The 57671-nt window shown below is 68.2% G+C and carries 40 protein-coding genes and 1 pseudogene (2 of these 41 cut by a window edge); 19 read left to right on the top strand and 22 right to left on the bottom strand.

Annotation, left to right across the window (positions count from 1 at the left end; translation table 11 throughout):
• The 6 genes from ACZ4TR_RS36350 to ACZ4TR_RS36325 all read right to left on the bottom strand — a co-directional run.
• On the bottom strand, positions 1–10832 hold the 5' portion of the coding sequence (locus ACZ4TR_RS36350; RefSeq protein WP_465292558.1) for a beta-ketoacyl synthase N-terminal-like domain-containing protein. 2932 nt of this gene lie to the left of the window's left edge; the window shows 10832 of its 13764 coding nt (coding positions 1–10832); it begins with the start codon at positions 10830–10832; its stop codon lies off the left edge, out of view.
• Between the two features lie 68 nt (positions 10833–10900).
• Complete coding sequence (locus ACZ4TR_RS36345; protein ID WP_465292556.1) at positions 10901–11125, bottom strand: DUF5988 family protein; 225 nt, start codon at positions 11123–11125, stop codon at positions 10901–10903.
• 48 nt (positions 11126–11173) lie between these two features.
• Positions 11174–11491, bottom strand: a complete 318-nt coding sequence (locus tag ACZ4TR_RS36340) for a hypothetical protein (RefSeq protein WP_465292555.1) — start codon at positions 11489–11491, stop codon at positions 11174–11176.
• A gap of 64 nt (positions 11492–11555) precedes the next feature.
• Positions 11556–12350, bottom strand: a complete 795-nt coding sequence (locus ACZ4TR_RS36335; RefSeq protein WP_465292553.1) for a transcriptional regulator — start codon at positions 12348–12350, stop codon at positions 11556–11558.
• Positions 12351–13082: 732 nt separating this feature from the next.
• Positions 13083–14111 (bottom strand): ParB/RepB/Spo0J family partition protein, encoded by a 1029-nt coding sequence (locus ACZ4TR_RS36330; protein WP_465292551.1) that lies wholly within the window; start codon positions 14109–14111, stop codon positions 13083–13085.
• A 172-nt stretch (positions 14112–14283) separates the two neighbouring features.
• Positions 14284–15021, bottom strand: a complete 738-nt coding sequence (locus tag ACZ4TR_RS36325) for a GNAT family N-acetyltransferase (protein WP_465292549.1) — start codon at positions 15019–15021, stop codon at positions 14284–14286.
• A gap of 47 nt (positions 15022–15068) precedes the next feature.
• Between ACZ4TR_RS36325 and lxmK the strand changes: the two genes are divergently transcribed.
• The 4 genes from lxmK to ACZ4TR_RS36305 all read left to right on the top strand — a co-directional run bounded on the left by lxmK (position 15069) and on the right by ACZ4TR_RS36305 (position 18530).
• Positions 15069–16118, top strand: a complete 1050-nt coding sequence (gene lxmK / locus ACZ4TR_RS36320; RefSeq protein ID WP_465292547.1) for a class V lanthionine synthetase subunit LxmK — start codon at positions 15069–15071, stop codon at positions 16116–16118.
• Positions 16115–17032, top strand: coding sequence for a T3SS effector HopA1 family protein (locus tag ACZ4TR_RS36315; RefSeq protein WP_465292545.1), 918 nt, complete (start codon positions 16115–16117; stop codon positions 17030–17032). The genes lxmK and ACZ4TR_RS36315 overlap by 4 nt, the downstream gene beginning before the upstream one ends.
• Before the next feature lie 98 nt (positions 17033–17130).
• Positions 17131–17286: a hypothetical protein gene (locus ACZ4TR_RS36310; RefSeq protein ID WP_465292544.1), complete on the top strand. Its 156-nt coding sequence runs from the start codon at positions 17131–17133 to the stop codon at positions 17284–17286.
• Between the two features lie 20 nt (positions 17287–17306).
• Complete coding sequence (locus ACZ4TR_RS36305; protein WP_465292542.1) at positions 17307–18530, top strand: MFS transporter; 1224 nt, start codon at positions 17307–17309, stop codon at positions 18528–18530.
• Here the strand turns inward: ACZ4TR_RS36305 and ACZ4TR_RS36300 are convergent.
• From ACZ4TR_RS36300 to ACZ4TR_RS36285, 4 genes and pseudogenes are all read right to left on the bottom strand, one after another.
• Complete coding sequence (locus ACZ4TR_RS36300) at positions 18504–21755, bottom strand: AfsR/SARP family transcriptional regulator (protein WP_465292540.1); 3252 nt, start codon at positions 21753–21755, stop codon at positions 18504–18506. The genes ACZ4TR_RS36305 and ACZ4TR_RS36300 overlap by 27 nt on opposite strands.
• 849 nt (positions 21756–22604) lie before the next feature.
• A pseudogene (locus tag ACZ4TR_RS36295) lies at positions 22605–23505 on the bottom strand (IS5 family transposase).
• A 47-nt stretch (positions 23506–23552) separates the two neighbouring features.
• Positions 23553–24668 (bottom strand): XRE family transcriptional regulator, encoded by a 1116-nt coding sequence (locus tag ACZ4TR_RS36290; RefSeq protein WP_465292538.1) that lies wholly within the window; start codon positions 24666–24668, stop codon positions 23553–23555.
• Positions 24669–24733: 65 nt separating this feature from the next.
• On the bottom strand, positions 24734–26854 hold the full coding sequence (locus ACZ4TR_RS36285) for a hypothetical protein (RefSeq protein WP_465292536.1): 2121 nt from the start codon (positions 26852–26854) through the stop codon (positions 24734–24736).
• Between the two features lie 430 nt (positions 26855–27284).
• Here ACZ4TR_RS36285 and ACZ4TR_RS36280 point away from each other — a divergent pair, with 430 nt between their 5' ends.
• The 3 genes from ACZ4TR_RS36280 to ACZ4TR_RS36270 all read left to right on the top strand — a co-directional run bounded on the left by ACZ4TR_RS36280 (position 27285) and on the right by ACZ4TR_RS36270 (position 30202).
• Positions 27285–27695, top strand: a complete 411-nt coding sequence (locus ACZ4TR_RS36280; protein ID WP_465292534.1) for a very short patch repair endonuclease — start codon at positions 27285–27287, stop codon at positions 27693–27695.
• Positions 27696–28255: 560 nt separating this feature from the next.
• Complete coding sequence (locus ACZ4TR_RS36275) at positions 28256–29617, top strand: SNIPE associated domain-containing protein (protein WP_465292532.1); 1362 nt, start codon at positions 28256–28258, stop codon at positions 29615–29617.
• 3 nt (positions 29618–29620) lie between these two features.
• Positions 29621–30202: a DUF2510 domain-containing protein gene (locus ACZ4TR_RS36270; protein WP_465292530.1), complete on the top strand. Its 582-nt coding sequence runs from the start codon at positions 29621–29623 to the stop codon at positions 30200–30202.
• 95 nt (positions 30203–30297) lie between these two features.
• Here ACZ4TR_RS36270 and ACZ4TR_RS36265 read toward each other — a convergent pair whose 3' ends face one another.
• A complete protein-coding gene (locus tag ACZ4TR_RS36265; RefSeq protein WP_465292529.1) occupies positions 30298–31347 on the bottom strand; it encodes a competence protein CoiA family protein in 1050 nt (349 codons plus the stop codon).
• Positions 31348–31642: 295 nt separating this feature from the next.
• On the opposite strand from ACZ4TR_RS36265, the gene ACZ4TR_RS36260 reads away from it, so the two are divergent.
• Complete coding sequence (locus ACZ4TR_RS36260; RefSeq protein ID WP_465292527.1) at positions 31643–32938, top strand: recombinase family protein; 1296 nt, start codon at positions 31643–31645, stop codon at positions 32936–32938.
• A gap of 161 nt (positions 32939–33099) precedes the next feature.
• Here the strand turns inward: ACZ4TR_RS36260 and ACZ4TR_RS36255 are convergent, their stop codons facing one another.
• Positions 33100–34632 carry a toll/interleukin-1 receptor domain-containing protein gene (locus tag ACZ4TR_RS36255; protein WP_465292575.1) on the bottom strand — a complete coding sequence of 511 codons (1533 nt, stop codon included), beginning with the start codon at positions 34630–34632 and terminating at the stop codon, positions 33100–33102.
• A 195-nt stretch (positions 34633–34827) separates the two neighbouring features.
• On the opposite strand from ACZ4TR_RS36255, the gene ACZ4TR_RS36250 reads away from it, so the two are divergent.
• On the top strand, positions 34828–38364 hold the full coding sequence (locus tag ACZ4TR_RS36250) for a tetratricopeptide repeat protein (protein WP_465292525.1): 3537 nt from the start codon (positions 34828–34830) through the stop codon (positions 38362–38364).
• A gap of 91 nt (positions 38365–38455) precedes the next feature.
• On the opposite strand, the gene ACZ4TR_RS36245 is transcribed toward ACZ4TR_RS36250, so the two are convergent.
• The 3 genes from ACZ4TR_RS36245 to ACZ4TR_RS36235 form a co-directional block, all read right to left on the bottom strand.
• Positions 38456–39013: an IS3 family transposase gene (locus ACZ4TR_RS36245; RefSeq protein WP_465292573.1), complete on the bottom strand. Its 558-nt coding sequence runs from the start codon at positions 39011–39013 to the stop codon at positions 38456–38458.
• Positions 39014–39820: 807 nt separating this feature from the next.
• Positions 39821–40984, bottom strand: a complete 1164-nt coding sequence (locus tag ACZ4TR_RS36240) for a HigA family addiction module antitoxin (protein ID WP_465292523.1) — start codon at positions 40982–40984, stop codon at positions 39821–39823.
• On the bottom strand, positions 40981–41361 hold the full coding sequence (locus ACZ4TR_RS36235) for a hypothetical protein (RefSeq protein WP_465292521.1): 381 nt from the start codon (positions 41359–41361) through the stop codon (positions 40981–40983). The genes ACZ4TR_RS36240 and ACZ4TR_RS36235 overlap by 4 nt, the downstream gene beginning before the upstream one ends.
• A gap of 172 nt (positions 41362–41533) precedes the next feature.
• Here ACZ4TR_RS36235 and ACZ4TR_RS36230 point away from each other — a divergent pair, with 172 nt between their 5' ends.
• The 4 genes from ACZ4TR_RS36230 to ACZ4TR_RS36215 all read left to right on the top strand — a co-directional run bounded on the left by ACZ4TR_RS36230 (position 41534) and on the right by ACZ4TR_RS36215 (position 45305).
• The gene (locus ACZ4TR_RS36230; protein WP_465292519.1) at positions 41534–42532 is read left to right on the top strand and encodes a CBASS oligonucleotide cyclase; all 999 of its coding nucleotides are present in this window, start codon (positions 41534–41536) and stop codon (positions 42530–42532) included.
• 2 nt (positions 42533–42534) lie between these two features.
• Positions 42535–43053 (top strand): HORMA-1 domain-containing protein, encoded by a 519-nt coding sequence (locus ACZ4TR_RS36225; protein ID WP_465292517.1) that lies wholly within the window; start codon positions 42535–42537, stop codon positions 43051–43053.
• Between the two features lie 15 nt (positions 43054–43068).
• Positions 43069–43992, top strand: a complete 924-nt coding sequence (locus ACZ4TR_RS36220) for an AAA family ATPase (protein WP_465292516.1) — start codon at positions 43069–43071, stop codon at positions 43990–43992.
• A 71-nt stretch (positions 43993–44063) separates the two neighbouring features.
• Complete coding sequence (locus tag ACZ4TR_RS36215; RefSeq protein ID WP_465292514.1) at positions 44064–45305, top strand: SAVED domain-containing protein; 1242 nt, start codon at positions 44064–44066, stop codon at positions 45303–45305.
• Here the strand turns inward: ACZ4TR_RS36215 and ACZ4TR_RS36210 are convergent.
• The 6 genes from ACZ4TR_RS36210 to ACZ4TR_RS36185 form a co-directional block, all read right to left on the bottom strand.
• A complete protein-coding gene (locus tag ACZ4TR_RS36210) occupies positions 45283–47385 on the bottom strand; it encodes an ATP-binding protein (RefSeq protein WP_465292512.1) in 2103 nt (700 codons plus the stop codon). The two genes, ACZ4TR_RS36215 and ACZ4TR_RS36210, sit on opposite strands and share 23 nt — an antisense overlap.
• Positions 47289–47846: a hypothetical protein gene (locus ACZ4TR_RS36205; protein ID WP_465292510.1), complete on the bottom strand. Its 558-nt coding sequence runs from the start codon at positions 47844–47846 to the stop codon at positions 47289–47291. The genes ACZ4TR_RS36210 and ACZ4TR_RS36205 overlap by 97 nt, the downstream gene beginning before the upstream one ends.
• Positions 47847–47857: 11 nt before the next feature.
• A complete protein-coding gene (locus ACZ4TR_RS36200) occupies positions 47858–48322 on the bottom strand; it encodes a hypothetical protein (protein ID WP_465292508.1) in 465 nt (154 codons plus the stop codon).
• Positions 48319–48558, bottom strand: a complete 240-nt coding sequence (locus ACZ4TR_RS36195) for a hypothetical protein (RefSeq protein ID WP_360669511.1) — start codon at positions 48556–48558, stop codon at positions 48319–48321. Before ACZ4TR_RS36195 ends, ACZ4TR_RS36200 begins: the two co-directional genes overlap by 4 nt.
• Before the next feature lie 18 nt (positions 48559–48576).
• The gene (locus tag ACZ4TR_RS36190; RefSeq protein WP_465292506.1) at positions 48577–49380 is read right to left on the bottom strand and encodes a conjugal transfer protein; all 804 of its coding nucleotides are present in this window, start codon (positions 49378–49380) and stop codon (positions 48577–48579) included.
• Between the two features lie 192 nt (positions 49381–49572).
• Entirely contained in the window at positions 49573–50436 is an 864-nt protein-coding gene (locus ACZ4TR_RS36185; RefSeq protein ID WP_465292504.1) for a hypothetical protein, read from the bottom strand.
• 424 nt (positions 50437–50860) lie between these two features.
• On the opposite strand from ACZ4TR_RS36185, the gene ACZ4TR_RS36180 reads away from it, so the two are divergent.
• The 4 genes from ACZ4TR_RS36180 to ACZ4TR_RS36165 all read left to right on the top strand — a co-directional run bounded on the left by ACZ4TR_RS36180 (position 50861) and on the right by ACZ4TR_RS36165 (position 54015).
• Positions 50861–51169: a hypothetical protein gene (locus ACZ4TR_RS36180; RefSeq protein ID WP_465292503.1), complete on the top strand. Its 309-nt coding sequence runs from the start codon at positions 50861–50863 to the stop codon at positions 51167–51169.
• 346 nt (positions 51170–51515) lie between these two features.
• Entirely contained in the window at positions 51516–52325 is an 810-nt protein-coding gene (locus ACZ4TR_RS36175; RefSeq protein WP_465292501.1) for a GAF domain-containing protein, read from the top strand.
• An 89-nt stretch (positions 52326–52414) separates the two neighbouring features.
• Entirely contained in the window at positions 52415–53383 is a 969-nt protein-coding gene (locus ACZ4TR_RS36170; protein WP_465292499.1) for a hypothetical protein, read from the top strand.
• Positions 53380–54015 (top strand): hypothetical protein, encoded by a 636-nt coding sequence (locus ACZ4TR_RS36165; RefSeq protein ID WP_465292498.1) that lies wholly within the window; start codon positions 53380–53382, stop codon positions 54013–54015. The genes ACZ4TR_RS36170 and ACZ4TR_RS36165 overlap by 4 nt, the downstream gene beginning before the upstream one ends.
• 350 nt (positions 54016–54365) lie before the next feature.
• Here the strand turns inward: ACZ4TR_RS36165 and ACZ4TR_RS36160 are convergent, their stop codons facing one another.
• A complete protein-coding gene (locus ACZ4TR_RS36160; protein WP_465292496.1) occupies positions 54366–54806 on the bottom strand; it encodes an SDR family oxidoreductase in 441 nt (146 codons plus the stop codon).
• 617 nt (positions 54807–55423) lie between these two features.
• Here ACZ4TR_RS36160 and ACZ4TR_RS36155 point away from each other — a divergent pair.
• Positions 55424–56488 (top strand): hypothetical protein, encoded by a 1065-nt coding sequence (locus ACZ4TR_RS36155; protein ID WP_465292495.1) that lies wholly within the window; start codon positions 55424–55426, stop codon positions 56486–56488.
• 236 nt (positions 56489–56724) lie between these two features.
• Positions 56725–57671: the 5' portion of an ATP-dependent nuclease gene (locus ACZ4TR_RS36150; RefSeq protein ID WP_465292493.1), read on the top strand. It continues 868 nt past the right edge of the window; 947 of the gene's 1815 nt are visible here — the first part of the coding sequence; the start codon lies at positions 56725–56727; its stop codon lies off the right edge, out of view.

Raw genomic sequence — 57671 nt, 5'->3', positions numbered from 1 at the left:
AGTTCCCGGCCCATGCCGACCCATTGACTGCCGTGGCCGGGGAAGACGAACACCGTCCGGCCCGTTCCTCCCGGTGCGACCGAGCCGGTCACCACGTCCGGCGCGGACTGCCCGGTGGCCACCGCCGCGAGCGCCGGCGCCAGCTCGGCCGCGTCCGCCCCCAGCACCACGGCCCGCCGCTCGAACGGCGAACGGGTCGTGGCCAGCGACCACGTCACGTCGAGCGCGGGGACGTCGGGGTGGGCCAGCGCGAACTCGCGCAGCCGGCCGGCCTGCGCCGCGAGGGCCCGCGAGTCCCGCGCACCGATCGGCCAGGCGACCGGCCCGCCGGACAGCACCGGCGCGGAGCCGGGCTCCGCCAGCACGGGCGCCGGCCGTGCGGGCGGCTCTTCGATGATGACGTGCGCGTTGGTGCCGCTGACGCCGAAGCTCGAGACGCCCGCCCGGCGCGGCCGACCCGCTCGCGGCGCCCACTCCGCCGGCCGGCGCAGCAGCTCGATGTTCCCCGCGGTCCAGTCGACGTGCGGGGACGGGGCGGCGGCGTGCAGCGTGCGCGGCAGCCGCGCGTGCCGCAAGGCCAGGACGGTCTTCATGATCCCGGCGACGCCGGCGGCGGCCTGCGTGTGCCCGATGTTGGACTTGACGGACCCCAGCCACAACGGCCGGTCCGCCGGGCGGTCCTGCCCGTAGGTCGCCAGGAGGGCCTGCGCTTCGATCGGGTCGCCCAGCTCGGTGCCGGTGCCGTGCGCCTCGACCACGTCCACATCGGACGGTGCCAGACCCGCAGCGGCCAGCGCGGCGCGGATCACCCGCTGCTGGGCCGGTCCGCTGGGTGCGGTGAGCCCGTTGGACGCGCCGTCCTGGTTGACCGCGCTGCCGCGGACCACGGCCAGGACCCGGTGGCCGAGACGACGGGCGTCGGCGAGCCGCTCGACCGCGAGGACGCCGACGCCCTCGGCCATGCCCATGCCGTCGGCGCCGGTCCCGAACGCCTTGCACCGGCCGTCGGCCGCCAGCCCGCGCTGCCGGGAGAAGGCGACGAGGTCGCGTGGAGTCGGCATCACGGTGACCCCGCCGACCAACCCGAGGTCGCACTCGCCAGCGCGCAGGGCCTGGACGGCGGCGTGCAGTGCGACCAGCGACGACGAGCACGCCGTGTCGATCGTGAGCGCGGGACCTTCGAGCCCGAGGAGGTAGGAGACGCGCCCGGACAACACGCTGGTGGCCGCGCCGATCATCGCCTGGCCTTCGAGGCGGCCGTCGGCCGATCCACCGGCCTGGGCGGTGAGGTGGTCGTAACCGGAGCCGAAGCCGCCGACGAACACACCGGTGCGGCTGCCGCGCAGCCGTCCGGGATCGAGGCCGCCCCGCTCCAGGGTCTCCCAGACGACCTCCAGCAGCAGCCGCTGCTGCGGGTCCATGGCGACGGCTTCGCGGGGGCTGATGCCGAAGAAGCCGGCGTCGAACTCCGCGGCCTCGTGCAGGAAACCGCCTTCGCGGGCGTAGAGGGTGCCCGGCCGGTCGGGGTCCGGGTCGTAGAGTGCGGCCAGGTCCCAGCCGCGGTCGGTCGGCAGGCCGGTGATGGCGTCTTGGCCCGCGTCGAGCAGCTGCCACAGCTGCTCGGGGGTGTGGACCCCGCCGGGCAGGCGGCAGCCCATGGCGACGATGACCACCGGGTCGGTGTCCGGGCCGGCCATCGCGCCGCGCGGTTCGGCCGGGACGGTCCGGCCGTCCGCGGCGGCGGGGGCCAGCTGCGTCCGCAGGTGCGTGGCGAGCGCGACCGGATCCGGGTGGTCGTAGAGCAGGGTGGCGGGCAGCGACAGGCCGGTGACCGCGCCGAGCCGGTTGCGCAGCTCGACCGACGTCAGCGAATCAAGGCCGAGTTCGCTGAAGGCGCGGCCGGGCTCGATGTCCGCGGCCGAGCCGTACCCCAGCACGGTGGCGGCCTCGTCGCGGATCAGGTCGTGCAGCAGGCGGTCCCGGGCCGCCGCCGACGTCAGCGCCGTCAGCCGGGCGGCGAGCGGCCGGTCCGCGCCGGCGGGCACCGAGGCCGTGGCCGCGGTGCCGGCGGCCCGGATCTCCGGCAGGTCCCGCATCAGCGGAGCCCGGCGCAACTGCTCGGGCCCGCGCGCCGTGGCCATCGCCCCGAAGTCGACCGCCATCAGCGACAGCACGGAAAGCCGCGGGTCGCGGTCCTCGACGGCGGCGGCGAGGGCGCGGATCGCGGCCGCGGGCTCCATCAGGACTTCCCACTTGTTGCGGGCGAGCCGCCGGCGGGCGCCTTCGCTGGCCTGCCCGACGCCGCCACCCGCCCACGGGCCCCACGCCAGCGAGGTCGCGGGCAGCCCGCGGGCCCGGCGCTGCTCGGCGAGCGCGTCGAGGTAGGCGTTGGCGGCGGCGTAGTTGCCCTGGCCGCCGTTGCCGAAGGTGGCGGAAATGGACGAGCACAGGATGAAGGCGTCCAGGTCCAGGTGGGCGGTCAGCTCGTCGAGGCTCGCGGCGCCGCCGGCCTTGCCGTCGAACGTGCCGGCCAGGCGCGCGGCGTCCAGGCGGTCCAGAACGCCGTCGTCGAGAGCTCCGGCGGCGTGCAGCACGGTCGACAGCGGCGGCCCGGTGCGGGCGATGCGGTCGAGGACACCGGCGAGCGCCGGGCGGTCGGCGGTGTCGCAGGCGACCACGTCCACGGCGGCGCCCGCGGTCGCGAGCCCGGCCGCCAACGCGGCGGCGTCCGCGGCGGCGGGGCCGGAGCGGCTGGTCAGGACGACGCGGCGGGCGCCGCGTTCGCCGGCCAGCCAGCGCGCGGCGTGGCTGCCGATGTGGCCGGTGCCGCCGGTGACCAGCACCGTGCCCCGCGGCGCCAGGCGCTGCCGGTCGGCGACGGGCTTGGGGGCGTGGGCCAGCCGTCGTGGCCGGACGCCGTCCGCCCGCAGCGCGACCTCGTTCTCGTCGCGGGCGGCGAGCACGGCGACCAGCCGGGCGGCGGCCCGCGGGTCGAAGTGCGCGGGGAGGTCGGCCAGCCCGCCCCACCGGTCCGGGTGCTCGGCCGCGACAGTCCGGCCCAGCGCCCAGACGGACGCCTGCCGCGGGTCGGCCGCGGCGGCCCCGGGATCGGTGGACACGGCGCCAGCGGTCAGCACCCACAGCGGAGCCGCGACTCCGGCGTCGCCGAGGGCCTGCACCGCGGCCAGCGTCGCGGCCAGGCCACGGGGCACGGACGGGTGCGCGGCGAGCGGAGCGGTGTCGAGGGCGAGCAGCGAAACCACGCCCGCGGGTTCGGCGCCGTCCAGCGCGGCGACGACGCCGTCGGCGTACCCGGCCCGGCCGGGGTCGGCGGTGTCCGGTTCGACGGTGACGATCTCGGCGCCGGCGCCTTCGAGCGCCGCGATGCACGGATGCGGGTCATGCCCGCCCGGAGCCAGCACGAGCCAGACGCCGGAAAGCCGGGCGGGCGCAGGTTCGGGGGCGTGGGCCCACTCGATCACGAACCGCCAGTCGTCGGTGCGGTCCACCGGCGCGGTTTCGCCGGTGACGGGCCGCGCGATCGCCGGCTTCGGCCAGTAGCGCCGGTGCTGGAAGGCGTACGTGGGCAGCTCGACCCGCGGGGCCGAGGCGCGCAGCCTGGGCGAAGCGGGCAGCACGGCCGTCCAGTCGATCGGCAGGCCGTGGACGAACGCGGTGCCGAAGGAGCGCAGCAGCCGGTCGGCGCCGTCGTCGTCGCGCCGCAGCGTGTCGACCACCACCGGCGCGGGCAGGTCGGCCCGGCCGCCCAGCACCTCCTCGACGGCGGCCAGCAGCACCGGCTGCGCCGACACCTCCACGAAGGCCCGGTGCCCGGACAGCGCGAGAGCTTCCACGGCCTCCCCGAACCGGACCAGGCTCCGCACGTTCGCGTACCAGTACTCCGGTCCCAGCTGCGAGCCGTCCACCACCCGCCCGAGCACGGTCGAGAAGAACGGCACCGCACCGGATCGCGGCTCGATCCCCGCCAGCAACCCCGGCAGCGTCGCTTCCAACGGCTCGCACAGCCGCGAATGCGCGACGAAGTCCGTCACCGGCACGCGCCAGCGCAGCACCTTCCGCTTCCGCAGCACCCGCTCGAACTCGCGCAGCGCGCCGGGCTCACCGGAAACCACCGTCGCCGCCGGCGAGTTCACCGCCGCCACCGACAGCCGGTCCCCGAACGGCACCAGCAGGTCCCGCACCGACGCCACCGGCATCACCACCGAGAGCATCCCGCCCTCGACGCCCAGTCCCGCCAACGCCGCCGACCGGACCGCGACCACGCGTGCGCCGTCCTCGACCGACAGCACCCCGGCAACGGTCGCCGCGGCGATCTCCCCCTGGGAATGCCCGAGGACCGCTTCCGGTACGACACCGGCCACTCGCCACACCTCGGCGAGGGCCACCATCACCGCCCACAGCACGGGCTGCAGCACCGCGACGCCTTCGAGATCCGGCGCGTCTTCGGCACCGGCCAACACCGCGTACGGGTCCCAGGGAACGAACTGCCGCAGCGCCCGCACGCACTCGGCGAACCGCGCGGCGAACAGCGGGGACTCCGCCAGCGACCGGCGGCCCATTCCCACCCACTGGCTGCCCTGCCCGGGAAAGACGAAGACGACCCGGTCTCCACGGGCGGTGCTCTCGCCGACGACGACGTTCCCGGCGGGCCGGCCGGCCGCCAGCCCGGCGAGCCCGCCGGCGAACCCGGCCGGCTCGGCGACGACGACGGCCCGGTGCCCGAAGTGGCTCCGCGTGGTGGCCAGCGACCACGCAACGGCCTCGGCGGCCGGGGCGTCCGGAACGAGCGCGAACTCCCGCAGGCGGCCGGCCTGCGCGGCCAGTGCGTCGCGGCCGCGGGCGGTGACCGGCCAGGCTGTGACCTCGGAGCGAGGGGCCAGCAGTGGCAGCCCGGCCGGCTCGTCGGCGGGCGACGCTTCCGGTTCACCCGGCTGCTCGACGAGGACGTGCACGTTGGTGCCGCTCATGCCGAACGCGGACACGCCGGCGCGCCGCGGGGCCGCCGCCCGGGTGGTCCACGGCCGTGGCTCGGTCAGCAGCCGCACCCCGCCCGATTCCCAGTCGATCTCCCGGGATGGCTCGTCGGCGTGCAAGGTGCGCGGCAGCACCCCGTGGCGCATCGCCAGCACCATCTTGATCAGGCCCGCGAGGCCCGCGACGGTCTGGGTGTGCCCGATGTTGGACTTCGCCGAGCCGAGCCACACCGGGCGGTCGGCGGGCCGGTCCTGCCCGTAGGTGGCCAGCAGCGCGTGGGCTTCGACGGGATCGCCGAGCGGAGTGCCGGTGCCGTGCGCCTCGACCGCGTCGACCTGGTCCGGCGTCAGGCCCGCGGCGTCCAGGGCGGCGCGGATGACCCGCTGCTGCGAAAGCCCGTTGGGCGCGGTGAGACCGTTGGACGCGCCGTCCTGGTTGACCGCCGTGCCGCGCACGACCGCCAGCACCGGGTGCCCGAGGCGGCGCGCGTCGGACAGCCGTTCGACGGCGATGGTCGCCGCGCCTTCCGAGAGGCCCATGCCGTCGGCCCCGGCGGCGAACGGCTTGCAGCGCCCGTCCCCGGCGAGACCGCGCTGCCGCGAAAAGCCGACCAGCTGGCTCGGCGTCGACATCACCATCACGCCGCCGACCAGCGCGAGCTCGCATTCGCCCGCCCGAAGCGCCTGGCCGGCCAGGTGCAGCGCGACCAGCCCAGACGAACACGCGGTGTCGATCGTGAGGGCGGGCCCCTCCAGACCCAGCGCGTAGGCGACGCGGCCGGAGATGATGCTGCTGGAGTGGCCGGTGACCAGGTACCCCTCGGCGGCCGGGTCGCCGTCGGCAAGCCCGGCGCCGTAGCCGGTCAGCGTGGCGCCGGCGAACACGCCGACCGGAGTGCCGCGCAACGCCTCGGGAGCCAGCCCGGCGCGCTCGAGCGCCTCCCACGCCGTCTCCAGCAGCAGCCGCTGCTGCGGGTCCATGGCGACCGCTTCGCGTGGGTTGATGCCGAAGAACGCGGCGTCGAACCCGGGCGCGTCGTGCAGGAACCCGCCTTGGTGGGTGACGGATTTGCCCTGGCGGCCCGGATCGGGGTCGTAGAGGCCCGGGTCCCAGCCACGGTCGGTGGGCAGCCCGCCGATGACGTCGGCGCCCGCGGCGAGCACGTCCCAATACTGCTCCGGGGTGGTGACCCCGCCGGGGAACCGGCAGCCGATACCGACGATGGCGAGCGGTTCTCCGGGGTCCGCGGCGGCCGCGGCCGGGGTGACCGTGGCGGCCGCGGTGGCGGCGTCGGTGCCGAGGACCGCCGCGGCGAGGTGTGCGCCGAGCGCCGCCGGGGTCGGGTGGTCGAAGACGATCGAGGAACGCAGCCGCAAGCCCGTCGCCGCGGCCAGCCGCTTCCGCAGGTCGACCGCCGTCAGCGAGTCGAAGCCCAGGTCGCGGAAGGCCCGGCTGCCCGGCACCTCGCCCGCGTCGCGGTGGCCGAGGACGGCGGCCGCGTGGACGCGCACCAGGTCCGTGGCCAGCCGCTCGCGCTCGGGCGTGGCGGCCGCGGCGGCCAGCTTGGCGGCGAAATCGCTCACCGGCGCGTCCGTGGCGTTCGCGGTCTCGGTGAGGGTGCCGGGCGTGGTGTCCTCGAGGTGGCTGTGCGCTTCGGGAATCCGCTCCAGCAGGGCGCTGCGGCGTGCCGCGGTGAAGACCGGCGCGAATTCCGCCCAGTCCATGTCGGCGAGCGCGAGGTAGGGACCGGTGGCCGCGGCTCCCTCGGCGAGGACACGGCCCAGCGCGTCCAGGGCCGGGCCGGGGGCCAGGAACCGGGTGCCCTGGCGGCGGAGTGTGTCGCCGGTGATGGTGACGGGTCCGTGCGGCCCGAAGGCGTCCGGTGCTTCCCAGTCCCGCGTGTCCCACACGCCCCAAGCGAGCGAAAGCGCCGCGGCGCCCCGTGCCCGGCGCCGCTGCGCGAGCGCGTCGAGGTGGGCGTTCGCGGCCGCGTAGGCGCCGTGCTCGGCGCTTCCCCAGGCCGCGGCGATCGAGGAGAACAGGACGAACTCGTCGGCGTCGGCGACCAGTTCGTCGAGGTGGTCGGCGCCCGCCGCCTTGGCCGCCAGCGACGCGGCGAGGCCGTCGAGACCGGTGTCCTCGAGCCGGGTGAGGTGGAAGGCGTTGGCCGCGTGCAGCACGGTGGTCAAGCGCGGGCCGGTGCCGTCGGTGCGCGCGAGGAGCGCGGCCAAGGCCGGGCGGTCGGCGACGTCGCAGGCCACGACGTCGACCGCGGTGCCCGCCGCGACGAGTGACGCCACGTGGGCCGCCGGCACCGCGGCCGGCCCGGAGCGGGTGGGCAGCACGACGCGCGTGGCGCCGCGCGCGGCCAGCCAGGCGGTCAGGTACGGCCCGAGGGAGCCGGTGGCGCCGGTGACCAGCACGGTGCCTTGTGGCGACCAGGCGCCGTCCGGCCCGATCGGGTCGGGGACGACCCGGGAGGCGCGTTCCAGCCGCCGGGCGAAGACGCCGGCGCGGCGGAGCGCGACCTGGTCTTCGGTGCCGTCGGCGACGACGGCGGCCAGGCGGCCCGCGCTCCGGTCGTCCCACCGTTCGGGCAGGTCGACGAGCCCGCCCCAGCGGTGTGGGTACTCCAGCGCGGCCACCCGGCCGAGACCCCAGACCTGCGCGGCAGCGGGTTCGGGAGGAGCGTCGCCGGGCACAACCGACACGGCACCGCGGGTGACCGTCCACAGTGGAGCTGTAACGGCGGCGTCGCCGAGGGCCTGCACCAGCGCCAAGGTCGCGGCGGTGCCGTGCGGGACGGCCGGGAAACCCGGCAGTGGCCGGCTGTCCAGTGCGAGCAGCGACAGCACTCCGGTCGGCTCGACGGGCCCGTCCACGGCGAGCCGAGCGGTCACGTCGGCGGCGAGCGCGGCACGGTCGACCGCCGTGGTCGTCAGCACGACGGCGCGGGCACCGTGCGCGGTCAACGCGCGCACGCACGGCTCGGGGTCGACACCGTCCCGGGTGACGACCAGCCAAGATCCGGTGAGGGCGGCGACGGCGGCGGGGCCGAGTGGCTCCCAGGCCGTGCGGTAGCGCCAGGTGTCGTCGGTGTGCACGGGCGCCGCTTGCTGGGGCGCCGGCTGCGTGCGCCGCGGCCAGAACCGGTTGCGCTGGAAGGCGTACGTCGGCAAGTCGACACGACCGGCGCGGGGCAGCACCGCGGCCCAGTCCACGGGCACGCCGTGCACGTATGCCTCGCCGAAGGAGGTCAACAGCCGGGACGCGCCGCCGTCGTCGCGGCGCAGGGTGCCGACGACCACGGGCTCGCGGTCCGCCAGCTCGTCCCCGATCGCCGTGGTCAGCACGGGATGCGGGGACAGCTCCACGAAAGTGTCGTGCCCGGCGTCGCCGAGCGTCCGGATCGCACGCGCGAATTCGACCGGCTCGCGCAGGCTCGCGGACCAGTAGGCGGGGCCGAGCTCCGGGCCGCGGAGCCATTCCCCGCTCATGGCCGAGATCATCGGGAGGCGTGCTTCGCGGGGCACGATGCCGGACAGCGCGGCGGTGATCCCTTCGCGCAGCTCGTCGACGTGCGCACTGTGCGAGGCGTAGTCCACGGGCAGCACGCGCGTGCGCGTGTTCGGGTGCAGCGCCACCAGCTCACGCAGCGCGTCCGGGTCGCCGGCGACCACGGTGGCGGTCGGTCCGTTCACCGCGGCGACCGACAGGCGGCCCTCGAACGGTTCCAGCCGGCCACGAACGACCTCGGCCGCGCTCTCGACGGCCATCATCCCGCCTCGCCCGGCGAGCGCTGTCAACGCCCGGCTGCGCAGCGCGACGACCTTCGCCGCGTCTTCCAACGACAGGATTCCCGCCACCACCGCGGCCGCGATCTCACCCTGCGAATGCCCGACCACCGCGTCCGGTACCACGCCGGCCGCTTCCCACACCGCCGCGAGCGACACCATCACCGCCCAAAGCGCCGGCTGCACCACGTCCGCGGCATCGAATCCGTAGCGACCGGCGAGGACGTCGTCGAGGTCCCAGTCCAAGTACGCGAGAAGTGCTTCCGCGCACTCGGCCAGCCGCGCCGCGAACACCGGCGACGTCTCCGCCAGCTCCCGGCCCATGCCGACCCACTGGCTTCCCTGCCCCGGCAGGACGAACACCGTCCGGCCCGTGCCGGCGGGCCGGGCCTCCCCGATCGCGACGCCCACCGCGGGTTCGCCGGCGACCAGTGCGGCCAATGCGCCGGCCGCCTCAGCCGCGGGCACGACCGCGCGGTGCTCGAACGCCGTCCGGGTCGTGGCCAGCGACCAGCCCACTTCGCCGGCCGTCAGCTCCGGCCGGGCGGCGAGGTGTTCCTCGAGCGCCCGAGCCTGCGCCGTCAGCGCCGCCGGCGTGCGTCCGGACAACACCCACGCCGTCGCGGCTCGCAGCACCGGACGCCCGGCCGGCGCCCCCACCGCCTCGGACACCGGCGCTTCTTCCAGGACCAGGTGCGCGTTGGTGCCGCTGATGCCGAACGCCGAAACGGCGGCCCGCCGCGGACGATCGGCCTCGTGCCCCCAGCCAACGGGCTCCTGCAGCAGCCGCACCCGGCCGGCCGTCCAGTCCACGTGGTCCGAGGGCCGCTCGGCGTGCAGGGTCCGGGGCAGCACGCCGTGTCGCAGCGCCATGACCAGCTTGATGACGCCGGCGACCCCCGCCGCGGCCTGGGTGTGCCCGATGTTGGACTTCACCGATCCCAGCCACAGCGGCCGGTTCCCGGCCCTCCCGTACGTCTCCAGCAGCGCCCGCGCCTCGATCGGGTCGCCGAGCCTGGTGCCGGTGCCGTGTGCCTCCACGGCGTCGACGTCGGCTGCCGTCAGCCGCGCGTTCTCCAGAGCCGCCCGGATGACCGCGCACTGCGACGGCCCGTTCGGTGCGGTCAGGCCGTTGGACGCGCCGTCCTGGTTGACCGCGCTGCCGCGGAGCACCGCCAGGACCGGGTGGCCCAGGCGAAGCGCGTCGGTCAGCCGTTCCAGGACCACCATCCCGGCGCCCTCGCCCCAGCCCGTGCCGTCGGCATCCGCCGAGAAGGGTTTGCAGCGGCCGTCGGCGGCCAGGCCCCGCTGCCGGGAAAACTCCCGGAACAACGTCGGCGAGGACATCACGGTGACCCCGCCGGCCAGCGCGAGTTCGCACTCGCCGGCACGCAGCGCCTGCATCGCCAGGTGCAGGGCCACGAGTGAAGACGAACAGGCTGTGTCCACCGTCAGGGCCTGGCCGACCAGGCCCAGCGTGAACGAAATCCGGCCGGAAAGCACGCTGTTGGCCGTTCCGGTCAGCAGGTGCCCCGCGGCATCCGCGAAGTCGAGGTCACGCCCGCTCCCGTAGCCCGCGGAGGAGGAATAGACACCCGTGAAGACGCCGGTGCGGGAGCCCCGGAGGGCGGCGGGGTCCATCCCGGCGCGTTCGATCGCTTCCCAGGTCGTTTCCAGCAGCAGCCGCTGCTGGGGGTCCATCGCCAGCGCCTCACGGGGACTGATCCCGAAGAAGGCCGCGTCGAAATCGGCGGCCCCGTCGAGGAAACCGCCCTCGCGGGTCGTGGAGCCGGGCAGCTCCGGGTCGTCGTAGAGCCTGGCCGTGTCCCAGCCGCGGTCGACCGGGAACCCGGCGATCGCGTCGGCACCGGTCTCGACCACCCGCCACAGCGCCTCGGGACTGTCGACGCCGCCGGGGTATCGGCAGCCCATGCCGATGACGGCGATCGGTTCGTGCCTGAGCTGCCGCAGCTCCGCGTGAGCACTGCGAAGTCGGGCCGTGACGACGTCGAGGTAGTCACGGAGCTGCTGTCTGTCTGCCATTCCGCCCTTGCTCCCCCGCAGCGGACTGCGCATCGGTTCGAGTTGTTCCGTGCTTCACCCTCCGGCCGTCACTCCGCCAGGTACGTCCGGAGAGACCAGACGAAGACGCGCACTTCACGACCGTCCACGACCGCCCGTTCCGGACTGGCCTCGAAGTGCTCGTAGCGATTGCCGCACTGGATCCGGACCTTCGGCACCTCGACGTCCGGCAAGTAGCAGAGCCGCTGATCGTCGGCGATCGTCCGGTCGGGGCCCCCACTGAGGAATGCGTTGGGGACACGATGGTCTTTCATGCTTCTCCTCCCCGTCTGGGCTTGCGGTGCCCGCGGCCGGGCCACCCGTCAGGACGCCACTTCGGCCGTCGTCTTGGCCGATCCTTCGTCTTCGCTCCCGTCCGGCGCGGCCGGCTGGGCGGGCACGCTCAGGCCGGGAATCGACAACTCCGGGATCGACTTGACGATCGCGAAACCGGACTCGATGGCTTCGGCCAGCGTCGGGGAGACATCATCGGAGAACTCGATCCGCGTGACCGCGAGCTCGGCGTCGGTCGGCAGGGTGTCGTCCACGAAAGACAGGTCGGCCCCCGTCCCCTCCTTGAGGGTCACCATTTCGAGGTCGGTCACTTCCCGGTTCAGGACGAGCGAGAATCGGTAAGACATTTTCACTCCTCAATGGAAACTTCGACTTCAGAAAACCAAAGAATTCAACGATCGAGCTGAAGGACTACTCGCCTTGAGCGCGCCGATCAAGCTGCTGGGCGAATTCGGCCCATATTCTCGAATTGCGCCGCGACACCCGGACCGCGAGCTCGATGCAGTGCACCGGAACGGAGTGTGCGATATCCGCCAGATCCTTGGCGCCGAGCTCGTTCTCCTTGAACATCCGCAGCAGCCGGCGGCCGGGCTCGGTTTGCCGCAGCGAGGGGTCCTGCATGAGGATTTCGAGCTTGACAGCCGGTGCCGCCTCGGCCACCGGCACCTGCTCGGCCGATTCGGCGGGCTCCGGGATTTCGGCCACCCGGTCGCTCGTGCCACCCCGGACCGGAACGGGTTCCTCACCACGCTTCAGCCGCCGTCGCACGTCGAGCGCCGTCGCGGGAGACACCCCGGCCAACACGGCGACCGAGCGCACCGAGGCGTCCGGGCGCTCCTTCATCACCGCCGCCGCACGCAACCGCCCGAGCGCGGCATTGAGGGGACGAGTCCTGCCGTCGCGGCCGATCCGCACTTCCGACACCGGCACCCCGGCGGACGAGCGCCGCACTTCCGCGACCGTCCGGGCCGTGAGGCCCGTGGACTTCGCGATCGCCCGGTCCGACATGGCCGGGTAAGACTTGAGGATCCGCAGCGCCGCCGCCGCGCGGTCGGCCTGGGTCAGCGGAAGGCCGTGCTCGACATTGGCCTCGACCGCCTTGAGGAACGCGTCTTCACTGCTGCCGTCGAAGAACTCGACGTCGATCGTCTGCCGCCCGCTCAGCGCGGCCGCCAGCAGGCGATGGGTCCCGTCGATCACGCGCATGGTTCTTCGGTCGACCAGTATCGGCGGCAGGGCACCCTTCGACTCCACCAGCCGCCGAACGTGATCCGCCTGCGCACCTTCCAGCCTCGGCGAATCACCGGGCACGATCTCCGCGATGGAGACAGAAACGACTCCTTGTCTTCGATCCACAAAATCATCCGACCTTATCGGTCCGGAATTGGAAAATACATCTGCCCCCATATTATTCCCCCCAGCAAGTACTCACTTACGATCCCAGTCTCACCCAGTCGACTTCGGACGTCAACACGTTCAAGGAGCCCACCCGCTCCCCGACGAGACGACCGGCGTTCAACTGCCGCACTTTTGCCGGTTGAACACCGCCGGCCGATCACAATCAGGTCGAACAACTCGAGGTCGACACCGATACTATGCACAGAATAGGCATCCTGCAACGCCGACCACGGGACGCGCACGACCACAAACTCGCGGCATTCAACGGCCCGGGAACTCACACCACGGTCGACGTGATTCAATCAAGGAAACCGTTCTCATCGCAGGCAGGCCCGATGAAATTGTCAATCAGACGAGTCCCGCGGTGCGGTTACGGCAACACGAAGACCTGCTATCCGTTCGACCTGGCCACTTCCGGACAGTTTCATGACAGCTTCGTGACAGCCCGACATCGGCACACCGATCCGGCATGAACGATCTCCGCTTGCCCGAGATCGACCTGAATCTTACCGCCTTCACGATCAGCGACCGACCCGTACCTCAATGTTCAAGGCGATCCGCGAAAATCGCCCACGCCGATGCGCATTCACGCGCCAGCCTGCCGACCTTCTCCCGTTGGTGAACGGGTACCCGGTCCACCATTTCGTCCCATTGACCATCGCCGACAGCGGCACACCCGATGAGCCGGAGCAGCACCCGGCCCGCTTCACTGAATCGCAGCGATGGGTCCTGGGCGAGAAGTGCGACGTATTCGGCGGCCGAGGTGTCTTCGCCCGCTTTGCGCGTCCCCTCCCGGCCACGCTTCGGATCGATCCGGGCGACCGGGGGGCGGGCGAGCCGGCTCGTGCTTCCCAGCGACACGGCAGCGCCGTGCGACGGCCCTCCGGCGGTGTCCTGCCTCCGCTGCCGCGGGGTCACCGGCGACTCGCCCCGGTCGAGCCGGGCCCGCACGTCCTTCGCGGTCGAGGGCGAGATGCACACCACCTTGGCGATTTCGCGCAACGAGGCGGTCGGGTTGGCAGTCATCAGCTCGGCGGCACGCCGGCGCGCCTCGGCGCCGTCGACGGGTCTCATCCGGCCGTCCCGGCCCACCCGGACGTTCGACTGTCCGATTCGCTCGGTCGAACACTTGCGGATCGTCGCGATCGTACTGGCCGCCAGTCCCGTGACAGCCGAGATCCGGCGATCCGACCACGTCGGGTGGGAGTCGACGATGCGAGCGGCCGCGACCTTGCGATCGGCGGTCGACAACGGCAGGCCGTGCGCGTGGTTGAGCTCGACGGCGAGCACGAAGGCATCCGCGTCTCCACCGGCGAAGAACAGCACGTCGATGGCCTCGTCACTCCGCAGCACGGCCGCTCGCAGGCGGTGCATTCCGTCGATAACTTTCATCGTCGGCCGGTGAACGACGATCGGCGGCAGCGGGGTGTCCACCGCGGCGAGCATCCTGGTGTGATCCACCTGCTCGCCGTGGATGCGCGGGGAGTCCGCGGCGACCAGCCGGGCGATCGGCACTTTCACCGGCGCCTCGGACAGTCCGGCTCGTTCGACGAGCAACCCCTTCACCACGCGCCCCTCCCTCTGCCCCGCGTCGGGGCCCGGGCACGACGGCCGCCACCAGTCGCCTTCGGGGCGTGACGGGGCGGCGGCCGTCCTCCCTCCCCCTTTGACACCGCGAGCCTCGCCGATGGGGCAGACGTTTCGCAGACGCCTGATGTCCGCCCAGCTCAACAGGGAGATTTCAGGGAATTCTGACGGTCACCGGACTCTCGAATACCTCGAACCCGTGCCGCTCGTAGAGCCGCCGCGCCGGGTTTCCGTCCGTGACCACCAGACCCACCACGCCGAGCCCCTCCGCCGCCGCACGGGCCAGCGTCCGCCGGAGCAGCAACGTACCCGCCCGCGGGTACGCCGGGTGGCGGAACAGGTCGGTGATCAGGAACCCGCCCCAGGGCACTTCACCCGGGAACCGATTGAGCAGCAGCCCGGCCACCACCGAGCCGGCGTCGCTGATGACGGCGCTGAGGTGAGACAGCGGCCCGTACGACGTGCCGGCCATCAAGGCCTCGAAGCGGTTTCGCACCACGACAGCGTCTTCGTATTCGTCCCGGTAATCGGGATGTCCCGGCGCGTACGCGGCTCGCCACGCCGAAACCAGATCGTCGACGGGCCGGGGCAACGGCTCGAACCGCAGAGGCGACGCCGGTGGCAGGCACTTCCAGTCCTCCGGCAACCGCCGGGAAGAAAGATCGCAGGTCATGCGGTGAGTCGCGCGGACCAGCCGGGCGCCTCGCGCCACCAGTTCTTCGGCGAGCGACCGCGGGCCAGTGGCCGCCCAGCCGGACATTTCCCGAAGGACCACATCCGCGGCGCCCGCGCCCAGCACCTCCACTCGGTCTGCCCAAGGCACTCCCGCGTTCTCCCGCCGCAGATAGGAAAGCACCGGAACACCGTTCGGATCGACGCGAATCTCCCGCACCGCGGCTCCTTGTCTTCACCCCCGGCCGGCAGGCTAACATGGTCACGATGTCAGAAATCGACTTCCTGGGGGCGAACATCGCCGAACAGAAGATCGTCGATTCACTGTTGACAAAACTAGGGATGGGCGCATTGATCGGTGGCCCGCGGGCATATCGCGGCCGACATCGGAATTGGGCGGGAACCACCGTTTCCGGCACCGAAGTCTTCGTCAAACGAATCGCACCCGGTTCGGCGGGGAGCGACCGCAGGCTCGCCCGGCTGATCGCACTGGAGTCCGCGGACTGGGTTCCGGTGCCGAGGCCGCGGTGCCTGGGCTGGGACGCGGAGACCGGTTTGCTGGTCTACGAACTTCTCACCCCTGCGCGCGACGGCCGCCGGCTCGCCGATGACGGCGATTTTGACGAAGTGACCGCCGACCGGCTGGGGCGGCTCGTGGCGAAGCTGCACGAAGCGGCCTGCCCACCCTGGCTCGACACCTCGTCGCCCGGGCTCCCGCCGCTGGCCGAACTGGAAGCACTGCCACTGGCGGTGTACCGCAACGCATGTGCCGCCGAACTCGAACTGTGGCACTTGTTGCAGCGGGACGAGGCACTGACGGCGGCCATCCGGCAGCTGTGCGCCACTCCCGCGGCGGTGCGCACCCCGGCGCACTGCGACCTCCGGCTCGACCAGTTCGTGATCGACGGCAGCGATGTCCACCTGATCGACTGGGACGAGCTGAGGCGGGCGGATCCGGCCCGCGACATCGGCGCCTTCGTCGGCGAATGGTTGTTTCGCAGCACTATCGGTATCGCGGACCCCGACGCGGCGCCCGACCACGGGAAGATCGTGGCCCGGGGCACCGCGCGGTTCGCCGCGGTGCGTCCGCTAATCACGTCGTTTTGGCGCGCCTATCGGGAAGTTCGCCGAGCGCCGGACACCGACCTCGGTCGCCGTTCGGCGGCCTTCGCTGGCTGGCACCAGTTCGACCGCTTGCTCGCGACGGCCGAAAAGCAGTCCCGGCTACTGCCGGTCGAACGCGCCGCCGCGGGGATCGGCCGAGCGGTGCTGCTCGCCCCCGACCGGTTCGCCGATACCTTGGGGCTGACCACATGACCAGACTCTTCCCCGCGGGCGGCGGGTCGATCACGAGCTTGCTCGACGCCCTCCGTGAGGTCGAAGTCGACCAGCCGGAGAACCGGGCCCTCGTCGTCGGCCAGGTCGTGCGAGCGGGTGGCCGGGCCGCACTGCGCGCGAAGCTCATGACGGCCCTGTACGACGGTCTTCACGTGGGGGGCGCTGGCGGCGATTCGGAGTCTCCCGGTTTCCGCGACCGGTTGATTGCCGCGGTACCGCACGAATTCACCCGGGCCCGAGGCCGCGTGCGATCGCCGGCGGACTCGGACGAGGTCATCGTCGACATCGACGGCATCCGGGTCCGCGTGCCCGCCCTCCAGGTCGAATCCCCGGTGGCCGGCGCGGTCACCGTGATCGAGATCGGCAGCACCCGCTGGAACCTGGCCCCGGGCTTCTTCCTCGTCGACGGCTCGCTGGGGCACGGTCTCACACCCGGGGACCACACTCTCCGGATCTACGCACATCTCGTCGAGCCGGGCACCGCGACCGCCGTGTGGCGTTCGACGCTGACTCTTCTCGAGGAAACGGGGACGCCTTACCGCGCGAAGATCAGCTTGCACCTCCCCCGTCGGGACGCACTCGTCCTCTACCTCGGCCGGCAGGCGTGGTCCGCCGCGCCGAGGATCGTGGCGGAACTGTCCGGCCTGCAAGGCCTCGGCACGACCGTCTCGGCCTACGCGCACCGGGTCGCGGACGGCCTCGCGGCGGCCTGGGATCCGGCCGATCCCCGACCGGGGCACCACGGGCTCAGCTTCGGAGAGCACCGGTCGCGGGTCATCGCCGATGCGCTGCTCGCCCCCGGAAGCCGGGAGGACGCACTGGCTCGCTTCTTGGCGGCGGGGAACATCGATCCGACCGGAGTCTTCCGGAACACAACCTCCCCCGAACTATGAGCCAGCTCACACTTGTCGGCCTCTTGCTCCGGTGGTCGACCCCGGTGCACGGTGAAGGCGACCAGCAAGTACTCCGGATCATCCGAAAGGGTTCGACAATGCACTCCGATGAACTGTTCGCGACGTACACCGAATTCACGACGCCGGCCGACCTCGCCGGCCCGGCCGCCGAATCCGACGCGGTGTCGCGCAACACCACAACGCCGGGCTTCCTCTCCTACGCCGACCCCAGAACGGGCGCGGAGCGCGAGTAGCTTCCCGGGAAGAAGGAGCAGTGACGACATTCCGGGAAGTCTTCGCCAACTCCGAATTCCGGGCCATCTTCTGCGGGTTCGGCTTGTCGACGGCCGGCGACTTCTTGGCCAGGGGTGCGGTGACGATCGGTGTGTACGCATCGAGCCAGTCGACCGGGCTCATGGCGGTCACCTACGCCCTGACGTTCCTCCCCGACCTGCTCGGTGGCGCCCTGCTGTCCGGCTTCGCCGACCGGTTCAGCCGCCGGACCGTCATGGTCACCGCCGATCTGCTGCGGGCCGCGCTGGTCGCCGTGATGGCGACGTCCGGCCTGCCCCTCGCGGTGGTGTGGCTCCTGCTCCTCACGGTGCGCCTGCTGGATTCGCCGTTCCGCAGCGCGCAGACGGCAACCCTGTCGCTGGTGCTCACCGGCGACCGCTACGTGGTCGGTACCTCGGCCAACGCGATGCTGGCCAACCTCGCGGTGGGCGTGGGATTCACCGGCGCGGGGGCCGTCGTCCAGCAACTCGGCATGAGCACTGCGCTTTACGTCAACGCGGGTACCTTCGTGTGCTCCGCGCTGCTGATCCGAACCGGTGTCCGATCCCGTCCGGCAACGGGATCGGACACCACCCGGCCGGCTCGCTGGTGGGGCTCACTGGCCGCGGGAGCCCGGCTGGTCCGCACCGACTCGCAACTGCGCACGCTGATGGCGTTCGCCGTCATCCCCGGCATCTGCATGGTCGCGACGGCGCTGGCCGCGCCGTACACGGTCGAGACAGGCAGCGGCGAAGCTGCCGCGGGCGCGCTGATGGGCATCGGCTCGGCCGGCATGGTCGCCGGGGTCTGGGCGTTGGCGAGGTGGGTCCGTCCCGAAACCAGGATGCGGCTGCTCGGCGTGCTCGCGGCGGCGAGCGCCGTGCCGTTCATCGTGTGCGCTTGGCACCCGGGCCTGCTCGTCGACACCGTCATCTGGTTCGTCAACGGCGCGGCGACGTGCTTCTGGATCCCGGTGACGACCGGCGTGGTGCAGTCCACTCCGGAAGCCATGCGCGGTCAGATGAGCGGCTTGGTGTTCGCCCTGCTGCGCTTGGTCCAAGGGATCGCGATCCTGGTCTACGGCCTCTTGGCGGAGGTGTTCCCGCCCTCGGCGGTCATTGCCGCGGCCGGCCTGCTCGGCCTGGTGACGTCCAGCGTGATTGGACTCGCCTGGCGGCGGGTCGGCGCCGAATCGCGATCATTCGCCACAGATGCCAGCCAATGACCGGCGCAGCTCGGAGGTGTCGGACAGCCCGGTTCCGCGCAGGCATTCGACGGCGAGCCGACCGTACTTCTCCGCCACGGCCCGGTCTCCGACGGCGCGATACGTCAGCGCCAGGACCCGCAACGCGCGTGCCTGCTCGAGCTGAGCGCCGAACCGCTGGGCGTCGGCCAACGACGACTCCGCCTGAGCGGCTGCAGCCTCGATGGCACCGTTGTCGAGTTCTGCTTGCGCCAGCACGACTTTCGCTCGCATACCCGGCATCTGCAGGCCGGCTCCCGCACACAGCGACACAGCCTTGCGGGCCTGGGAAACGGCCAGCGGGAAGCTGCCGGTCAACCGGCTGATCTCGGCGTGTCCGGCGAGAGCGGAGACTTCCCCGCGGAGATACCCGATCTGCCGGCAAATACCCAGCGCCGAACTGTACAACCGGCGGGCTTCGTCCAGGTCCCCGCTGAGCTCGGACACCGCGGCGAGCGCGGCAAGGGCGTCGGCTTCGTCTTCCCTGGCGGCGCTGCCACGAGCGGTCCGCAACGCCAGCCGGGCGTTCCGGCCGGCGGCGGCCAGGTCGCCCACCTCGCGCTGGGCTCGCGAAAGGTGGCCGAGCACATCGGCTTCGAAGTGACTGAGCGAGCCGCGGCGAAGCAGTTGCAGCGACCGGGTGAACTGCCGGATGGCGTCACGGCAGAGGCCGCGCAACAACAGGATCTCGCCGAGAATGCCCCGGACGTTGCCTTCCGTGGCTTGCTCGTCCAAGACGTCGCCGAAGGAGAGCACTCGCCGCGCCGCCGCTTCGGCCTCGTCGAGCTCCCCCCGCAACAGCTCGGTGTAGCTCAACCCGAGCCAGCCGAAGCGTTGCAGGGGCAAGTTCGTCGAGGTTTCGGCCAGAGCGAGACCTTCGCGGATCCGCGCGGCGCCGTCGTCGACCCGGCCGACCTCTCGGTCCAGGTTGCCCAAGGCGATGAGTGCGCGAGCTTGTCCCTCGAGATGACCGGCTCGCCGGTAGGCCGCCAGTTCCTCGGTGAAGTGGTGCAACGCGGCCTGGTTGTCGCCGTGCCGGACGCTCAACGAGCCCATGCCGGAATGGATCGACGCGACCGCGGCGAGATCACCGTGAGCCACCGCCGAACGCAGAGCCGCGGCGAAGGCGCTCATCCCCTCTTCCCGGTAACGACCACTTGTCACCAGGTACGGTCGCACGGTCTCGACCAGGAGCCAGGCCGGGCGGGGTTGATCCCCCGTCGAAGCGAGGACCGTGGCCGCGAGCACGTTGAGGCACTCGGCGTTCATCCACGCCAGCGCGGCACCGGGGTCGGTGAACACACCCGGTCGCACCTGCGCGAGCCCGTCCGGGCGGGGAAGCCGGACATACGTCGGGTACAGCAGTTCCGCCGCCGACTCGGTGTGCCGGAGGTAGAAGGCGAGAAGTCCGGCCGTGGCCGCGTCCGACGCCGGCCGGCTGTCGTCGTCGACACACCGTTCCGCGGCGAACACGCGCAGCAGATCGTGGAGCCGATACCGCCGGCCGTTGCTCCGCACGACCAGGTTCGCCACCGTCAGCTGGTCGAGCCGGGCCAAGGCGGTGCTTTCGGGCAAAGCCGCGAGCGCGGCGACCGCCTCAGCCGAGAAGTCCGGTCCGGCGATGAGTCCCAGCAGGCGGAAGACCCGTGCGACGCCGGCGTCCAAAGTCACGTAGGACAACCGGAATGCCGTTCGGACGGTGGCTTCTTCGTCTCCTTCGATCTCCAGAGACGTCAAGCGGTTGCCGCGCCGCAGTTCGTCGACGTACTCGGCCAGTGAACAGTCCGGCCGGCTGACCACGTTCGCGGCGGCGATCCGCAACGCAAGGGGCAGGAACCCGCACAGCTCGGCCAATTCACGCGCGGCGACCGGCTCCGCCCCGACCCGTCCGGCGCCGATCATGCCGGCCAGCAACGTCCGCGCGTGCTCGTCGGCGAGCACACCGACCTGGAACAACACCGCACCCTGCAACGCCACCAGCCCGCGCAGGTCGTTCCGGCTCGTGACCACGACACCGCAACCCGGCGCACTCGGCAGCAACGGGCGCACTTGGGCGGGGTTGGCCGCGTTGTCGAGCACGAACAGGATCTTGCGGCCGCGAAGCATGGTCCGGTAGAGCGCGACCAGTTCCTCGGGACCGGCCGGCAAGCGCTTCGTCGTCGCCCCCAGAGCGATGACGAAGCGGGCCAACACCTCGGTGGGGGTCAACGCCGGAGTCGCCGCGTGGCCGCGAAGATCGACGTGGAGCTGACCGTCGGGGAAACGGCCGCGCAGGTCGTGCGCCACCCTGACGGCCAGTGCCGTCTTCCCAGCGCCCGGGAGTCCCGTGATCACGACGACCGGGACGCCCGAGGCCGACGTCAAGATGCTTTCGATCCGGTCGGTCAGGTCGTCCCGGCCGACGAAGTCCGGCACGTCCGCCGGCAGCTCGTAGGGCACCAGGTTACCGGAAACGGCGTCCGCGCTGTTGCTCGCCACCAACGGAGCCGCTGACGCCGGATCTCGCGTCAAGATGTGCTCGTACACTTCTTGCAGCTCGACATCGGGGTCGACGCCGAGCTCGTCGGCGAGGGTCTGCTTGATCCGCTCGTACACCGACAAGGCTTCGACTTGCTGTCCCGAGCGGTACAACGCCAGCATGAGCTGACCGTGCAGCTTTTCCCGGAGGGGCGCGGCGCTCGCGGCCGCCTGGACTTCCCGCACCAGCTCGCGATGCCGGCCGAGTCGTAGCCCGGCGTCGTAACAAGCCTCCTGCGCGGCGAGTCTTTCGCGTTCGAGCCGCGGCACGTGGACCGTCCGCAGCAGATCCGCCGGGGTGTCGGCGAGTGCCTCTCCGCGCCAATGAGAAAGGGCTTCGCGCAGAATCTCGATCCGTTGCCCGAGTTCCTCGATTTGCCGTGCCCGATCGACCGAGTCCCGGAATCGATCGAGATCCAGTTCGCCCGGCTCGACCCGAATGCGGTACCCACCGGTCATCGTGGTGATCCGGTCGGCATCCCCGATCACCCGGCGCAGTCGTTGCACGTAGGTTTGCACCGTCGCCCGGGCCCCGCGCGGCGGGTCCCGGTCCCAGAGCTGGTCGACCAGGTCGTCGGCACTGACCATGCTGTTGGCGGACAGGAGCAGCATGGCCAGCAGGACGCGCTGCTTCGTGGCGTTGACCGGGACGACCTCGCCGTCGACGACCACCTCGAGTGGGCCCAGCACACGAAACTGCACAGCTTTTAGCACCGCGGCTCCTCCCCTGGCGCCGACCTCGCAGATGGCGATCGTAGCAGTTCACCAGACTTCAGCCGGTGGATTAGGGACAATCCGGGAGTCGCCACCACAACAGTTCGGCCAGCCGTTCGGCCGACTCTTCGGCTCGTCATCACTTGGGGCACGCGCGATACCGTGGGTGCCATGGATTCGCCACTGCCGCCGCTGGTCTGGTACGCCAGCTACGGGTCCAACATGTACGTCGCACGGTTGCTGTGCTTTCTCCAAGGAGGAACGCCGCTGGGCGCGCCCAGCGCAGCTACGCCGGATGTCGCGACCTCAGCCCGGCGCGTCGCATCGTGGCGAGCGAGTTCTCCGGCGGCATCTACTTCGCCACGGAATCGCCGGTCTGGAACGGTGACCGTGCGTTCTTCGACCCGAAGCTGCCGGGCCGCGCGGCAATGCGGTCGTACATTGTGACCGCTGGGCAGTTCTCCGATGTCGCTGAGCAGGAAATGTACCGCGACCCGGGCCCGGACCTGGATTTGATCACCGTGCTGCGGACAGGTCGCGACCAGCTCGGTCCAGGTCGCTACGAGACCCTGCTGCACCTCGGTGATCTCGACGGTTACCCCGTTCTGACGTTCACGGCACCCTGGTCAGAGGCGGAAATCGAGAAGAACCCCGCCGTCTGCCGGCTACCTGGCCATGCTCGTGGGGGGACTACGGGAAGCACACGGATGGTCCGTGTCGCAGATCGCCGAGTACCTGTCGCCTCTGCCCGGGGTGCAGAAGCACTGGTCGATGCAGGAGATCACCGACCTGGCTCAACGCACAACCTAGGGCGTGTTTCTTCGATCATGGGACGGGGTCGCGGAGCCAGATCTTGATCGAGGCGATGTCGATGGTGCCCTGGTAGATGATGTCGAGCTTGTCGTACCGGGTCGCAGCCGCACGGAACGCTTTGAGCTTGTTGATGCAGCGTTCGACGGTGTTGCGGTCCTTGTAGCGCTCGGCGTTGAAGACCGGCGGCCTCCCACCGGCCGAGCCACGCTTGCGGCGGTGGGCTTTCTGGTCTTCCTTGACCGGGATCACCGCCTTGATCCCGCGCCCGCGCAAGTAGGCCCGATTGGCTCTGGAGGAGTAAGCCTTGTCTGCCATCACCCGGGCAGGCCGGACCCGGGACCGGCCCAGACCACGACGACGGATGCGGATCTGCTGCAGCAGAGCGACGAAGCGGGGCGAGTCACCATGCTGACCCGGGCTGGTCAACCGCGCGATCGGCCGGCAGCGCCGGTCGGCGACCAGATGGATCTTGGTGGACAGCCCGCCACGGGAACGCCCCAAGGCCTGATGATCGGCCCGGGATTTCGTGTCATTCGCTCGCGCCCCCTGTGTCAGCCTCGGCTGCCGGGTCGTGGCGAGCTCCGGCGGCATGCTGGTGCGCGCGGACCACCGTGGAGTCCGCGCCGACCGTCCAGTCCGTCCCGTCGACCTCATCACACCCGGCCCGCAAGCGGTCCAGCACCGCCGCCCAGGTCCCATCGGTCGACCACCGGTTGTGCCGCTTGTAGACCGTCACCCAATTTCCGTACTCGGCAGGCATGTCCCGCCACGGAGACCCGGTGCGAGCCCGCCAGAAGACCCCGTTGATCGTGGCCCGGTGATCAGCCCACCGGCCGCCGCGGCCCGGATTGACAGGCAGCAACGACCACAGCCGCTCCCATTCCTCATCACGCAGATCACGCCGATCAAACACCCGACATGATCTACCCGATCCCTAGATCAAGATCCAGGAAACACGCCCTAGGCGGCAGGCGACAGCAGGCCACGAAGACGTTGTAGCGCAAGGCGTCCGGCATCGGCCACGGCTGGGAGATGCCCACGTTCGGCGGCCCGGACGGCCCGCTGGAGCTGGTGGGGCAGCCGACGGAGTTCGGTGGTCGCAATAGCCGAGGCCAAAGCCTCCGCGGCACCGGCATGTTCGCCCGTCGCGGCGAGGACTTCGCCGGCGGTCACCCGCTCGATGGCCTGCCACTGCGGTGCGGCGGGCTCCCCCGCAGAAGCGTTCAGGACGTTGAAGGCGTCCGATGGCCGATCCAGGGAGAGGAGGCCACGAGCGTGAATTTCGCGCAATGTAAAAGGGTTGGGCAGCATCTCGTTCTCAGTTCTTGCGTCGACACGTTGACGGCAGTTTTTGATGGCTTCGGTGAACAGGTTCGGCAATCCTGCGTCGCCGGCCGCTCGCGCGAGCAACGCGAACGCCGCACCCTGCGCTGCCGGCGTCGTGGACACGGCAGCGGCATGTTCCAGACGTGCGACAGCGGGTCGGACCCGACCGGCCTTGCGCAGTTCGTTGCCATGCATTCGCAGCGTGGCCGCCAAGAAGTCCTCATCGTCCAGCTGCCGAGCCAGCACGAGAGCTTTGCCAGTCCAAGCCGCGGCCCCGGGAAGGCGTTCCTCCGGCAGCACAGTGCCGAGGGACACGCCGAGGGCCAGACGGGCAGCGGCCAGCAGATACAAGGTCTCCCGCTCGAGACGGCCTTCGGCGGCACGGGCTTCGAGCCGAGCGGCCAGCGGCCACAGCTCGTTGACGGCTTCGACGACGCGGCCGGACTGGCGGGCGATCTCGGCCAGCCGGATCACGCTGTCGCCGAATTGCACGAGCGCCGCGAAGTCGGCGTCGTCGGGGTCGGTGACGCCGAGCAGGTGGAACGGCAACCCGAGAGCGCGAGCGATGTGCCGGCGTCCGGCGACGTCACCGGGGTTGCGCCTTCGGGTTTCGATCATCGCGACGTAGGCACTCACGACCCGTGGCCTTCCGCCACCGTCGGCATCGTTCACCAGCGACGTGGTCAGGGTGTCGACGCTCGACGATAAGCTTTGTACCGCGCAGGCCAGAGCCTTCGGCGAGAGCGCCAAGGGATGGAGCCCGATTGCCGAACTCAGTCACCTCCGCAACGGTGAGGTCGGCACGCACTGGACTGCTAGCGCTCGTCAATGGTTTCGTCTCGAGCGACAAGCAGTGAGTCGATCGTGGACCGCCACTGCGCCGATGACGTGCAGAACGAGCCGCAATCATCCGGATCGATCCCGGCAAGGTCTTCCAGTTCTGGCCGGATCAGGACCAGCTCTTCACTTCGCGACCTCGGCCAGCGCCCCCATCCGTCGAGACGGTCGCTGAGCGCGAGGAGCTCGTGGGCAGTGCGGTAGTACCGGCTCTGCGCCTCGTTGAGGCGTCGGGTCGCATAACCCCCACAGATAGAACACCAATCGGGGTTCAGCGATCCCACGAGATCCCGAAGATGCAAGAGGTCGAAGCGATCGTCAAGCGAGGTCCGGCCTGAGCGCGCGAAGGAACAGAACGGTGAGTGTCCTTTGCCGATGTAGCGGCCCGTGCCGTCCGTGGTGTAGATCTGCACGGAGGTGAGCACTCCCAGGGGCAGGCCGAGGCCCCGCTTCCAGCGGTCGGCGCCCGCCGGCTTGAACGGCCTGAGATCCAGAGGGTGGGGAGTCAGCAGGCCAAGCCATTCAATGTCCCGCTCAGGCGGCTCATGGCGGTCGGTCAGGGTCCGCAAATCGTCGACCGTCCGTACCAGCGCGAGCAATCTGAGCCGCCGTTCAACAACGTCGCGATCCGATCGGAATGTCCGTGCGATGATGCTCTGCTCTCCAGCGCGGGTACCCAGCGGGTCAATGTCGTCGTCCAGACTGCCTTCGAGGTCGTTCATCCACTCCGCGATCAAGTCGGCCGGAAGGTCGTCAGGACCGGCGACGATCACACCTCGCCAGCCCTGTGCGCAGCGTGCGGCGAGAGCACTGATGGGCAGAACTTCAGTTCCTCTGTCAGGCGAGAAGACCTGGAATATCGAAGCCCCCGAGCGATGCAATCCAGCCACGTCAGCGGCAGTGAGCGTCCGCCGCCTACCGATCGTCGTGTCGTCCAGGATTCCAGGAAGAATGCCCGCAGAGACCGGCTGGCGTGCTGCCGTCCACTGGGCGAACTGCGCCGCTGGATCGGCGCTGCCGAGTTCGGCAGCCTGCAGACCGTGCCGGCCGTCGAGTAGGTGCGTCACGAGCGAGTCGGGCACCGTCAGCAGCACCGCGTCGTGGATCCAGCTGAACTCTGTGCCATACCGGGCAACGACGGCGAGTTCCCAGGCAGTCAACGTGTCCCAGGGGTCTTGATCCGTTTGGCTGGACTCCTTCACTTGAAGAACAACGTTGCGGTCCGGTGCTGAGCCATGGTGCTCGACTGCGGACTGAGCCTGGTTAGTCCAGTCGGCCACCAGTTCCTTGAGCGCAGAAATCGCGGCGTCACGCCCTTTCTTCTTGCGGCCGAGTTCAGAATCCATAGCCCATTCGGCGGCGTTAGCCATCTCCTCCGGGGACCGCCCCCGGGATGCGGCGTCACGCCAGCGATACCAGCAGCGGTCAAGGGTGCGGCGGATCCGGGATGGGCTCCCCAGGATAACGAATTCCGGTCGTTCCGCGGGAAGTTCCGGCTGCGGCAACGCCAGGGCCGCGGCCGCGATCGCAAGACGATCCGGAGCGACGGTTTGCGAGATCAGCTTCCGGAGCAACTCGGCTTCACTGTCGACAACCGCCAAGGTCGGGGTTGCCCACGACCGAAGCCACGGGTAGGCGGCAACGACTGAATGAGCCTTGCGCGCACGTCGACGGGCATGACGCCAGGAGGAGTACAGCGAGTCCCGTAGCTCGCGGGCACTGCTGTACTCGTCCCAGAGATCGTCTTCTTCCTCGTCGGGCGGGTACTCCCCGTTCTGCAGCAGTTCGGCGGCGCGGGCACAGTCCGCAGCAGGGTAGTCTTCCTCCAGGGTTTCCTGCAGGCCGTCAGGCATCGACGTGATCGCCTGCAAGAACATGCCGAGCGCGCTCGTCGGCCGCGCCCACCGGGCTGTTCGCCCGCACTGCCTGCACATTCGGCCGACGGTTTCGGCATTGAGCGGCATGGTGGTGTGCCGGGCGTCCGGGACACAGAACCGATCGGCATGGATACGCGCGGTCTTGCTTTTGCCGCCGATGTAGACCTCGACGTCGGTGCCCGCGAAAGGACCAAACGGAATGTCAACAGTCAGAGCTCGCAAAGCCCCCCCCCCATGTCACGAACGAACGGCACGATTCTACGCGTTGGCGTGCGGCCGGCAATATCCGGTCCTGGTCGAACACGCCTGGCGTTCGGCGCGATCGGGGCGAGGCTGCTCTGATGGAACGGCGAGCAGGTGTGCGATTAACAGAGGAGAACTGCACCACAGCGGCGCGGAGACGAGGCGGATTGTCGGCGGCGGCACTGGACGCCGACAGGCCGTGCCGTGCAAATCGGCGAGCGGCCTATAAGGCGCTTGAACAGCCACAGTTGCCCGACCGGCTGCGGCAGACCGAGCCTGCCCATCCTCGCTCCCGGCGCGCACGGAATCGGCCAATTCTGTCGGACCTTGCTGAGAGAGTCCTCGTGTGTACCGAAACCTGGATCCCGGCCCCGCACCGCCGGCGTCATCTGCAGCCACTGCAACTGTCATGCGCCGGACCAGGCGGTCGGGCACCCGTCCGGAGATCGAGCTCCGACGTGCGCTACACCGCCGAGGTCTTCGGTTCGTCGTCGATCAGCCGGCTCCGGGCGGGAATCGGCGCCGGCGGGTCGATGTGCTCCTGCGAGGCACTCGCATCGCAGTCTTCGTCGACGGTTGCTTCTGGCACTCCTGCCCTGAGCACGGTCACCTTCCCATCGCGAACAGGAACTGGTGGCGGCTCAAACTCCGCGGTATCGTCCGACGTGACCGCGATACCGACACCGTCTTGACTGCGATGGGGTGGCTGGTCGTCAGAATCTGGGAGCACGAAGACCCCGTCGAGGCCGCAACACGTTTGGAGCATGTCGCCCGCGCGAGACAGGTAGTGGTGAAGCGAAGCACTCGCAGCGGCACCTGACGAAGGTCAGCCAGCGACCTCGTTGGATCCGCGCAGCATGAGTTTACCCAGATTCTCACGCAACGACCGCTCCAACAGCGAGCAAGATCCGCAGCCACCGTTTGTGCCGCGGCCGGGCGATGAGCGTGTTCGGCGCGTTGTCGCTGGTCATGGATGAGACCTCTCGGTGACAGTGAGTGCGGATGAGAGGTCGTCATGGCTACCCTGCGTGTTACGGCCGTGTTCACGGCGCTGCCCCACTGTGATCAATTGCAGTCAGTCACCATTCCGGTCCAGCCCGCCCGCGAGCCAGCGCATGCCCGCATCGCTCTAGCGGAATCCGCCCGGTGGCAGAGGGCCGGACTGGGGCGAGCAGGCCAACCGGCTCGGCGGGCTCCGCTGTCACCGCTCACCGACCTCTTCGGCGGCGGGTCTGGCCGACGCGGCGCGATGCGACTCAGTCCGTTGTTCACAACACCTGGAGCGACGTTGTAACAGGCCATGAGGTGTTGCCGATCTCAGGTGAGCGGTCCGGTCCGTCGTGACCGGATACGATTTCACTGGGTGAAGGGGCAACGGCAGTGGCGCTGTTCGGCGGTCGGGAGAATGCGGATCTGGCCGCGTTGCAGCAGCAGCTCAGTGCCGCACACGCGACAATCACGGAGCTGCGCGGATGGGTCACCCAGCTGCGCGGCGCGGGAACGCCCGCGCTCGAAGCCGACCTGCGGCGGCTGCGTTCGGCCGTCGAAAACGCGAAGCAGGAGAGCGCGGCTCTGGACGCATCGGTCGGCCAGCGGAAATCCGAGACCGCGGCGTGGCAATCGAGGCTGGTCGAGACGCGGGAGCTCGCACTGCTGCAAGAGGTCGGCGTCTACGAGTACGCACACCCGCTGGACGACGCCGTCGCCTACAAGGACGAACTGAAGAGGCTGCGCGAGCAGATCAAGCTCGAGGCGAGGGGCAGCGCGGTGTCGTGTCAGGTCGACTGGGCCGTCAACGGGTCGGTCAAGGAGGGCCAGAAGCTCGGCCGCGACATGGCCAAGCTGATGCTGCGTGCCTACAACGCCGAAGCCGACAACGCGGTCCGCGTCGTCAAGCCCCACACCCGCGAAGCGGTGAAAAAGCGGCTTTCGACCACACGGGACACCATCGGCCGGCTTGGCGTGCTGATGCGGATCGCCGTCTCCGACAGCTACCACCGCCTCCGGCTCCGAGAGATCGACCTGACCGCGGACTATCTGGTGAAGGTCGAGGCCGAGCGCGAAGAAGCCCGCGCGGAGCGTGAACGCCTCCGCGAAGAGGCCAAGGTGATGAAGGAAATCGAGCGCGAACGCGCCCGCCTGGCCAAGGAACGAGCCCACTACGCCACCGCCATCGCCAAGCTCGAAGCGAAGGGCGATCTGGATGGGGTCGCGCGGGCGAAGGAGCAGCTGACCTCGATCGACGACGCCATCGCCGGAGTCGAACTGCGAGCCGCCAACATCCGGGTCGGGCACGTGTACGTGATCTCCAACATCGGCGCCTTCGGCCCGGACGTCGTCAAGATCGGCATGACCCGACGACAGGAACCCCTCGACCGGGTCCGCGAGCTCGGCGACGCGTCCGTGCCGTTCCGTTTCGACGTCCACGCCCTGGTTTTCTCCGAGGACGCGGTGACGTTGGAAACCGAACTGCACCGGCGGCTCAGCCACAAGCGGGTCAACCTGGTCAACATGCGCCGCGAGTTCTTCTACGCCACTCCGGCCGAGGTCAAAGAGCACCTGATCGCGATCCGCGACGCCCACGTCCTCCAGTACACCGACACCCCCGAGGCCGTCGAGTGGCGGGCGTCCGAGCCGAGTCGCCGCGGCGTCGGTGAGGTGGCGGTATCCCTCGGGGCGCCGGCGCTGCCGGCCATGGCGCTGCACGCCGACGGCGATCTCTCCGACGACGGTGGTGAGTGACGCGTGACCCAGCCACCGGTTGCTCCGATCCGCCCGCCGGGTTGGTTCACCGATCCCCTGGACGGACTGCTGCTCCGCTATTGGGACGGCCGACGGTGGACGTTCCACACCGCTGAGATGCCTGTCCAGACACTGCCAACCGTGCAGCCCGCGCCCACGAAGCCGGCAGACGCGGCTCCCGCTCTCCGAGCGGACATCGCGCACGCGGTCAGCCGGGTGAGCGGCCTGCTCGTCGGTTCGATGAAGGAGGTCAACCTCCTGGCCGACTACCTCCGTCCCGAGGAGCGGGTCCTGGCACTGACCGGAGCCCAGGGAGAAGGCTTCGGCGTCCTCGCCTGCACGAGCCAGCGGCTCCTGTTCCTCTTCGTCGGCATCGTGCGCAAGCAGGTTCTCGAGGTTGACTGGAACCAAGCCAAAGCGGCGATCTACAACCGCTCGACGAAGTTCCTCGCCGTGTACACGACCCGGCCGACGAAACGCGCCGCGCCGGCCATGGCGGTGCGCGTGAGCAACGCCGCCGACGCACACGCCATCGTCGACGCCGCGGAGGCAGCGTCGGCCGCTCCCCGACTCGACGTCATGTGACTGTCACAAGGGTTCGCTCGCACTCGGACGTAGGGCCGATGAATAGAGCGTTCTACGCGATCGCCCTGGCGGTGGGCTGGACCGCATCGTGGGGCTCAACTCGGCTGTGGCTTGTAGTAGTCGCGGGCCGGCCGGGTCTCCATGGCGCGCGTGCAAGCGAGGCACAGCACACCGCCGGGACCGGCCGGGGCACGATCGCACTTGAAACACGTTCGTTCGACGATCTGCTGGTCGTGGACTGGATTGACGCAGAGCGCACTGTCCGCGGCTCGCCCACCTCGAAGACGACGGGCGTCCGGCAAGTACGCGCCGTTCTGCCCGGTCAACTCCTGGAACCAAGTCAAGGTCTCGGGTGCGACAAGGTGGACGTCACCCCGCAGCGCCCGCATCGGCACGATCTGCTCGGCCGGGAGCATGGCCGCGACGTCATCGACGGTCAGGCCCGGCCACGGCTCGCGATACGGGTGATACTCCCGGCAGTGGGGCTTCGGACGCTTCTTCGTGCCGTTCGGACAGGTCCCGAAATTCGTGACCGTGCAGGCACGTGCGACGAACCGGCTCGGTCCCAGCGCCGTAGCGGACCGCCTCGGCGGCAGCGAACTCCACGGAAGTTTGTTGCACCCGAGCGCCGGGACTTCGTGGAACCATGGTGGTGTCCGGTCGGAGTCCAGGAACCAGACCGGTAGCCAGCCGGCCCGGAAAGACTTCGTAGTCCGCGACTTGGCCAGCCGGGACTGCAGCTGCGAATGCTGGACCTCGATACCTGTTCGGCGGGGGCCCTCGATCGCCACGTCCAGGATCGTGCCGGCCCCGGTTCGTACCTCCTGTGACGTTCGGTAACCGGCATCCTCGGCGGCCCGCTGCCAATAGTCCTTCTGGCGTCGATGCTCCGGCGACTCCACGGAGATCTCGTGGGTTTGCGTGCACTCGCTCCCTCGGAAATGCACCGCAGCGTAACGTCCCTTCTTGAGCCGGACGAACATCTCGGCTCCCTCGTCCTCGAGCGAAGCCCGCTGGCAGAGCAAGATCCGCTCGCCGCGCTTGATCTTGTATTGCAGCGAGCTGATCAGCGCGAAGTCACTTTCGGTGAGCTTGGCCAGGTCGAGCAGCCGATTCTCCGGCGTGTACAGCACCAAGGTCGACATCCGACGCCTCCCCGACGGCTACCCACGGACAAAGGTCGACCACTTACAGTGCAACACGGGTGGTAGGAGCGGCAATGCGGCCATTCGAGTGCAGCTCGGCCCCAACCTCGTCATCGGTGCCGGTCGACTGCGTTCCGTCCTCAACCCGAACCCGGCTCAAGCACCGAGGTGCACGATGATCAGTACCGCTCGCAGAGACACCAAGACATGCGCTGTGTCGCCGCGTCGGGCCGGCGCCCGACGCGGCGAGAAAGCCTTCGGAGGTCGTGGGCTGAGGTTCGTGTTCTATGGACGGATGTCCACGGTCGAGTTCCAGGACCGGGTGACGTCGCTGGGGTGGCAGCGCGAGGTGGCCGAGGAGACGATCCGCGGGCGCGGCGTGATCGTGGCGGAGTACTTCGACGAAGGATGTTCACGTCGGCTGCCCTGGCGGGAACGGCCCGCCGCGGCCCAGCTGATGGCAGCCGCGCAACAACCAAACCGTCCGTTCGATGCCGTCGTCATCGGCGAATACGAGCGGGCATTCTACGGCGACCAGTTCAACGTCGTGCTCACCGCGCTCCAGGAGCAAGGCATCCAGCTATGGCTACCCGAAGCGGACGGTCCGGTGAACCTCGACGACCCCGTACATCAGGCACTGATGCTCCTGCTCGGGTCCCAGTCACGCCGCGAGATACTGCGCGCTCGGCACCGGGTACTGGCGGCGATGCACATCCAGGCCCGTGTTCAAGGCAGGTTCCTTGGCGGCCGGCCACCTTACGGCTACCGCTTGGCCGATGCCGGTCCGCACCCGAACCGGGCCCACGCGAGCTGGGGGCGCCGCCTGCACCGCCTGGAACCTGATCCGGCCACCGCACCATCGGTGCGGTGGATCTTCCAGCAACGAGCGACCGGACGTAGCGTGGCCGGCATCGCGCGGGAGCTGAACGACCGCGGAATCCCATGTCCGTCGAGTGCCGACCGGGCTCGAAACCGGCACCGAACGAAGCACGAGTGGATCGTCCGGACCGTGGCCGGGATCCTCGAGAACCCTCGCTACACGGGGCGTCAGGTGTGGAACCGGCACAGCGCCACCACAACCGGCGCCGCCCACCACGGGGATCCAGTCCGACCATCGGCGACGCGAGGTCGGGCCAAGTCGGACAAGGTGACACATCCGGCTCTCGTGGATGAGGCGACGTTCCTGGCGATCCAGGGCATACGCGCAGCCCGGCCCACCAAATACGGCGGCACCAGAACGTACGTGCTGGCGGGACTCGTGCAATGTCAGTTCTGCGGCCGCCGGCTGGACTCGCACTGGGTGAACGGCCGACCCGGCTACCGCTGCCGACACGGCCACGCCAGCGCCCGCAACCGCCCACCAGAGCTCGCGAAGAACGTCTACGTCCGCGAAGACCATCTACTCGACGATCTCCGCGCGCGATTCGCCGAGACCGTAGGCGACGACGGGTCCGCGATCGCCGACTACCTGAGATCAAACGACCTAACGATCATGTGTGGCGGCCCGACCCGAGAGGTCAAAGCATGCAGCACACAATCCGTACTTGCCACGATGGACGAGACTTTCGGCGACCAGCTGCTGTTACTCTGACCTGGCCGCGACGCGCGGCTCTATGGGGTAATTGAGTGTCCGAGACGATCTTGCTCACTATCTACACGCCTGCTTCTCTCCTGAAGTCCCAGATATATGAAGCGGCCTTCCACGTCGATGCCATCACCGCGACAGCCGACCTGCCCTCACGTGAACGATCCTTACTGGAAGCGGCCGGGGATCGCAGATGCCTCACCGCTCACGCCTGGTCCGAGTTCGTCGGGCGTGAGTCGACTGCCTATGTCGGCCAGGGAACACCACTCGTCGACGTCAGTATCCGTATCAGCCATCAACGCAACGACAGCCTCGTGAATCAGTTCGACCATTTGCCGATCAGGTAGCACTGACTTGCCAAAGTGGCTGAAAGCTGAGACTGCGATGGGTTCAAACATCCAGATTGCACCGGATCGTCTGGCGATCATACGACGACGGAGCCGAGTCAGCACCGCACCAGGGTCACGCCCGCCAAGCCGCACAAGAAGTCTTGCAGGCATGGGCAACGCACCCGTCAGGAGCGCCGCCTGCAAAACAAACCGTTCGTCAGCGTCCAGCTCGCCGACCAACGAGCGAAGGGGCTCAACGACCGCCTCCACCGACGGCGCCACGTCGGCCATCAGGGTTGCGTACTGGGAGTATGAAAGAATTCCTTGCCGGTCCTTCAACTGGTTGGCAGCCGCCACCAGCGCACCAGCGTGGCAGCCGAGCAGGCCAGTTACCCGCGAGAGCGCACTCTCTTCGTCGCCGCTGTCAGGCGGGCGACTACGAGAGAGGACAGTGACGGCATCCTCTATCGGCAAAGAGCCCAGTTCGATCACCGGAATGCGTGCATCGAAGAGATTTTCGTCGCTTATCAGCACAACCCTCAGGCCCAAGGGTACGAGACACCGAACCATCACGCCGACGTCGAAGCTCGCCGGGACGTCGTCCACAATGAGGAGGCCTGGGCGAACACCGGAAGCAAGTCGGCCGAATCGTTCGAGCGCCGCTGCGTAGGCATCCACCGCAGCTGCCATCGACGCGCTGTCCGCCAGGCTGATCCACCACGCCCCAGCTGGGTACACCACGCGAAACCTGGTCACATAGGCCGCAACCAAAGCCGACTTTCCGGCACCGGGAAGACCGCAGACGGCAACGGGCAAAGGACTTCGCCACGGCCGAGTCAACGGAAATGCCGACGATACCAACCCACTGTGCAGGTCCCACAACTCGCGATACCGACCGACAAACCCGAAGGCTTCAGCAGCCCGGGGGCTCGGCCATGCGGGCGGCTCTGGTTCGCCGATGCTCGTCGAAATCCCAGCAACCCGGATTTTAATCTCCAATGCCAAGTCTTCTAGATCCTGATCAGTCTTTCCCGGACGCGAAAAAAGTGCATCGTCCAGCTCCGCAGGCGCTAGGTGGCGATTGTTCGGTTCCGGATTGATAACCAAGATCCGACGAAGCGCGTCTCCTTCTTGCTGACCGGCAAGAAATGCAGTCATGAGCTCGAACTGACAGGCGGCCCGCACAGCATAATCGGTAGTATAGTACGCAACCAAGGCCTTGGAGGACGCCAGCGCCGTCATGATGGTATTACTGATTCCGGCAAAGCGCGCTATTTCGTCATCCAGGAAGATTGTAACACCGACGCGCCGGAGCGCCCGCACCAAGCCTTTCATCTGTCCACGGTCCGAGCCACAGCACGATAGGAACACGTCAAACTGAGGCTCTTCGACGCTTCTCGACACGTGCCTGCTCCCTCCTGTCGATCTCGCACTTTACTGGCCTCACAGCCTCCGGCGTGCTGTTACATCGTCTCCATCGGAACATGTAACGGCACATCGACCGCAGAGGGCTTCAACGACAAGCGAGGAGGCGCTACTCTCCAGTCGGCGAGAGGAGGGCTGCCGATGCCCGGCGACCCGGTTTTCGGAGCCCGGTTGCGGGCCCTGCGGGTTGGTCGTGGCCTGAGCCTCAGAACTCTGAGCCGCGTCATCCACTACAGCACTGCCCAGATCAGCCGGGTGGAGACCGGCGTTTCCCGGCCTTCAGTCGACTTCGCGGTGCTCTGCGACCGAGCTCTCGATACCGGCGGTGAACTGGGAAGACTCGCAGCAAAGAACACCGTGAAGCTGCCTCGGACCGATCAACGGCCCTTCGACCTGCCCCCCGTCACCCATCTGGTCGGCCGGCAACACGACGTTGAGCACCTCGTCCGCTACCTCACAGCCCCGGACGCAGGCCGGTCGGGCGGCAAGTCAGGCGAACCCGCACGGATATGCATCCTTCATGGAATGGGAGGCGTGGGCAAGACCGCCCTGGCCGCCCAAGTCGCCCGGCAGGCCCAGGGCCGGTACCCGGACGGTTGTGTCTACGTGGACCTGGATGGCTACCGCCTCCACAGCGTACCTCGCCAACCGTCTGAAATCCTGTCGACGGTTCTCCGCCGACTGGGTGTGCCCGGCGACCTGATTCCGGACGACGTCGGCGAGCTCACTGCCCGCTACCGGCAGGTGATATCAGGGAAGCGCACCATCGTGGTTTTGGACGGCGCGGAGTCCGGCGACCAGGTCTCGCCGCTGATCCCACCAACCTCGAAGTCGGCGCTCCTGGCCACCGGCCGAGCTCACCTCACTTCACTGGACGATGCCCTGCACTGGCAGGTCAACGCACTTAACCAAACCACCGCCATCGAACTTTTTCGCCTCATCGCCGACCTGCCAGCAGATTCACCGGATGATGCCGACCAGGAACTGATCTGCTCGATCGTCGAAAGTTGCGACCACCTGCCTCTGGCGATCCGAATAGTAGCGGCTCGTTTTCGGGACAACCAGTCCCGGACACTCGAAGACGTAGCCGTTCGCCTAACAGACGAACAATCGCGCTTCGGAGAACTCGATGACGGCGAGCGAAGCATGATGGGCGTGTTCGCCGCATCCTGCGCCACGCTTCCGCCGGATCAGCACCGAATTCTCGCCCTTGTCGCCCTCCATCCAGGGGATCGAATCGACATAGGGAGCGTGGCCGCGCTGGCCGATCGCTCTCACGCAGACACCGAAGACCTCTTGGACCGCTTGAAGCGAGCCGGCCTCGTGGAATACCACTCGAGGAACGCCTACCGACTGCGAGACTTGTTCCGATCATACCTTCGTCAAACTTGCGCGGACGCAATATCCACCGAGGAGATCGCGAGCGCTCGGCGCGATCTATTCGACTATTACCTCCGCACGGCGGACGCCGCGGACCGCGTGCTCGTCCCGGGCAGATATCGGATACCCTTGACACTGCGAGACGAGCCTCCCCTTCAACGGAATTTTGCCGACACTGATTCGGCGACAGCCTGGATGAATTCCGAATCAAATAATTTTCTTTCCATAGTCGTCAACATGGCCGAAACCGGGTTCCCTGAGATCTGCTGGCAGTTCGCCTACTGCTTGCGCGGATACTTTTACGAATCCAAGCAATGGGACCTCTGGGTCACCTGCTTTGAAACGGCCAGGAGTGCCGCAGCACTGCTCCACGATCGAAGAGCAGAAGGTCTCATGTTGAACAACCTGGGAATCGCTCTCGCCAGACTGGGCCGACACAGCGAGGCCAGAGAACACTACAAGATGGCCGAGCAGGCGTTCCGCGAAGCAGGCGATGTCTATGGAGAGATGAACGCAGTCAAAAATCGCTCATGGCTGTACTATTACGAAGCAGACTACAACAGCGCCCTACGGCTGGGCCGTCGGTGCTACGACTTCTACCGGGCAAGAAACGAGCAATGGCACGCCGCCATTGCGCTACGATCTGTTACGCGCGCCGAACTCGAACTCGGAATGCTGGAGGAAGCAAGCGCAGACCTGCGTACGGTGCTCACGGAGTACGAACGGCTCGGGTTTCGACCCAAGCAGATCGCCAGAGTGTACATCGATCTCGGACGTGCAGTACTCGGTGGCGGCGACCGAGACAGCGCCATTGACTACCTCAAGGCCGCCATCGATCAGGCACGATCCGGTGCCGGGGCGTACGAGGAAGCCATTGCATTGGAGTCCTTGGGGGACGTTGCTTCTTCCTTCGGAAACCACGAAGAAGCCGACCAGCACAAGACGGCCGCCTGGGATCTCTACACAGCAATCGGGGCACCCGATGCCGAACGGCTGCGACCGAACGTGACTATTCCGGCTGCCAATAAGATACAGGCGGAAGCCAAGCGCGCCCAAGGACCGACCATACTCGCGGTGGCGACCGAATGGTCGTCCGGGCACGGTGGTCTCAGCACCTTCAATCGACGTCTGTGTGTTTCACTCGCCCAAGCAGGTGCCGAAGTGTTCTGCTACGTTCCTCTCGCCGAGGATGCCGAAGTACGAGACGCCGCCGTCGCCGGCGTCGAACTGGTGACGGCCAGACGAACACCAGGCGAAACACTCGCCAAGTCGTTGACTCGGCGGCCGACACTACCCGCAGGAACTGTTCCCCGGGCTGTCATCGGACACGGAAGAAAAACGGGACCTGCCGCCATCCGCATTGTCGAAGACTACTTTCCCACAGCGCAACGAGTGCAGTTTCTGCACACAGTCGCAGACCACGTCGAGCTCGATAAGGTCGGCGCCGAACCGGGTGTCATGGAGCGAGGTGAGGAACGTGCCGAAGACGACTGGGAGCTCGCGAAGGGTGCCACACTCGCTTACGGGATCGGTCCGGCGCTCTACGACAGGCTGAGTATTGGGCTCAGCGGCTATGCCGGTGCACCGGTTCCTCGAAGGTTTGATCCCGGTTTCGACATAGCCGAGCCCAGACTGAACCACAACGCACCACGTGACGGACGCACCGTCCAAGTGCTGATAGCCGGTCGGCTCGACGACAGCGAAGTAGCGATCAAGGGTCTCGACTTGGCGGTTCGCGCGATCGCCTACCTGCTCGAGCTGCGGGATCCACGGGAGCCCGAGATCGAACTGGTGATCCGGGGTGTTCTCGCTGGCGGCGAGTCACGCCTGCAGGAACTGGTCAACGACTGGTCTGGCGGCAGGTCCATGAGAATTTTGCCACGGGCGTATACAGCCCGGGCCGAGGTCGTGATGCAAGACATGCGGCGGGCCTCCCTGGTCGTCATGCCGTCCCGCACCGAGGGCTTCGGGTTGGTGGGCCTCGAGGCGATCGTTGCCCGAAAGCCGGTACTGGTCAGCAGATCGAGCGGACTTGGGGTGCTCCTCGAGGATCTCCTTCCCCTCAATTTGGCCAGCCGTATGGTCGTACCGATCAATCGAGACGATCTCGACGTCCGACGCTGGGGCGAGGCCATCAAGTCGGTCCTGATGAACCCAGAGGCTGCAGCCAGGACCGCGGCCGCGGTCCATGACGTGATGGCCAGCAAGCGGACCTGGGCAATGGCAACGAAGGAACTTCTCAACGCCCTGCAGACCGCGGCTAAGGAGAAACCCTCGGACGTCGATGTGGTGCCATAGGGGAAGCCACTGGAGGCAGCTGCTGCCACTCTGACCTGGTCGCGATGCGCGGCTCTATGGGGTAATTGAGTGTCCGAGACGATCTTGCTCGCTAGCCACGTAGGTGCTTCGTAGTTCGGCCGGGATGTTCTGGCCGATGGCCTTGTGCAGCCTTTGTGGTTGTAGTAGCCCAGCCAGGTGAACACGTCCTGCCGGGCCGCAGCGCTGGCGAGCTAGACGGTAGTGCCGATCTCCGCTTTTGTGGGTGGCGAAGAAGGCTTCGGCGCCGGCGTTGTCGTTGCAGGACCCGACCCGCCCCACGGACGCTCGGATGCAGTGCTCGGCTAGGGCGACTCGGAACTGGCCGGAGGGTGTACTGGGTGATGTCTCCGACGACCCGTTGCCCCGGTTGCTCGGCGGTGAAGTCCCGGCGGATCAAATCGACCACCAGAGCGACCGGTCGGCCGCAGGCCGGGATGTTCGTGCAGCGGCTGCGGCGGGTGATCCCGGCCAGGCCGTGTTTGCGCATCAGCCACTCCGCCCGCTTGTGATTCACCACGATCCCGCGGCGGCGCAGTTCGGCGGCAATGGTGGACGCGGTCTCCCGCCACGCCTGCGTCGTCAGGCCACGGGCGAACAGCAGCCCGAGGTAACAGGTGGCGATGCGCATCGCGATCTCGCGCAGCTGCAGCTCGCCGATGCAGAGGTCTGCCAGATGCCTTCGAGGTCGCGTGCCGGTGCCTTGATCCAGTCGAAGACCTGGGTGGAGGCGGTCCATTCGGTGAACCAGACCGAGACCCGACTGCGTTATTGCCGACGGCGAAGCCGATGTGGCCCAGCCACAGCCGGATCGCCGGCATCAGGCTGTCCAGCAGCGAGCGCAGGTTGGCGAACAGGTCGTAGTTGTGCAGGTCTCGACCGTAGCCATCGTCTATGCTGAAGTCATGCCGAGGTGAACGTGATGGCCAGGATTGTCTTGCAGAGACAGTGGCGGAGCGTCGGGATCCGGCTTCGCTGACGCCGGCTGGTTGCTGAGAATCCACAAGTACGTCGGATAGGGCTCACACGGATTCGGTACCGTCTGCGCCACGGCCTTTCCGGAGTCAATAACGCGATCGTGGTGATGATCGCCAGCGCCACTACCAGCTTCATCAGTCCTCCCCGCAGCGCGCCGTCGTGTCTCAAACACGTCGCATAGGGGGCGGTCTATGCAGGTCGGAGGCAGTTCGGAGAGGAAGGCTTAGACAGGGGCCGCGCCGTCAGCCGACGCTGGGAAAAGTTCTTCGTCTCTCCGCCCGGCCTGCGGCGGATCGATCCCGGCAGGCACCAACGCTTTCCCTTGTCGGGCGATCTCCCGGCTTTGAATTGACGGCTGGTCGTCTCGCTTGAGGGCGCTTACCTCCGTCGGCAGTTCCGCTCACAACATCCCGAGCGCACTGCCCACAGTTCGGCGCTAAATCTATTTTTATCACAAACATCAAATAGAGTCAAAGCGCACGACAGTTTTCAATTTCCTTCCAAATGACCAAGGTACGACCCCTTCATGCTGAAGGCGTCCGACAACAACACCCGGCGCGACACCTACTTCGTGCGCGAACACCCTGATCGCTTGCTCTGTGACCACAGTAGGAGAGTCAAGGAATTTTTGTAGCTTTTGTTCAGGAATCAACGAATTTTGAGCAAACTTGTCAGCTTCCCTCTCCGACTCGGTCGAAGCACCTGGAACTTTGGAGTCTCCATGCAGAAACATGGGCGACAAGTCAACCTCACCACTTTCGCCAGGCTCTATCCCGTGATCCAGGAAGGTCAATCTCTTACCGTGCAACAAAACATGCGCCAACTCGTGGAAGAACGAGAACCAGAACGTATCGTCGGTCTTGAATCGATCACTGAGCCCGATCATCACTTTGTCAGGCGCAAGCCAGCGCGTTACACCCGACAGGTGAGTATTTTTTAGTGCCGGAATGAATACGAGCGCTATACCAAGAGTCGAACACAGTCGCGGAAGCTCGACTTGCCAGGATGCAGGCTCCTGAAGCGTCAGCTTCCGCATCTGAGGTATCGACGCAATGAGTCGTTCTCGACTAAAGGGTTCGCATTCGATTCCGCGCGCTCTAACTTCGCACACCCTGAGCCAGGCAGCGATCGAGTAACCGTCGCCTTCGACAAGTTCAGAACGCCGGAAGGCGAGTCGATACTCCCGCCAAGCCCGTTCCGCAACATCAGGCGTCGCAACCCCAAAGAAACTCAGTATCAGCTGCAGATTGGCCAAAGACTGGCTAGTATCGCGGAGCACTCCCATTCTCTTAAGGAATGCCAATGGAAACTTGCCCACCCAACTGATTTCGCCCGCCAGTTTCCGCTGATCCTCGACAACACTTTGATGCGTCTGCCAGATCGCTTCCAGCCTGTTCCAGGTTTCGGCAGAAATCCCGGTAGCGCGTTCGAGCCGCACCGCAATGTCGGGACTAAGGGCCACAACACCCTGGACTATCTGGTTGACATGCTTCGTGGACAGGCCGGCGCGGCGCGCAAGATCAGCTTGACTTACCCGCTGCTCATCGAGTTGCTCCTTCAGGATCTCCCCCGGATGCGGCGGCGTCTCTGGACGATAGGGGTATGTGCCCGCAGGTATTGTCATCGAAGGCTCCCCTTGGACTCGAGGGATGAAGCATCGGGGTGCCGACCGGGGCGCTCCAGCCCGACAGGCAGGACGTCGACAACGATCACCGACGTCACGGTTGTCTCGTCGGCGAGTTTCACACTGTCGTCAGCACCCTGCACGACCAGCTCGAACTTGCGGCCGGCCGAGATGAACACGACCGTCCGCTGGGCGATCAACCCTGAGCGCAGTCGCACTGCCGCGAACTCCCGCATCTTGGCGAGATTGGCAACTCCGCACAGTTGCCCAAGCCGGACCCAGATCAGCCGAGCCGACTCCTTACCGTAAGCGACCACTCTCGCATGGTCACTATTGCAGGTGTGCGCCAGCTCCTGCGAGCCGAACCAGACGTTCATTCGCCACCTGGACCCCGTTTTGGTTTACCCGATCAGTGCATGCTACCTTCGTCCGCCATCGGGTCGATCTTGTTTACCGATCTGGTGCATACAACTTCAGCAACACGAGCGAGAGCCGCTGCGCAGAGGTGCATGGGGAGCACCCGCGAAGCGGAACGTGAGGGAGATTCAGATGTCCGACGAGACACATGTGACCCACGCCGTCCTGCAGCGGTTCGCCGAGAACCGGGTCAACGTCGCCAAGGAACAGGCAAAGCGGCGCCGCGAGCAGGTCAACCACCTGAAGACACGCCTCGAGGTCCACGTCGCCGCAAACCCGGGCTACGACCTGGTCAAGCTGCGCGCGTCGGGCAGCACCGCCAAGCACACGGCGATCAGCAGGCGACGTGGTGAGGGATCGGACGCGGACGTCGCCGCATACCTGCGTTGCGCGGACCCGGACATCGACGAGGCGAAGCTGCTCGAGTGGCTTTGGGAGCGCTGCCAGGAGGTCTACGGCAAGACGAAGGTCGCCGACGACTTCGTGATCTCGCAGCACGCGGTCGGGATCACGCTGCGCGGCTCGGGGCTGAAGATCGACGTCGCGCCGGTCCTCTACACCGGAGAGGAGGACGACAAGGGCTTCCTGGTCACCCGCCAAGGACAGCGCGTCCTCACCTCCGTCACTTTGCACCTGCGCTTCATCCGCGACCGGCGGAAGCTCGCCGGCCCGGGCTACCCCGAGCTCATCCGATTGCTCAAGGCCTGGATCCGCGAGGCGAAGTCCCGGGATCCGCATCTGCGGTGCAAGAGCTTCCTGCTCGAGCTCGTCGTCGCACATCTCTGGGACACCGGATGGCACGGTGCCGGACTGCAGGTCGGCGACTACCCCGTCGCGTTTGAACAGGTGCTGGCCTACATCACGACCACCGGCCTGCAGACGCCGATCGTCTTCGGCGACTTCTACGCCACCGACGAGATCAGCGCGACCAGCGACCCGATCCAGATCTGGGACCCGGTGAACCCGGAAAACAACATCGCCTCCAGCTACACCGACGCCGACCGGAAGCGCCTCGTCGAGGCCGCGGCCTCAGCTCTCGATTCGGTGAGCTGGGCCGCCACGGCCCCCACCCAGGGCGCCGCATACGACGCCTGGCGCGAGCTGTTCGGCCCGTCCTTTCCAGGGGAATGACCATGACCCTCTCCATGACCCGATCCGCTTCCTTCACCATCACCGACGCCCGGTACGTCGGCGCGAAGATCGGCGCCGACCTGCGCCAGCTGCGCGCACTGTACGGGGAACCTGAGAGCGCCGCGATGATCACCGACTACGTCGAGGAAGTCGCCCAGCTGCTCAACCACGGCTACCTCGACTCGGTGTCCTACGGGTTCCGCGACCCCGACACCAACCTCTGGAAGCTCCGGCTCCGCTACCGCGCCACCCTAGGCGGCCACCTTCTCGATGACGGTCCCGGCCGCCTGCCGAGGACGGCGCCTGTCACCGGCCTGCCGTTCTACTCCTTCCTCAACTACTCGACCAAGTTTCACAGCCTGCCGCAGGTCAAGCGCACCGCCTTCACGAGTGCGCTTCCCGTCAACCGAACCACCGGCACCGAACCCGCAACCGGCACCGGCGCCACCACGCCCGGCCACGGCTACGGCCAAAAGGGCATCGGGGTCACCCGCGACGTATTCGTCGCCCTCGACGACTAACCCCAGGAGATCACCATGAGCACTCAAGACGACCTCTTCCACCCCGTCGTCGAACTCCCCGAACCGGTTCGGCAAGCGCGCTACGACCGGCTCGTCGGCCTCGACGACGTCAAACTCCGTCTCCGCAAGGAGGCGATGCTGCTCGCGACGCCGGACCGCCTGCAGGCCTGGGCCGCCACACACCACCCCGGCCGCGAGCTCGCCGCCCTGGACCTGTTCACCGACCGCGCCCCGCTGTTCGTCTTCGCCGGCGACGTCGGCTCGGGCAAGTCCGCGCTCGCCGAGTCCTTCGGCTGTGACCTCGCCGACCAGCTCGACCTCCCCGTGCTCCTGTACCGGCTCAAGCTGTCCACCCGCGGAAGCGGGCTCGTCGGGGAGATGACAACGCTCATCGGCGACGCCTTCACCCACCTCAAGGCGCAGGCCGCCGCCGCCCGGACCGGCGACCGAGCCCGGCGAGTGCTCGTGTTCGTCGTCGACGAAGCCGACGCGCTGGTCCAATCTCGAGAAGCACAGCAGATGCACCACGAGGACCGCGCCGGCGTCGATGCCTTCCTCGCCGGAGTCGACAGCCTCGCCGGAGCGGGCCTGCCGGTCCTGGTGGTCTTGTGCACCAACCGCCCCGGCGCCCTCGACCCGGCCGTCATGCGCCGAGCGGCCGCGACGTTCACCTTCACCCGGCCGGCCACCGAGCAGCGCCGAGCCCTCCTCGCCGGCGCACTGCAAGGACTGGGCCTCCGCCCGGACACCATCGAGAAACTCGTAGAGCTGACCGGCCCGAGCGGTTCCCGTGCCGGCTTCACCAGCTCCGACATCATCCAGCGCCTGGTGCCGGCCGCCGTCCTCGATGCCTTCCCCGACCGCTCGGTCCGCGACGAACGTCTCCTCACCATCGCCGCCGAACTCACCCCGAGCCCGGTCTTCGCCGAGCAGAACTAAGACGCCCGCCCGGCGGTTCCCGCCGGCGGCTGCGCCTCGACCCGTCCCAGCCCTGCACCCGGAGGTAACAGATGCCCCAGATACACGACCTGGACCCGATCTTTCTCAGCTATCGACACTCGGACGGAGATGATCTGGCCGAACGCGCCGCATGGGTGTTCCGCGCCCACGGCGTCCCCGTATGGCACGACCAGACCCACTTGCCACCGGGCCGCTTCCAGCGGCGGCTACAAGAGGCCCTCGATTCGGGACTGTCCGGAGCCGTGCTCCTCGTCACCGAGGAGATGGCGCGCTCGAGCTACGTCCGGGAGTTGGAGCTACCGGCACTTCTTCGCCTGGAGGGGGATCCGGCATTCACCTTCGCCATCGGCAACACCATCACCGGCCCGGACGGCCGACTGGACTACGGCGCGCCTGACCGTCTGCTTCCCCAGGAACTCGCGACGCTGAGCGAATTCGACCAGTTCGCAGTCCTCGACCGCGCCGGGCTTGCTCGGCTGGCCGGCGAGATGGCGATCCGCCGCGTCCGTCGAGCGGCTGTCGATGGCCGGCTGCATCTCGACATCCAAACTCGGACCCCCGCCTTGGGTACTCCGAAGGCACCGCTCGCCCCTCGGACCCGACCGCCGCTGCCCGGTACCAGCGTGCCGCCTGCCGAAGCCTGGGAGGACTTCGCGCCGTTCCTCGGAGACCTCCCCCGCATCGTGCAGTCGGCCGGCGTTCACCACCTGCACATCACCGGCGGCGCTCACCTGAGCATGGCCTTCGCGCTCGGGGCCGCGTTGCCGACCACGACCGGGCTGGCCATCACGGTCACCGACCAGAGCGGAAACGAGTGGACGGGAGCCGGAAGCCGGAACGTGCCGCTCGTGCCGACCGCGATTCCCCTCGACGGTCCTCCCGAGGGTCCCGTCGCCGTGTACCTTGATCTCGTACCTGCACCGCCCAACAAGGGCTTCCGCCGCTACGTCGCGAGCCGCTCCTACGCCCACGCAGTCGAGATCGCCGTGGAGCAACGCGAACCCATCCCCGCCGACGCCGGCCCCGCGCTGGTGACTGAACTGCGCCGACGCATCGGCGAGGTCGCCGGCAGCCGGCCCGTGCACCTGTTCATGCGCGTCCCTTTCCCGCTCGCCGTGATGCTGGGCCGCGCCTGCAACACGTTGCGGGTCACCCTCTACGAGTGGGAACGGGAAGCCGAGCCGCCGACGTACCTCGAGATGGCCACGGTCTCCGCAGGCCGCAGCGGTGGGCCCGTGGTGCCGCAGGAACGTCGCCCCGTGTCAGTGGCTAGCCGGAGTGCCCACGACTGACGGTCGGCGTGGTGAGCACAGCCGCCGGCAGCGACCGGTACGGCTGGGTCGTGACTTTGACCTTGCCGATTCGTCCACTGTGGTCACGCACCAGGAACTCGCCTGCACGAGCACGGCGCTCTTCCTCGCCGCCTGCCGGGTTCAGCGGCGAGAGGTCTTTGGTGACGATCTCGTGGTAGCGAGCGTCGGCAGGGTCGGCGCCGAGCCAGGCAAGTCCGTTGCGGGCGAGGCCGTCGTCGCGATGGCGGCCAAGGAACCGGACGGCGATCAGGCCGCGCAGGACATCGTCGCCGAGGTCTTGCGGGGCGTGGGAACCGAATGCGGCGTCGGCGCCGTGTTTGCGGCCGTCGCGGACGAACTCCAGGGCGATCTGCTGTCCTTCGGGGGTGCCGGTGACGTTGTAGGCCTCGTCGCAGATGAACTCGCCCCACCGGCCCGGGGTGAAGCAGATTTCCTTGGCGATCGCGGCGATCAGCAGGTGGAAGGCGCGCCCGAAGAGCTTGCGCGGCGGGATCCGGGCAGCCAGGCGCTCGTTGCTCATCTCAAGCGCGCTCGGCAGCGGGATCTCGTTGGTGCAGAACACGACCATGTCCGCACCGAACAGGTCAACCGGAGTGAGGTCGGGGTCGAAGATCGGCCGGGTGATCGGATCGCGCCGCAAGCGCTCGAGCCGATCGGCCAGCGCCCGGGCAGCCGGGTCGCGCGCGCCGTGCTTGCGCAGGGTGTCGACAAGTCCGTTGCTGGAGGCGTCCGGGTGGCCGCTGACGTCGTCGAGGCCGCGGCCGAGCGCGTCCCGCTCCGGGGAGCTGGACTCCAGATCGAGCCACGAGGCGAAGAACGTCTCGGCGATCCCGGTGCTGGACTTGCCGGCGGTGCGGAATACGCGCAGCGGGTCGCACGAGTGCAGCAGCTCGGCCGCGGCGGGCCGGTCGTCGAGGCTGGGGTCGATGATGTCGACGATCTGCGCGTTCCCTGGCAGCGCGGCGGCGACCGGTGCCCATTCACGGCCGCGGGTCCGGTCAATGACGATCACCCGCCCGTCAAGCATCAGCCGCACGACCGCGGCGACGTTCTTCAGGATCACCGACTTTCCGGCGCCGAGCTCGCCGATGACCGCGATGCCGCCGGAGGAGTCGTGCGTCGGGCCGTAGGTCGGGTCGAGCAGGAACGGGGTGATGGCGCCGCCGTCGACGGTCAGCCCGAACAGAGCGCCGGTCGGGTCGCCGAAGTCGGTAGCCGAGACCGGCAGCAGCATCGCGGCGTCGGTAGCGAGGAGATTCTGGCTGCACTCGCGCACCACCATCGGTGTCCGGCTGCCCGGCAGCATCGCCTGGTACAGCTGCCGCTGCCCACCCAGCGGCCGTTCCCACCGGTACTCCCCGCCCAGGAACGCCTGCCGCAGCGCCTTCGCGCGGGCGTCAGCATCGCGGGCGGTCTCACCCCAGACGCAAGCGACGACGCCGACTTCGAGGTCGATCTCGGTGGAGCTGGCGCCGAGGCGGGCGTTCTTATGCTGGATCTCCTCCTGCGCCGAAATCACGTCCGCCGGGACACCGGCGGTGTCGCCGGCGTGCTCTTCGTCCTGGCTCATCAGGTCCCGGGTCCGGCGGCGGTTGGCGGCGCGGGCGTCCTCGTTCGAGTGGGCGGTGATCCGCAGCGCGTAGTCGACCCCGAAGCCGATGTCGGCTAGCCGGGCCAGGATCTCGTGCCCGGGAAAGGTGAACGCCCGTGGCATCTCGGCCAGCACGAGGAAGGCCTGGTAACTGGAGACCGCGCCATCGTCGCCCGGGGTGACGCACTTGACGAACCGGCGGTTCAACAGCCCAAGCGGACCCCAGCCTTGGCGGTCTTCGGCCGAGTCGGTGCGGCCGCCTTCGTCGAACACGCAGCTCCGCAGCATCGTCAGCCGTGCACGGCCGCTCCCCTGCCGCACGACGATGCCGGTGTTGTGGACGGCGTCGGTCCGGTCAAGCTGCGGTTCGTTCACCCCGCGGACCGGGGCGCGGGCGAGCCACCACAGCAGGTCCGCCTCCGTCGCCGCCCGGAACGGGACCGCGCCACCGAGCTCTTGAGCCGCCACCCGTGCTCGTTCCCGCCCGGCCGCCACCGCGGCGGCCGATGCGGGGCGGGCAGGCAGGCCGAGCAGCTCGCGAGCGCCGCGGCCGCGGCGCGCGCCGTCGCTTGGGCGGCCTCTTTCCAGCCGTGGCCGGTGAGGGGTTTGGCGAGCCAGAAGCTGCGGCCGAGGACGTCGAGGTGCTCGAGCTGGTCCCAGGCGTTGTGGACGGTCTCCGCCCAGTGCGGGTTCGCGTCCAGATCGATCCCGTCGAGACAGCGTTGCACGATCGCGTGCGGCTGGACCTGCTCGCACAGCGACGCGATCATCACCTCTCCGCGCAGCGACTTCATCAGCGTGACCGTGCGGTCGTACAGTTCGCGCAGTTGGCGGCCGGTGGAGCGGGCGCTCTCGTGGGGCAGCACCCGCCACACCGCCCATAGCGAGCCGTCGACGCAGAACAGCAGGTTGCCTGCCACATCGGTCACCGGAGACTCCATCACCGCTCCCGAGCCTGGGCCAGCACCTGCTGCAGCGACGACACCGGCACCACGGGCTCTTCCACCGCGTCGCCGAGGTGCACGTACAGCCATCCACGGCAGCGCTCCGGCCGCGCGGGCCGGAATGGGCGGCGGCCGAGCATCCCGGTCGGCGACGCGAGCAGATGGGCGGCGAGTCCGGTGAGCCAGCCGAGCGGGGTGCGGGATTCGATGCGGGCGCGGCGGAGGAACACCGCCGAGAGCGGCAGCCCCCAGCGCGCGGGGCCGAGCCAGTCCAGCAGCGGCAGCTTCCACACCAGCACCAGCAAGATCAGGAACAGCGTGCCCTGGGTGACGGTGTAGGGCCCGCCGGGCAGGTAGCCGCCGTCGCGGCCGGGCATCCGCCCGAACATCCGCGGAAACCGCCGCGACCGCGTGTAGGAACGCCCGACCAGCACGTCACCGCGGCTCTTCGGCGCACTCAATGGGTGAACCAGGCGCCGAACATGCCGGCGACCCCGTCGAGGTTGAGCAGGATGCCGAGAAAGATTGCCGCGATCACGCCGTACTTGATCGCCCGGGTGAAGTTCCCGCGGGTGCCGATCAGCAGCCCGATCCCGCCGACGATGGCGGCCAGCAGGATCAACCGGCGAACGGACTGGTCTCCCCAGGCGAGGTTGGTGTCGACCCAGGACTTTACGTCCGCGGCGAGCACGATCATCAGACGTTCTCCTCGGCCTCAGCGGCCCGCCATCAGCGGCGCCGGATCGATGCGGTTGATCTCCCACCGGCCGGCTCGGGCGACCAGCGTCAGCGCGTAGTCGACCGGCGTGGCCTGACCGGCGGCGTCCCACGCCGAGGCATGAACCAAGCTGCGCGCGGTGGTCCCGTCGGGCGGTCGCGCGGCTTGCCCCGGCTCGAACTTCTCGTGCGTCCGCACCTCGGCGACCTGCACCTGGACGAACGGCACCGGCGCCGGCAACGCGACGGTTGCCCCGGGGCTGACGAATCGGGTCAGCTCGCCTTGCCCCGCGAGGTAGGCAGCCAAAAACCCGGCGACCGACTGCCCGATCGGCCCAGCCGGATCGGCGACCTCGTCATAGGCAAGCGGCGCGGTACTGGCGGTGGCCGGGCATGCCACCGGTGAGGGCAACGTCGCCGCGACGTAGGCGTCACGGGTGCCGGTCATCGCGACCTGGGCGCATAGCAGCGACGCCGCGCGCTTGCCATCCGGCTGCAGCACGAGCACGTCGGCGGCCACGACGACCGACCACACCCCCGGCGCCGGCGACGTCGCCGAGACGACCGCGGTGTCGACCGGCACCTGCGACCCGACAACTCGTTGCGACTTCGCGCCGGGCGGGTAGAAGACCTCGAGCTTGGCGGAGTCGTCGCGGGTCGCCGAGAGCCAGGACCGGACGTACATCTCCGCCCAGCCTTCCGGCGACGTCGAGGGCGCGGGTGCGCCGCCGTCCCGCGTCGACGGCGCACCCGCTGGCTGGAGAACGACCAACCCGACGATGGTCAGCAATGGGCTGGCCACGACAACCAGCCAGGCCACAAGCCGACCGACCCGGCGAGTCGCGCCTCGGATCGCGGACTCGGCGCCCGCATCCGGCAGCAGCCCGGCCAGCGCATTCCGACCAGGTCCGCGACGACCACACACGACCCGACCCCCTCCGCCAGCGCTGCAGGCTCACTGGTTGAGGCATGCAGTCCCGGCAGCGGGCGTGATTCAGCCGGCCCACGGAAGCTCGCGACCAGGGAACTCCGCCGCGGCTTCGGCGAGCTGTTCGACCGCACGACGGCGGTGTCGGGTGATCGTCGGCTGGCTCAAGCCGATCAACGTTCCGATCTGGCGATCGGTCGCCACGCCGTCCCGGCCGATCGGCTCGCCGAAGTAGCGGGTGGTCAGGATCCTGGCGGAGTGCTCGTCGAGTCGGTCGTGTTCCACGGCCCACGACAGGACCCCGAGCAGTTCCTCCGAGGCCTCCATCTCCTCCTGCACTGCCGCCAGCGGCCGGTGGGCCTCACAATCGTCGATGCTGACAACGTCGGCGGCAGCCTGACCATGATCCACGCCGAAGTCCCGCTGGGCAGCTCGTTGGGTCTCCCGCACGAGGTTCGCCGCGACGTGGCGCGGACGCCGTAGCGGGTAGCACCGCGTCTGCTCCCACAGGTGCCCGATCACCGCCGCTTGGATATCGCGGCTGTCTTCCGAGGCTGACACGCCGCCACCGGTCACGCCGCGCCGGACACCGACCCCACCACCGGCGGCGCGTGCTGCACGAACGACGCGGGCGACGATGCCGGGCACAGCCGGCAGCATCGCGTTCACCACCATCTCCGTCGCGGCCACACCCTCGGCGTTCGACTCTCCCGCGCGCGTCAATAGGGCATACAGCACTTCGTCGTGGCGGGCGTAGTCCCGGGTAGCCAGGACATCGTTCAGCTCCTGGTGAGACGTAATCGACGACAGCGCCAACTCTTCGGCCGACCAGGTGCGAAGAGCCTGGTCGAACCGCGCGAGGACGCGGGGTCGCCGGAACTGGACCTGGAGGGTCGTCAGCGGGCTGTTCGCAGTGGATCGACTGGTCATGGCGCCGGCTCCTTCGCTCGGATGACAAGATCCGAGCCAGCGTCTGACCAGGTGTTCGCGCTGTTCCTGGCCCGCGACCTTGCCCCGGTGGAGGAGCAAGTCTCGATTCACACGAACGGGCGACGTCTCTGCCTCAGCACGATGAAATCGACACGGCGCAACTTGTTCCGTGTGTCGTTCTCAACCTTGGGCTAGGCGGTACGGCCCTAAGAGCGGTTTCGGACTAGGAGGCACTCTCGGCCGTTTCGTCATCGCACAGGGCGGGTCATAAACGCGGTCAACGACGCCCTGCCCGAATCGGACCTGCTCGGGGGTACCAGCAGTTACCACGCGGGCGATGCTGCCACTGGTCTTGCCCTTCGCGGCCTTCACCGGGCTTGGGTGGAGGACGATCACGGCTGTGTACTCGTAGGGTGGCTGGCCGATGTTCCAGCCCACACGGACGTGCGTGCACAGCCCGCCCCACGACTGCTCCAGGGTGTTGAGGACCTCGCACTCGGCGATCGACTACCCGGGCTCGCGCGAAGGCCGCCGCGGCGAAGAAGCCGGCCGCTGCGAAGGCTACGGCGACCCGCGCGACCGCGACGAAGGCGGCCCCGAAGACCGCGCCGCCAAAGCTCCGGCCAAGGCCACCGCGGCGAAGGCGACCACGACGCGCGAAGGCCGCCGCGGCGAAGAAGCCGGCCGCTGCGAAGGCTACGGCCAAGCACACCTCGGCTGCGAAGAAAAGTAGTAGCCACGACCGGATGGGCCCCGCACCAGCCTCGTGCTGGGCCCTTCGGCGTTTCCTGCCTCCACGGTCGTCCAGCCTGCGGTGGCACTCGCCGTCGACCGCACCCCGGTTGAGCAGCAACGACTGCGCAGGTTCCCGCGGGTGATCTTGTCGCATTCCACTGGGTGTTGCCACCTCTTTCTTGAATCGTAATCGCCGGTAACCGCGGCAATCCGTAACAGGACCCTTGCGCGGGCCGACTACGATGCGTTGCGAGGAGGCGAGCAGTGTCGGAACAGCCCGTGATCAACGAATCAAGGAACCGCGGCAGCGACCACCAGGCCGGGACCCCGGGGCTGGTGACGCGATGAACCGCGCTCTGGCGAGGTATGTGCTCCCGGTTCTCCTGCCGTTCCTCGCCGCCCTGTCCGGAGGATTCGTCGGCGCGAGCCAGTCCGTGCGGGTCGAAGTTCTTGCCGTGTTCGGAGCGGTCCTCGCCTCGGTGTGCTCGGCCTTTCTGGCCATCGCGAATGCCCGGCTTGCCGACCGTGCGACCGACGCCGCGATATCGGCGCGTGCCGATTTGGCGACCGCGTTGTCGCGGGCTGGCCAGCCGCTTGTCTTTGCACTCGGAGAGCTGTCGAGCAGCGTCGACGAGAAATCGGCGCAAGCGCGAAGATTGCTGAAAAAGGTCGTCGAGATCGCTCAATCCCAGTGCGGGCGAACCACGAGCGCGCGACCGAAGGTCCGGGCCAGCTATTATCGCCTCTCGGGCGACGAAAGGCTGGAGCTCGTCTACACCGTCGGGAGAACGAACCCGCGTCGGCACGAGTTCAGTGATACCGGGTCGAAGTCGGACAAGAACATCTTCAGTCTTGTTCGCGACCGCGACAGTCTGCTCGTTCCCGATCTCGTCGCGGCGCCGCCGGCGAACTTCGCTTTGGACGAAACCAGGACCTACAAGTCGCTGATCGTTTCTCCGGTACGGACGTCGGGCCGAGTGTTCGGGATCCTGGCCGTGGACTCGGACATCGGGAACTCACTTACCACCGTCGATGTCGGGTATGTCCAGCTGATGAGCGGGTTGCTATCTGCGGGGCTCGCCCAACTCGACAGCGAGGAAATGGGCGAGGCCACCGAGATCATCGAGCCGTCGTCATCCCAGGGGGGCCGATGATTCCGCATTCTGAGCACCACGTGCAGCCAACGCGTTCGATCGCCATCCGGCGGACCGGCCGGCGACCACTGCCGCCGGTCCGGAGGCCGTTGATCAGTTCGTCTGGTCGCAAGTTCCTCGACGGTCACCTGGCGGCGGAGGAACTTCTCTACACTGACGACAAGGAGCAGTTCGAGCAGGTATCTAATGAGCTGAGGCACACGGTCTTCGCGGTGCCGCGGCCGGTTCACGTCTCGGACGATCGTCCGAAACCGATGTGGATTCCGAGCATGTATGCGGATGGCATCGCCTTCCTGGACGATCGACTTTCAGCGTCGGTGTTTCTCGAAGGTGTGCACCGCAAAGCCGAGGAGGAGGCGACGCGGCAAATCGACTCGGTCGTCAAATCGCGGCTGCCGTCCACTGCGCGGCTGGCCACGATTGTCATCCTGGTCGTCTTCTGCGGAGTAACGGTTCCCGTTCTCTACGTGACGAAGATCCCGGGCACTGCCGCCGCCGTCGTCGTCGGTATCGTCGCCTGCCTGGCGATCACCATCGAAGCGCTCTCGATCCTGGGGTCCAGTCCGGTGACACCCGGGCGGGCCGTTGCGGTCGGGCATCGGGTGCGCAGCCGCTCCGAAAACCTACCTCGTCGTGTCTTCCTGGTCCAAGACGAAGGTCGCGCCGAGGAGAGCGTGCGCAAGCAGTCGCTCGCGCTGAATCTGAGCTATCGCGAATTGTCGACGATGCTCTGCGTCTCCACGGATTTGACCACCTTGGAAGAGCTGAGCGCCGACACGCTTCTGGATCTCGGCACCCTGGACGGCGTCGTCCGGGGCCTGCGCGGCCGAGGGTTGGTTCGCGACGTCGTCGACCGGGACGACACTCCAGGCATCTCTCTCACCCGAAAAGGCCGGAAGCTGGTGCGGAGTCTCGAGCGGCGGCCTATGAAACCGCCGGTACGAACTGTTTCGCGCGACGTGGCGAGTCTACCGCGGTCAGAGCGGAGTGGCTTGTCCGCCGAAGAAGCTTCGGCGCTGGTGCAGACGCTGCTCGATGACGAGGGGCGGCGTCGGTGAACGGCATTTCCTGCGGTCTGACGGCCGGTATCAGTCTGTTCCTCTCGTATCTCGAGGTCGACAAGTCGTTCTTCGTGCCAAAGTTACGGCGCAGGCGGGTCAAGATGCAGGTTTTCGCCTGGTTCTTCGCCGCGGTCAACGGGATCTTTTCCATCGGAATCCTCTACTTCCTCACCACTTTCACCAAGGTCGGAGAGTGGGGGGCGGTGCTGGCGGCGCTGATCGCCGGCCTGGGCTATGCGAGCCTCGCCCGGCAGAAGTTCACCACGTTGAAGATCAACGAGCAAGAGTTTCCTGTCGGTTTCGAAATGCTCTATGATCATTTTCAGCGCGCGATGTACCGAAGGATCAATGTCGAGGCGAAACGTGCTCGGAGAGTCGAGGCGCGAACCCTCGTGAAGAACAACACGTTGGCGGAACTCGTCCAAGAGGCGATCTACACCATCGAAACCGACTACATGTACTCCGAGGAACAGAAGCGGGAGTGCCGGAGCTGGGTGGCCGAAACCGTGGACCTGGCGGAGGCGGCCGACTGGCAGAAGTGCTTCGCGCTGGCGCTTTTCGTCGTGAGCGGCGACAAGTCGGAAGTCGGCATTCTTCCGGTGCAGTATCGATCCGACGTCGCCGTCTGAGGACCGCGCGGAAGGCGGCACACCGTCTTGCCCGGTGATCCCGCCTTCCTACCGAGGCCGGGACCTACTCTGCGCCCAGACGTGCTTCGCCTACAGGTACTTCTCGAGGCCAGCGCGGCCAGTCCCCGTCGACGAACAGCACCTGGCCGTTGATCCACCGCGCGAGTCCGGCGAGCGTCACCACGACCTCGGCGATGTTCTTCGGGTGTGCCGAGCCGGCCCGCCGGGTTCAGACCCGCGATGCGGTCGATGAGCTTGCGGCTTGTCCGCCCGGAAGAGCGGGGTGTCGGTCGGCCCTGGCGCCACGACGTTGACGGTGATGTCCCGGCCCGCGAGCTCCCGCGCGGCGATCACCGCAATGCCTCGACCGCACCCTCGCTCATCGCGTAGGCGCCGTAGGTCGGCGACTGCGGCCGGGTGATGCTCGTCGAGAACAACACGCTCGCACCGCCGTCACGGACTCGCCGGGCCGCTTCGCGCGCGACGAGAAAGGTTCCTCGCACGTTCGCACCCATGACGAGGTCGAAGGTGGCCACATCGGTGTCCACCAACCGAGCCAGCGGCATGACGCCTGCCGTGTGCACCACCGCGTCGAGCCCGCCGAACTCGGCCTCGACTGCCGAGAAGAGGTCGAGCACCGCCGACTCGTCCGCCAGTTCGGCCTGGAACGCACGTGCCCGCCTCCCGGCGGCGACCAGGTCGCCTACCAGCGCCGCGCAAACGGATCCCGCCCTGCGCGAGGCGTCGCCTCCCTCGCCGCTTCCGACACCGACTCCCGGTCCGTTTGACATCACCTCCCTCCGTCTCGGTCGGCTGCGCGGCGCCTTCACGGCCGAGGACCGAGAGCTCCAGCAGGCCGGCGATCGCGCCCACTTGCCTCCCAAGCCGCCTCGTCCAGCGTTCGGAGTAGATCGGTATCGGGCTCGCCCGCCAGGCTGGCGCGGAACGCGTGCGCTCACGGTGTCCGCTCGCAACGCGTCGGCGGCCAGCAAGCCGATCCCTGTGACCATCACGCCGGGAGCAAAGCCAAGTCGATGGCCAACGCCGCCCAGTGGGACGACGCCCCCGCCCGGCGCAGGGCGACGGCTTGCAGGATCGATTCGGCGATGAACAACGGGAACAGGGAGAGGAAGACCAGCAGCGCTGGGCCAGCCCGTCGAAGGGAGCGGGCCCGGACACGCACTTATGACTGCCACACTTTCGTGTAGTTTGTTTCACACCCGGCATGCGCCAGGCTTGGGGTCACGATAACCAGACCCTTGGGGTTCCCATGAACAGCAAAGGCCAGCAAGAACCCCCAGCCAGTCCCAGCGAAAGCAGCTCGCCCACGACGAAGTCCCGACGCTCGCGGATCGCGAGATCGTTCCCAGCGTCTTCCTTCTCCGAAGCGTTGCCTCTCGCGGAAGCGATGCTGCGCATCGGTGCTGGCCAGCGTGTACGACGCCTGACCCTGTTCGAACAGATGGGACGGTCGCCGGACAGCGGCCTGAGCCGGCAACTGGTCACGAACTCCGGCCAGTACGGACTCACCAAGGGAAGCTACGGGGCGGAGTACCTGGAGCTGACTCCCGAAGGAGAACTCGCCGCGGGGGACGAGGCAATCGGCGCGAAGCGCATCGCCGCGCGTCTCGAGCTGGCAATCGCTCGAATAGTCCCATTCAACTCGTTGTACGAAAAGTTCAGCGGCAGCCGCATTCCTGTTCCCGGCGTTCTCAGGGACTTCGTCCTCGAGAGCGGCGTGCCCGAGGAACACGCCAACGAGTGTGTCGAAACCTTCCTGGCCAACGCCAGGGATCTGGGGCTCGCCCGCACTTCCGCCGGGGCCGAGCGCCTGATCACGTTCGACATGCTGGTCGAGGAGTCCGCTAGCGAACCCGTCGGGTTGTCACAGCGCCCGGCAGCTGCCGGGGACACCAACAGTCCGGCACCGGAGGCCACCCAAACCGTGGCGGCATCACGGCTCGCGCACATCATCCACCAGGGCGAAGACCTGGAAAACACGTGTTTCGTGGTCTCTCCGATCGGTGATGCCGATTCCGAGCAGCGCAAACACGCCGATCTCGTCCTCGGGTCCCTTCTCGAACCAGCCCTGCAGGAGCTGGGCCTCAAGGTCGTTCGCGCCGACCGCATCAGCAAGCCGGGCGTCATCACCGCGCAGGTCATCGACCACCTGGTTCGCGCGCCGCTCGTGGTAGCCGACCTCTCGTTCGGCAACCCGAACGTCTTCTACGAGCTGGCTCTGCGGCACGCGATACGGAAGCCGGCGGTGCAGATCATCCGCGCGTCGGACCACCTCCCCTTCGACGTCGGCCAATTCCGCACGGTAGTGCTGGACATGTCGGACATCTACACGTTGATCCCCGCGATGGACAGCCACCGAGCGGAGCTAGCCCGGCAGTGCCGGGCTGCGCTGGACCACGAAGGGCCGGCAGACAGCCCGCTGTCCTTGTTCTACCCGAATTTCTGGGCGTGACTGCGAGCGGGCCAGACCGTCCGAGCTGAATGGTCCCGACAACCTCGTCCGCCACACTTCCCTACTGTGTCAAGGTTTCACTGGGCGGCCGTCACGTCGCCGTGACACAGCGTCGCATTCAAGCGGTTCGCGTGTCGGAGGCAGGGAACAACTCTTCACGGGCTTAGAGTTCCGATTCTCCGGGGTGCGTGCGTTCCCTGGGGCAAACGAACTCAAGCATTGTGGACGGTCCGAAAGTGCATCTCGAGACATACTCGGTACGAGGTTTCCGCTCGCTCAGCGACGTCGCGGACATCCCGGTCGGCAAGCCGACGATCCTCGCCGGACCGAACGACGGTGGGAAGACCAGCGCCCTCGATGCGCTCGCTTTCCTCCTCGACGAGTACGCGCCCACTGATGATGACCGAACTCGTGCTTGGGGGCAGCCCGAAGGCACCTCGCCGTCGATCACGGTGACAGGCACCTTCCGGCTCGACGAATGGGAACGCGACGAACTCAGCCTGCCCGGAACGATCCAGCTTCGCCGGGCCCACGACGCCGAAACGGCGGCGAACCGGTACGAACTGTGGTCGCCGGTACCGGACGACGAAGACCTGCGGGGCCTGGCCACCAAGAACGTGGCCGATCTCAGGGCTTTGCTCAAGAAGTACGACCTCACCGCCGAAAAGCAGACCAAACCGTTCCTGCTCTCGGCGTTGCGCGCTTACGCGGAGGCCCACTCGACGTCGTCGGGGTGGGGCGACGCTCCGGCGCAACTGCTCAAACGCCTGCCGCGGCTCACGCGCTTCGACGGCCGGGGCCTCGAGCCGGAGGCCGCCGTTCGCTCCGTCCTGGGTCTCCGGCTCAAGGAACGCATCGCCGAGGACGCCGTCCGCAAGCAAGTGCAAGAAGTCGAAGAGGAACTCCAGGAGTGGCTCCGGACCGAGGCGAAGCCGCTGGAGAAACACATCGTGGAGCGTTGCCCGGACATCGAAACCGTGACCATCCAGCCCACAGTCACAATGACGCCGGCGCTGAAGGACACCACCCTCCGGCTCCAGCGACCGTCGGGCGAGGAGGTTCGCCTCGACCGCTCCGGCATGGGCAGCATGCGGCGCATCTCCATGGCCGTGTGGGAGTCGTCAAGTGACCTGCTGGCCGACCAGGCGGAAGAAGCCGTCACTGACGCCGCCCCCGCGGTTCA

This window comes from Amycolatopsis sp. NPDC028719, from assembly GCF_055565395.1.
This window is presented reverse-complemented; position numbering and strand designations above follow the sequence as displayed.

Bases quoted from the DNA above. Each gene is read 5' to 3' on its own strand.
- ACZ4TR_RS36245 (WP_465292573.1), bottom strand. From the start codon at position 39,013: ATGCGCATCGCCACCTGTTACCTCGGGCTGCTGTTCGCCCGTGGCCTG.
- ACZ4TR_RS36185 (WP_465292504.1), bottom strand. From the start codon at position 50,436: ATGACCAGTCGATCCACTGCGAACAGCCCGCTGACGACCCTCCAGGTC.
- ACZ4TR_RS36280 (WP_465292534.1), top strand. From the start codon at position 27,285: ATGCGCCGGACCAGGCGGTCGGGCACCCGTCCGGAGATCGAGCTCCGA.
- ACZ4TR_RS36225 (WP_465292517.1), top strand. From the start codon at position 42,535: ATGACCCTCTCCATGACCCGATCCGCTTCCTTCACCATCACCGACGCC.
- ACZ4TR_RS36235 (WP_465292521.1), bottom strand. From the start codon at position 41,361: ATGAACGTCTGGTTCGGCTCGCAGGAGCTGGCGCACACCTGCAATAGT.
- ACZ4TR_RS36250 (WP_465292525.1), top strand. From the start codon at position 34,828: ATGCCCGGCGACCCGGTTTTCGGAGCCCGGTTGCGGGCCCTGCGGGTT.
- ACZ4TR_RS36340 (WP_465292555.1), bottom strand. From the start codon at position 11,491: ATGTCTTACCGATTCTCGCTCGTCCTGAACCGGGAAGTGACCGACCTC.
- ACZ4TR_RS36345 (WP_465292556.1), bottom strand. From the start codon at position 11,125: ATGAAAGACCATCGTGTCCCCAACGCATTCCTCAGTGGGGGCCCCGAC.
- ACZ4TR_RS36315 (WP_465292545.1), top strand. From the start codon at position 16,115: ATGACCAGACTCTTCCCCGCGGGCGGCGGGTCGATCACGAGCTTGCTC.
- ACZ4TR_RS36265 (WP_465292529.1), bottom strand. From the start codon at position 31,347: ATGTCGACCTTGGTGCTGTACACGCCGGAGAATCGGCTGCTCGACCTG.
- ACZ4TR_RS36155 (WP_465292495.1), top strand. From the start codon at position 55,424: ATGCTGCGCATCGGTGCTGGCCAGCGTGTACGACGCCTGACCCTGTTC.
- ACZ4TR_RS36215 (WP_465292514.1), top strand. From the start codon at position 44,064: ATGCCCCAGATACACGACCTGGACCCGATCTTTCTCAGCTATCGACAC.
- ACZ4TR_RS36160 (WP_465292496.1), bottom strand. From the start codon at position 54,806: ATGTCAAACGGACCGGGAGTCGGTGTCGGAAGCGGCGAGGGAGGCGAC.
- ACZ4TR_RS36220 (WP_465292516.1), top strand. From the start codon at position 43,069: ATGAGCACTCAAGACGACCTCTTCCACCCCGTCGTCGAACTCCCCGAA.
- ACZ4TR_RS36310 (WP_465292544.1), top strand. From the start codon at position 17,131: ATGCACTCCGATGAACTGTTCGCGACGTACACCGAATTCACGACGCCG.
- ACZ4TR_RS36335 (WP_465292553.1), bottom strand. From the start codon at position 12,350: ATGCGCGTGATCGACGGGACCCATCGCCTGCTGGCGGCCGCGCTGAGC.
- ACZ4TR_RS36195 (WP_360669511.1), bottom strand. From the start codon at position 48,558: ATGATCGTGCTCGCCGCGGACGTAAAGTCCTGGGTCGACACCAACCTC.
- ACZ4TR_RS36260 (WP_465292527.1), top strand. From the start codon at position 31,643: ATGTCCACGGTCGAGTTCCAGGACCGGGTGACGTCGCTGGGGTGGCAG.
- ACZ4TR_RS36240 (WP_465292523.1), bottom strand. From the start codon at position 40,984: ATGACAATACCTGCGGGCACATACCCCTATCGTCCAGAGACGCCGCCG.
- ACZ4TR_RS36175 (WP_465292501.1), top strand. From the start codon at position 51,516: ATGAACCGCGCTCTGGCGAGGTATGTGCTCCCGGTTCTCCTGCCGTTC.
- lxmK (WP_465292547.1), top strand. From the start codon at position 15,069: ATGTCAGAAATCGACTTCCTGGGGGCGAACATCGCCGAACAGAAGATC.
- ACZ4TR_RS36230 (WP_465292519.1), top strand. From the start codon at position 41,534: ATGTCCGACGAGACACATGTGACCCACGCCGTCCTGCAGCGGTTCGCC.
- ACZ4TR_RS36180 (WP_465292503.1), top strand. From the start codon at position 50,861: ATGTTCCAGCCCACACGGACGTGCGTGCACAGCCCGCCCCACGACTGC.